The organism is Paenarthrobacter sp. NPDC090520, from assembly GCF_044769205.1.
Classification (GTDB): domain Bacteria; phylum Actinomycetota; class Actinomycetes; order Actinomycetales; family Micrococcaceae; genus Arthrobacter.
Genome location: NZ_JBIVXM010000001.1, coordinates 224521 through 282191, shown reverse-complemented (window position 1 = coordinate 282191; position 57671 = coordinate 224521). Strand labels below are relative to the sequence as shown.

The 57671-nt window shown below is 63.7% G+C and carries 48 protein-coding genes (2 of these 48 only partly in view); 18 read left to right on the top strand and 30 right to left on the bottom strand.

Features of this window, described 5'->3' with window-relative positions:
• The 5 genes from ACIQTZ_RS01380 to ACIQTZ_RS01360 form a co-directional block, all read right to left on the bottom strand.
• Positions 1-1067, bottom strand: partial view of a glycosyltransferase gene (locus ACIQTZ_RS01380; protein WP_402976853.1) — the 5' portion only. The gene continues 934 nt to the left of window position 1, outside the view; the window shows 1067 of its 2001 coding nt (coding positions 1-1067); it begins with the start codon at positions 1065-1067; its stop codon lies beyond the left edge, outside the window.
• On the bottom strand, positions 1064-2248 hold the full coding sequence (gene glf / locus ACIQTZ_RS01375; RefSeq protein ID WP_400269810.1) for a UDP-galactopyranose mutase: 1185 nt from the start codon (positions 2246-2248) through the stop codon (positions 1064-1066). The genes ACIQTZ_RS01380 and glf overlap by 4 nt, the downstream gene beginning before the upstream one ends.
• Positions 2249-2432: 184 nt before the next feature.
• On the bottom strand, positions 2433-3419 hold the full coding sequence (locus ACIQTZ_RS01370; RefSeq protein ID WP_400329902.1) for a Gfo/Idh/MocA family oxidoreductase: 987 nt from the start codon (positions 3417-3419) through the stop codon (positions 2433-2435).
• Entirely contained in the window at positions 3419-4510 is a 1092-nt protein-coding gene (locus ACIQTZ_RS01365; RefSeq protein ID WP_400329899.1) for a DegT/DnrJ/EryC1/StrS family aminotransferase, read from the bottom strand. The genes ACIQTZ_RS01370 and ACIQTZ_RS01365 overlap by 1 nt, the downstream gene beginning before the upstream one ends.
• Positions 4507-5124 carry an acyltransferase gene (locus ACIQTZ_RS01360; RefSeq protein ID WP_400329897.1) on the bottom strand — a complete coding sequence of 206 codons (618 nt, stop codon included), beginning with the start codon at positions 5122-5124 and terminating at the stop codon, positions 4507-4509. Before ACIQTZ_RS01360 ends, ACIQTZ_RS01365 begins: the two co-directional genes overlap by 4 nt.
• Before the next feature lie 184 nt (positions 5125-5308).
• Between ACIQTZ_RS01360 and ACIQTZ_RS01355 the strand changes: the two genes are divergently transcribed.
• On the top strand, positions 5309-9394 hold the full coding sequence (locus ACIQTZ_RS01355) for an FtsK/SpoIIIE domain-containing protein (protein ID WP_402976850.1): 4086 nt from the start codon (positions 5309-5311) through the stop codon (positions 9392-9394).
• Here ACIQTZ_RS01355 and ACIQTZ_RS01350 read toward each other — a convergent pair.
• Positions 9391-9900, bottom strand: a complete 510-nt coding sequence (locus ACIQTZ_RS01350; RefSeq protein WP_402943558.1) for a hypothetical protein — start codon at positions 9898-9900, stop codon at positions 9391-9393. The genes ACIQTZ_RS01355 and ACIQTZ_RS01350 overlap by 4 nt on opposite strands.
• Before the next feature lie 242 nt (positions 9901-10142).
• Here ACIQTZ_RS01350 and ACIQTZ_RS01345 point away from each other — a divergent pair, with 242 nt between their 5' ends.
• On the top strand, positions 10143-10391 hold the full coding sequence (locus ACIQTZ_RS01345; RefSeq protein ID WP_003804966.1) for a WhiB family transcriptional regulator: 249 nt from the start codon (positions 10143-10145) through the stop codon (positions 10389-10391).
• A 75-nt stretch (positions 10392-10466) separates the two neighbouring features.
• On the opposite strand, the gene ACIQTZ_RS01340 is transcribed toward ACIQTZ_RS01345, so the two are convergent.
• The 4 genes from ACIQTZ_RS01340 to ACIQTZ_RS01325 are packed head-to-tail and all read right to left on the bottom strand — an operon-like array spanning position 10467 to position 18828.
• Positions 10467-11936: a sensor histidine kinase gene (locus tag ACIQTZ_RS01340; RefSeq protein ID WP_400329891.1), complete on the bottom strand. Its 1470-nt coding sequence runs from the start codon at positions 11934-11936 to the stop codon at positions 10467-10469.
• A gap of 30 nt (positions 11937-11966) precedes the next feature.
• Positions 11967-16823: an NAD-glutamate dehydrogenase gene (locus ACIQTZ_RS01335; RefSeq protein WP_402976847.1), complete on the bottom strand. Its 4857-nt coding sequence runs from the start codon at positions 16821-16823 to the stop codon at positions 11967-11969.
• Positions 16824-16879: 56 nt separating this feature from the next.
• Complete coding sequence (locus ACIQTZ_RS01330) at positions 16880-18187, bottom strand: CpaE family protein (protein ID WP_402976844.1); 1308 nt, start codon at positions 18185-18187, stop codon at positions 16880-16882.
• A complete protein-coding gene (locus ACIQTZ_RS01325) occupies positions 18184-18828 on the bottom strand; it encodes an SAF domain-containing protein (RefSeq protein WP_402976841.1) in 645 nt (214 codons plus the stop codon). The genes ACIQTZ_RS01330 and ACIQTZ_RS01325 overlap by 4 nt, the downstream gene beginning before the upstream one ends.
• Positions 18829-18979: 151 nt before the next feature.
• Here ACIQTZ_RS01325 and ACIQTZ_RS01320 point away from each other — a divergent pair, with 151 nt between their 5' ends.
• The gene (locus ACIQTZ_RS01320; protein ID WP_387435750.1) at positions 18980-19195 is read left to right on the top strand and encodes a helix-turn-helix domain-containing protein; all 216 of its coding nucleotides are present in this window, start codon (positions 18980-18982) and stop codon (positions 19193-19195) included.
• Between the two features lie 41 nt (positions 19196-19236).
• Here the strand turns inward: ACIQTZ_RS01320 and ACIQTZ_RS01315 are convergent, their stop codons facing one another.
• The gene (locus ACIQTZ_RS01315) at positions 19237-19779 is read right to left on the bottom strand and encodes a hypothetical protein (RefSeq protein ID WP_402976838.1); all 543 of its coding nucleotides are present in this window, start codon (positions 19777-19779) and stop codon (positions 19237-19239) included.
• A 172-nt stretch (positions 19780-19951) separates the two neighbouring features.
• Between ACIQTZ_RS01315 and ACIQTZ_RS01310 the strand changes: the two genes are divergently transcribed.
• Together ACIQTZ_RS01310 and ACIQTZ_RS01305 are read left to right on the top strand one after the other, a co-directional pair.
• Positions 19952-20674: a LysM peptidoglycan-binding domain-containing protein gene (locus ACIQTZ_RS01310; protein ID WP_402976835.1), complete on the top strand. Its 723-nt coding sequence runs from the start codon at positions 19952-19954 to the stop codon at positions 20672-20674.
• Between the two features lie 131 nt (positions 20675-20805).
• Positions 20806-21228: an Rv3235 family protein gene (locus tag ACIQTZ_RS01305; protein ID WP_400329868.1), complete on the top strand. Its 423-nt coding sequence runs from the start codon at positions 20806-20808 to the stop codon at positions 21226-21228.
• A 92-nt stretch (positions 21229-21320) separates the two neighbouring features.
• Here the strand turns inward: ACIQTZ_RS01305 and secA are convergent, their stop codons facing one another.
• The 7 genes from secA to mtrA form a co-directional block, all read right to left on the bottom strand.
• Positions 21321-24062, bottom strand: a complete 2742-nt coding sequence (gene secA, locus ACIQTZ_RS01300) for a preprotein translocase subunit SecA (protein WP_402976831.1) — start codon at positions 24060-24062, stop codon at positions 21321-21323.
• Between the two features lie 42 nt (positions 24063-24104).
• On the bottom strand, positions 24105-25385 hold the full coding sequence (locus ACIQTZ_RS01295; protein ID WP_402976828.1) for a winged helix-turn-helix domain-containing protein: 1281 nt from the start codon (positions 25383-25385) through the stop codon (positions 24105-24107).
• A 29-nt stretch (positions 25386-25414) separates the two neighbouring features.
• A complete protein-coding gene (gene hpf, locus ACIQTZ_RS01290) occupies positions 25415-26143 on the bottom strand; it encodes a ribosome hibernation-promoting factor, HPF/YfiA family (RefSeq protein WP_400329859.1) in 729 nt (242 codons plus the stop codon).
• Between the two features lie 143 nt (positions 26144-26286).
• Positions 26287-27306: a ComF family protein gene (locus tag ACIQTZ_RS01285; protein WP_402976825.1), complete on the bottom strand. Its 1020-nt coding sequence runs from the start codon at positions 27304-27306 to the stop codon at positions 26287-26289.
• 67 nt (positions 27307-27373) lie between these two features.
• A complete protein-coding gene (locus tag ACIQTZ_RS01280) occupies positions 27374-29089 on the bottom strand; it encodes an LpqB family beta-propeller domain-containing protein (protein WP_400329854.1) in 1716 nt (571 codons plus the stop codon).
• Positions 29086-31050, bottom strand: a complete 1965-nt coding sequence (mtrB, locus tag ACIQTZ_RS01275; protein WP_402976822.1) for an MtrAB system histidine kinase MtrB — start codon at positions 31048-31050, stop codon at positions 29086-29088. The genes ACIQTZ_RS01280 and mtrB overlap by 4 nt, the downstream gene beginning before the upstream one ends.
• Positions 31022-31696 carry an MtrAB system response regulator MtrA gene (gene mtrA, locus ACIQTZ_RS01270; protein ID WP_347107889.1) on the bottom strand — a complete coding sequence of 225 codons (675 nt, stop codon included), beginning with the start codon at positions 31694-31696 and terminating at the stop codon, positions 31022-31024. Before mtrA ends, mtrB begins: the two co-directional genes overlap by 29 nt.
• Positions 31697-31918: 222 nt before the next feature.
• Between mtrA and ACIQTZ_RS01265 the strand changes: the two genes are divergently transcribed.
• The 6 genes from ACIQTZ_RS01265 to ACIQTZ_RS01240 are packed head-to-tail and all read left to right on the top strand — an operon-like array spanning position 31919 to position 38261.
• Positions 31919-33232 carry a glycerophosphoryl diester phosphodiesterase membrane domain-containing protein gene (locus ACIQTZ_RS01265; protein WP_402976819.1) on the top strand — a complete coding sequence of 438 codons (1314 nt, stop codon included), beginning with the start codon at positions 31919-31921 and terminating at the stop codon, positions 33230-33232.
• Entirely contained in the window at positions 33229-33909 is a 681-nt protein-coding gene (locus ACIQTZ_RS01260) for a DUF4129 domain-containing protein (protein WP_402976816.1), read from the top strand. Before ACIQTZ_RS01265 ends, ACIQTZ_RS01260 begins: the two co-directional genes overlap by 4 nt.
• The gene (locus ACIQTZ_RS01255; RefSeq protein ID WP_402976813.1) at positions 33906-35108 is read left to right on the top strand and encodes a DUF4350 domain-containing protein; all 1203 of its coding nucleotides are present in this window, start codon (positions 33906-33908) and stop codon (positions 35106-35108) included. Before ACIQTZ_RS01260 ends, ACIQTZ_RS01255 begins: the two co-directional genes overlap by 4 nt.
• Positions 35105-36190, top strand: coding sequence for an AAA family ATPase (locus ACIQTZ_RS01250; RefSeq protein ID WP_402976810.1), 1086 nt, complete (start codon positions 35105-35107; stop codon positions 36188-36190). Before ACIQTZ_RS01255 ends, ACIQTZ_RS01250 begins: the two co-directional genes overlap by 4 nt.
• Before the next feature lie 52 nt (positions 36191-36242).
• A complete protein-coding gene (locus ACIQTZ_RS01245; RefSeq protein WP_402976807.1) occupies positions 36243-37535 on the top strand; it encodes a DUF58 domain-containing protein in 1293 nt (430 codons plus the stop codon).
• A 15-nt stretch (positions 37536-37550) separates the two neighbouring features.
• Entirely contained in the window at positions 37551-38261 is a 711-nt protein-coding gene (locus ACIQTZ_RS01240) for a DUF4166 domain-containing protein (RefSeq protein WP_400329839.1), read from the top strand.
• On the opposite strand, the gene ACIQTZ_RS01235 is transcribed toward ACIQTZ_RS01240, so the two are convergent.
• Together ACIQTZ_RS01235 and ACIQTZ_RS01230 are read right to left on the bottom strand one after the other, a co-directional pair.
• Positions 38258-39286 carry a hypothetical protein gene (locus ACIQTZ_RS01235; RefSeq protein WP_402976804.1) on the bottom strand — a complete coding sequence of 343 codons (1029 nt, stop codon included), beginning with the start codon at positions 39284-39286 and terminating at the stop codon, positions 38258-38260. The two genes, ACIQTZ_RS01240 and ACIQTZ_RS01235, sit on opposite strands and share 4 nt — an antisense overlap.
• A gap of 2 nt (positions 39287-39288) precedes the next feature.
• On the bottom strand, positions 39289-39678 hold the full coding sequence (locus ACIQTZ_RS01230; RefSeq protein WP_400329835.1) for a chorismate mutase: 390 nt from the start codon (positions 39676-39678) through the stop codon (positions 39289-39291).
• Between the two features lie 148 nt (positions 39679-39826).
• Here ACIQTZ_RS01230 and ACIQTZ_RS01225 point away from each other — a divergent pair, with 148 nt between their 5' ends.
• Complete coding sequence (locus tag ACIQTZ_RS01225) at positions 39827-40483, top strand: NADPH-dependent F420 reductase (RefSeq protein ID WP_402976801.1); 657 nt, start codon at positions 39827-39829, stop codon at positions 40481-40483.
• A gap of 2 nt (positions 40484-40485) precedes the next feature.
• Here the strand turns inward: ACIQTZ_RS01225 and ACIQTZ_RS01220 are convergent, their stop codons facing one another.
• The 4 genes from ACIQTZ_RS01220 to ACIQTZ_RS01205 all read right to left on the bottom strand — a co-directional run bounded on the left by ACIQTZ_RS01220 (position 40486) and on the right by ACIQTZ_RS01205 (position 46017).
• Positions 40486-42192, bottom strand: a complete 1707-nt coding sequence (locus ACIQTZ_RS01220; RefSeq protein WP_402976798.1) for an ABC transporter ATP-binding protein — start codon at positions 42190-42192, stop codon at positions 40486-40488.
• On the bottom strand, positions 42189-43169 hold the full coding sequence (locus tag ACIQTZ_RS01215; RefSeq protein WP_400329827.1) for an ABC transporter permease: 981 nt from the start codon (positions 43167-43169) through the stop codon (positions 42189-42191). The genes ACIQTZ_RS01220 and ACIQTZ_RS01215 overlap by 4 nt, the downstream gene beginning before the upstream one ends.
• 2 nt (positions 43170-43171) lie before the next feature.
• Entirely contained in the window at positions 43172-44263 is a 1092-nt protein-coding gene (locus tag ACIQTZ_RS01210; RefSeq protein ID WP_400329824.1) for an ABC transporter permease, read from the bottom strand.
• 125 nt (positions 44264-44388) lie between these two features.
• On the bottom strand, positions 44389-46017 hold the full coding sequence (locus tag ACIQTZ_RS01205) for an ABC transporter substrate-binding protein (RefSeq protein ID WP_400329822.1): 1629 nt from the start codon (positions 46015-46017) through the stop codon (positions 44389-44391).
• 319 nt (positions 46018-46336) lie between these two features.
• Here ACIQTZ_RS01205 and ACIQTZ_RS01200 point away from each other — a divergent pair, with 319 nt between their 5' ends.
• Entirely contained in the window at positions 46337-47164 is an 828-nt protein-coding gene (locus ACIQTZ_RS01200) for a caspase domain-containing protein (RefSeq protein ID WP_402976793.1), read from the top strand.
• 25 nt (positions 47165-47189) lie between these two features.
• On the opposite strand, the gene ACIQTZ_RS01195 is transcribed toward ACIQTZ_RS01200, so the two are convergent.
• On the bottom strand, positions 47190-48815 hold the full coding sequence (locus ACIQTZ_RS01195; protein ID WP_402976790.1) for a hypothetical protein: 1626 nt from the start codon (positions 48813-48815) through the stop codon (positions 47190-47192).
• Positions 48816-48907: 92 nt separating this feature from the next.
• Complete coding sequence (gene mnmA, locus ACIQTZ_RS01190; protein WP_402976787.1) at positions 48908-50047, bottom strand: tRNA 2-thiouridine(34) synthase MnmA; 1140 nt, start codon at positions 50045-50047, stop codon at positions 48908-48910.
• A gap of 165 nt (positions 50048-50212) precedes the next feature.
• On the opposite strand from mnmA, the gene ACIQTZ_RS01185 reads away from it, so the two are divergent.
• Positions 50213-51466 carry an NAD(P)/FAD-dependent oxidoreductase gene (locus tag ACIQTZ_RS01185; protein WP_402976784.1) on the top strand — a complete coding sequence of 418 codons (1254 nt, stop codon included), beginning with the start codon at positions 50213-50215 and terminating at the stop codon, positions 51464-51466.
• 10 nt (positions 51467-51476) lie between these two features.
• Here the strand turns inward: ACIQTZ_RS01185 and ACIQTZ_RS01180 are convergent, their stop codons facing one another.
• The 4 genes from ACIQTZ_RS01180 to ACIQTZ_RS01165 form a co-directional block, all read right to left on the bottom strand.
• Positions 51477-52700, bottom strand: a complete 1224-nt coding sequence (locus ACIQTZ_RS01180; RefSeq protein WP_402943635.1) for a cysteine desulfurase family protein — start codon at positions 52698-52700, stop codon at positions 51477-51479.
• A 26-nt stretch (positions 52701-52726) separates the two neighbouring features.
• Entirely contained in the window at positions 52727-53407 is a 681-nt protein-coding gene (locus ACIQTZ_RS01175) for a helix-turn-helix transcriptional regulator (protein WP_402976781.1), read from the bottom strand.
• A 63-nt stretch (positions 53408-53470) separates the two neighbouring features.
• On the bottom strand, positions 53471-54148 hold the full coding sequence (locus ACIQTZ_RS01170; RefSeq protein WP_402976778.1) for a hypothetical protein: 678 nt from the start codon (positions 54146-54148) through the stop codon (positions 53471-53473).
• 45 nt (positions 54149-54193) lie between these two features.
• Entirely contained in the window at positions 54194-55117 is a 924-nt protein-coding gene (locus ACIQTZ_RS01165) for a diacylglycerol/lipid kinase family protein (protein ID WP_402976775.1), read from the bottom strand.
• A 121-nt stretch (positions 55118-55238) separates the two neighbouring features.
• On the opposite strand from ACIQTZ_RS01165, the gene ACIQTZ_RS01160 reads away from it, so the two are divergent.
• From ACIQTZ_RS01160 to ACIQTZ_RS01145, 4 genes are all read left to right on the top strand, one after another.
• Complete coding sequence (locus ACIQTZ_RS01160; protein ID WP_402943647.1) at positions 55239-56174, top strand: J domain-containing protein; 936 nt, start codon at positions 55239-55241, stop codon at positions 56172-56174.
• A 45-nt stretch (positions 56175-56219) separates the two neighbouring features.
• Positions 56220-56687: a tRNA (cytidine(34)-2'-O)-methyltransferase gene (locus ACIQTZ_RS01155; protein WP_397322269.1), complete on the top strand. Its 468-nt coding sequence runs from the start codon at positions 56220-56222 to the stop codon at positions 56685-56687.
• 187 nt (positions 56688-56874) lie between these two features.
• Positions 56875-57480, top strand: coding sequence for an ECF RNA polymerase sigma factor SigK (gene sigK, locus ACIQTZ_RS01150; RefSeq protein ID WP_400329794.1), 606 nt, complete (start codon positions 56875-56877; stop codon positions 57478-57480).
• A 1-nt stretch (position 57481) separates the two neighbouring features.
• Positions 57482-57671: the beginning of an anti-sigma factor domain-containing protein gene (locus ACIQTZ_RS01145; RefSeq protein ID WP_400329791.1), read on the top strand. Its footprint extends 662 nt past the window's final position; 190 of the gene's 852 nt are visible here — the first part of the coding sequence; its start codon is at positions 57482-57484; its stop codon lies off the right edge, out of view.

The window sequence follows — 57671 nt, the reverse complement described above, 5'->3', positions numbered from 1 at the left end:
GAGAAGTCGTGGTTGCCAAGGCCCTCGACCGGACCCCAGAGGAACCGGTAGAAGTTGACGACTTCGGCGTAGGCGTGGAGCACCGACTTGTTGTACATGTCGAACATGTGGCCGCCAACGATCGTTGGCTTGCGGCAGAGGTCGGCGAAGGCAACTGCGCGCAGTACGCCCTCGGTTTCCAGTTCGATGTCGTCGTCGAGCAACATGACGTAGTCGCTCTTGTCGGTGACCAGGGTCTCGTACATGTTCCGGGCGAAACCGCCGGAACCGCCGAGGTTTCCCTGGTTGATGATGCGCAGCTGGTCTCCCATGGAGGCTGCAACGGCATCAAACCCGTCCTCGTCGGCGACTTTCTTGTTGCCCTGGTCCACGATGATCAGCTCGGCGAGGATCTGGCGAAGTCCGGCGTCGGCGTCGATCGACTTGATGGTCTCGAGGCAGTAGTCCGCACGGTTGAAGGTGGTGACACCAAGGGTCACCTTGCCCTGCGGACGGCCCTCGGACGGAACGGCCCAGTGGGCATTCTTCAGCGTCATTCCGTCGCCGCCGGCGATCAGGTCGAACCAGTACCAGCCGCCGTCTCCGAAGGGCGCAAGGGTCAGTTCAACGTCGTTGGACGCCTGGCCCTCCACCAGGATGGAGTCCACGCGCTGCGAGGCTCCCCTGGCGTTGGAGCGATACACGATCACCGTGCCTTCGCCTTCGGTTTCGATGTGCAGGACCGTCTTGGTGGCAATGGTCCATTTGCGCCAGTAGCTGGCCGGGAAAGCATTGAAGTACGAGCCAAAGGAGAGTCGCTCGCCCCTCCGGACCTGAACGGAGCCACGGTCCAGGATGTCTTCCGGGTGAAGCTTGCGGGCCATGCCGACGGCCTGGATGACCGCTGTGCCGTTCTCGTCCTGTTTGCGGACCTTGTTCGTGTCGGGGTCAACGTACAGAGGCAGGGTGTCGAGGTCCCGGTTGGCGGGGAAGACCACGCGCTGGACGATCCGAAGGTCCTGGTCGCCGGCCTCGGCTTGGGCAACGGTCATGGAAGTCTCCTGGCTTTCGTTAGTCGTGGCGGTCATGCGTCCACTCCACCGCTTTCCAGCTTGGCGCCGCCCGTGAAGTGCGGCTTGATCTTGTTGTCGAACATGGACAGCGCAGAGCCAATGGCCATGTGCATGTCCAGGTATTTGTAGGTTCCGAGCCGGCCGCCGAACAGCACCGACTTCTCGCCGCGTGCCAGGTCGCGGTAGGCAAGCAGCTTGCTGCGGTCATCGGAAGTGTTCACGGGGTAGTAGGGTTCGTCGCCCTTCTCCGCAAAGCGCGAGAATTCCCGCATGATGACTGTGGCGTCCTTCGTGTAGTCCCGCTCGGGGTGGAAGTGACGGAACTCGTGGATGCGGGTGAAGGAGGCATCTTCGTCCGGATAGTTCATGACGGCGCAGCCCTGGAAGTCCTCAATGGGAAGAACTTCTTCTTCAAGGTCGATGGTCCTCCAGGACAAATCGCCCTCCGCGTAGTCGAAGTACCGGTCCACGGGTCCCGTATAGATAACCGGAACCTGGCCCAGGACGGAGGAGCGGCCAAATTCGCCGTCGTCGAAGAAATCGGTGTTCAGGATGACCTCGATGTTCGGGTGGTCCGCCATCCGCTCGATCCATGCCGTGTAGCCGTCAACCGGAAGGCCCTCGTAGGTGTCGTTGAAGTACCGGTTGTCGTAGTTGTAGCGGACGGGGAGCCGGGAGATGATCTCTGCGGGCAGGTCCTTGGGATCCGTCTGCCACTGCTTGCCCGTGTAGTGCTTGATGAATGCCTCATACAGCGGTCGCCCAATAAGCTGGATGCCTTTGTCGTTGAGGTTCTGCGGGTCCGTTCCGGCAAGCTCGCCGGCCTGTTCGTTGATCAGGGCACGGGCCTCCGCCGGGCTCATCGCGGAACGGAAGAACTGGTTGATGGTGCCCAGGTTGATGGGCATGGGGTACACCTCGCCCTTATGGCTGGTGTACACCTTGTGCTGGTAGCTGGTGAACTTGGTGAAGTTGTTCACGTAGTCCCAAACACGTTCGTTGGACGTGTGGAAGAGGTGCGCGCCGTAGCGGTGGACCTCGATTCCCGTCTTCTCTTCATTCTCGCTGTAGGCGTTTCCTCCAATATGGTGGCGGCGATCAAGCACCGCGACCTTCAGCCCCAACTCGGTAGCGGCGCGTTCTGCAATGGTCAGGCCAAAGAAACCCGAGCCGACGACGACGAGATCAGCGTTCACAAACTCTCCTGTGTATTGGCGTGCGGGCACAGAAGTGCCCACGTCTACTGGTCAAGGCTACCCGACGAGACGCGGGTTCCCCGTATCCGGGGGACTGCCGGGCAGGGACCTGGGAGGTCCCTGAACAGCAAAGGGAGGCTGGCAAAAGCCAGCCTCCCCCACAACCCTCAGCCGGGTTGGCAGCTCAAAGAGCGATGACGGAACCCGACTTTGCCGAGTCCAGGACGGCCTCCGCAACCCGCAGGGTTTCCAGTCCTTCGGCCATGGTGACAATATTCAGCGACTTGCCAAGCACGGCGTCGCGGAAAGCCTCGTGTTCCATCTTGAGGGGCTCCCGCTTGGCCAGGGCGAAGCGCGTGGACGATCCCTCGGAGACACCGCGGAATGCCGCGATGGAATCCCAGTCAGTCTGGAAGGTCCCATTCTCCACAAACGTGAGGTCTGCCGAGATGGTGTCTGCGATGAAGGCTCCACGCTCGCCGAGGACCACCGTGGTGCGCTCCTTCATGGGCGACAACCAGTTCACGATGTGGTTGGTGACGACGCCGCTCTTGAGGTGGCCGATGGCGGTAACCATGTCCTCGTGCTCGCGGCCGCTCCGGGAGGTCGTGTGGGCCACGACGTTGACGAAGTTGCTCTGGGCAAGCCAGGCGGTGAGGTCGATATCGTGCGTGGCAAGATCCTTGACCACGCCAACGTCCGCGATGCGTGCCGGGAACGGTCCCTGGCGACGGGTGCTGATCTGGTAGACCTCGCCGAGGTCTCCGTTTCCCAGCCTGTCGCGGAGGCTCTGCAGGGAGGGGTTGAAGCGTTCGATGTGACCCACTGCGCCAATGAGGCCCTTGGACTCGAACGCCTCGGCAATGCGCCGGCCCGACTCGGAGTCGTTCGCAATGGGCTTTTCCACCAGGCAGTGGATGCCCGCATCAGCCAACTGGAGCGCCACTTCCTCGTGCAGAATGGTGGGAACGGCTGCAACTGCCATGTCGATCCCCTGCGCAATGAGCTCCTCCACCGTGTTGTATACGGTGAGGCCATCGGCAACATTGTGCGGATCACCAAATGAATCCGCCACGGCAACGAGGTCAACGCCTTCGAGCTCCCGAATAACGCGGGCGTGATGGCGGCCCATCATGCCCAGCCCGATGAGCCCCGCGCGAAGGTTCGCCACTAGCTACCTGCCTTCGCAACAGCATTGACCGCCGCGACGATGCGCTCGAGGTCATCCTGGCTCAGCGAAGGGTGGACCGGAATCGACAGCACGTGGGTGGCGGCTTCCTCGGTGACGGGGAGATCGTCCGATGTCCGGAACGGGGCGAGCTGGTGGTTGGGGATCGGGTAGTAGACACCGCAGCCCACCTGGTACTCCTCGCGCAGCGCCTTGGCGAAGCCGTCCCGGTCGTCAGCAATGCGGATGGTGTACTGGTGGTACACGTGCTCGTAGCCTTCAGCGACCTTCGGGGTCACAACGCCTTCGATGTTGGCGTCGAAGAAGGCTGCGTTTTCCTGACGGGTCTTGGTCCAGGCTTCCACCTTGGTCAGCTGGACGCGCCCGATTGCCGCATGGATGTTGGTCATGCGGCAGTTGAAGCCAACCAGTTCGTTTTCGTACTGGCGCTCCATGCCCTGGTTCCGGAGGAGGCGGAGGCGTCGTTCGACGTCGGCCAAACCGGTGCTCACCATGCCACCCTCGCCGGAGGTCATGTTCTTCGTCGGGTAGAGGCTGAACATGGCGAAGTCACCGAAGGTACCAACCTTGCGGCCGTTGACAGCCGCACCGTGGGCCTGTGCTGCGTCCTCGAAAACCTTGACGCCGTGCTTGGCAGCCAAAGCGCCGATCGCGTCGACATCGAAGGGGTGTCCATAGAGGTGGACCGGCATGATGGCCGCGGTGCGGTCAGTGATCCTGGACTCAACCGAAGCAGGGTCAAGCGTGTAGTAATCGGGATCGACGTCCGCGAAAACCGGTGTTGCTCCCGTGAGAGCGACGGAGTTCGCAGTGGCCGCGAAAGTAAAGGAGGGAACGATCACTTCGTCGCCCGGACCAATGCCGGCAGCAAGCAGGCCAAGGTGGAGCCCCGAGGTGCCCGAGTTGACGGCAACTGCTGCCCGGCCATCCAGGAGGACCTGGGAAAACTCCTGCTCAAACGCCGCAACCTCGGTGCCTTGGGCGAGCTGCCCGGTGGCCATGACAGCCGTGACGGCTTTTGCCTCGTCGTCGCCGATGATGGGCTTGGCGGGGGGAATGAATTCGGGGCTCATGCCTCTACCTCTCGAAGAGTCTCGTTCTGTTCAACATATGTGGCGCCCGTTTCTGGACATACCCAGTGCTCACCACTGCGCTTCAACGGGAAACCTGCCTTGCCAACCCAACCATGCCGCTTCGCGGGAACGCCAACCATCAAGGCAAAGTCGGGCACGTCCTTGGCCACGACTGCTCCCGCGGCAACGGTGGCCCACCGGCCGATGGTTACCGGTGCCACGCAGACAGCGCGGGCGCCGATGGACGCACCCTCGCGGATGGTCACCCCCACAGGTTCCCAATCGTGGGCACTCTTCAGGCTCCCGTCGGGGCCAACTGCACGAGGGTAGGTATCGTTCGTCAAGACCACGGCCGGACCAATGAAGACGCCGGCTTCAAGCTCGGCGGGCTCATAAACGAGCGCGTAATTCTGGACCTTGCAGTTGTCTCCCATTTTAACTCCGGTGCCGATATAGGCACCGCGACCGACAATGCAATTGGTGCCCAATTCGGCCTTTTCGCGGACTTGTGCGAGGTGCCAAATCTTGGATCCCTCACCAATTACGGCCTCGTCTGAAACATCGGCGCTCTCTGCAACCACTATCACCGGTGAAGGTCCTTCCTCATTGAGCACACGCGACAACGAGTTTCATCTTAGCCGAGACACCATGCACCCGCGTCAAGCCGGCTTTGCGCGGCAAGGCACAGCAAAGTTGTCCACATAGCCGCTCCCAGTGAGGGAATACAAGGGCATTGCCTGCGTAGCGTCGAAGGCAAAGGTCCCGCTCCCTCCCCGGCGCAATCGAAAGGAACAGCCGATGCCCCTTGAGTGCACTCTTGTTCGCGGCCCTGCAGCGGCGTTTCAATCGCAGTCCGAGGAGCTTTCCATCGATGTCGCCGACGGCACCCCGGGTGACCGGCTGCAGAATCTGCTGACAGTGGCGCGCGACGCCGGCGTGATCTCCGTTGCGGGAGTGGACGTGGCGACGTTGACAGTGGGAAAGCCCCCGTTGGTGAATGGCTCGGTGTTGGTGGACGGCGCTGTCAGCAAGCGTGGGACAGGTGCCCAAGCAGATATGGCTCAGGCGTCGGTGTTGATGTTGCTGGCGCACTCGGGGCCTGACGCCGGTGCCGTGTTCGTCCTGGAGCGTGGACGGTACGCCATCGGCCGGGGAAGGTGCGATGTCTCGCTCCCGGATCCTGGTATGTCGCGTGATCATGCCCTGTTGGAAGTTTCTGCAACGGCGCTCCGTCTGAAGGAGACGTCCGGCTTAGTACATGTAGACGGCAGGCGTGCCCGCCGCTCCGCTTTAACTTCATCGTCGAAGGTGCGCTGCGGCAACTCGGAATTCTCGATCCACGCGTCCACCGGGGGCAGCCCGGGCCTACCGCCCGAAGCCGGCAGATCCGTGCAGGAACCGCTCGATGTCAACCGAAAGACTCCGCCGCGAAACCGTTGGGCGACTGCCATCGGCGCCTTGCTCCCCCTCTTTGTTGGGGTGGGGCTCGCAGTGGCAACCGGCATGTGGATGTTCCTCGGATTTACGGCCATCTCCGCTGCCAGTCTGCTGGTTCCGGCTATCGCGGGCAGGAAGGGGCACCAGGAATTCCGGACAGCCCTGGAGCGGGCCGTCCGCGAAGACGCAGATCGACGACGGCGGTGCTCGCCCTCCGCGGCAGAGATCAGCATCGCTGCTGGCCAGGTGGGAGAAGGCCCCGGCTGGAAAGTTACCCCCTTTCCCCTTGCCGTATCCTCCTCCGCGCCGGAGACCGGCGTGGCAGACCCTTGCCTCGGCACCTTGGACGTCCCCGTCTGGCTCCGGCTTGGTGTGGGAAGGGTGCTGTCCAACGTCCGGGTGGTACCGCAGGACCCCTCTTTCAGTCCGCCCGCACTTGAAGCCGCTCCCGTCACGTTGGATCCGTCCCTATCAACAGTGACCCTCCTTGGACCGCGCCGCCACATAGACGGTCTGGTCCGCTTCATGCTGGTGCAGCTGGCCAGCTTTCCCCTGGCCTCGGGCATCCCCGCGATCCTGCTCGGCAAAGCCCACCGGCTACCCTTGTCCGCCCGGTTCCTGGACGGATTTGTTCTTGTCTCAGACAATTCCTCGGCATTGGACGCCCTCCGCGGGTTTGAGGGCAGGCGTGCCGGGAAACTGATCATCCTGGACCCCTTCCCGCTGTTCGACGACTACGAGGCCCTGATCTCTGCAGCGAAAGCTGCCTCCTGGCAGCTCATCATCCATGCCAGCGGGGCGGACGATGAACCTGGCAACGTCGTCCAACTCGATGCCTCCGGAGTATCAGCCAGAATCAAAGCCGGTGGAACGGCGCTGCCATTCGTTCCCGATTTGGTTTCGGAACTCACTTTCGATCGGGCATGCCGGCATCTCGCGGGCAGGGAAGCGCGGGAAACCACCGGTCAAAACCCCGTCATACCCGCACAATGTTCACTCGAAGAACTTGCATCAACGAGGCCCCGGAGCGTGCTCCGGCGCTGGACGTCGGAAAGCCGGAACAAGAACCTGGAGGCAATCCTCGGCAGGGACGCGCACCGTCCCCTGACGTTCGACTTCCATGTGGACGGACCGCATCTGTTGATCGCCGGCACTACGGGCTCCGGCAAGTCGGAATTGCTTCGGACACTCGTAGCCTCGTTGGCGCTCAAATACACTCCGGAGCACGTCGTCTTCGTTTTCATCGACTTCAAGGGCGGCTCAGGGCTGGGGCCATTGACATCACTGCCACACTGCGTCGGCATCTTCACGGACCTCGCCAGTTATGAGCTGGAGCGGGCATTGACTTCCCTGCGGGCTGAAATCAGGTACCGCGAGGAACGCCTGTCCGCAGCCGGAGCTGCGGATCTTGCCGGGTACCTGCGCTCGCAGCACGCGGATGCCTTGCCCATCCCCCACCTGATGCTCGTTGTCGACGAATTCCGGATGCTGGTGGACGAGGCCCCTGCGGCCCTGAGCGAACTTATGCGCATCGCCACGATCGGCCGGTCGTTGGGCATCCACCTGGTCATGGCCACGCAGAGACCCCAAGGCGCCTTGACCTCCGATATCCGCGCAAACGTAACGTCCAGCATCGCACTTCGCGTCCAGTCTGACGGCGAATCCATGGACATCATCAACTCCAAGGCCGCAGCGGCCATCCCCGTCCGTATCCCAGGCCGCGCCTTCCTGGTCCGGGCGTCCGGAGCCCCGGAGGAATTCCAATCAGCCTGCCTGGATGTCAGCGGAGGGGACTCCCCCGGCACTGCCGGCGACGCGTCATTGGTGAAGTCTGCGCGCAACGCCCTGAACACGGGACACCTACCCTCGGCACGTCCTGATGGACCTGGCCAGGCCGCGCGCACTGGCCTTGCCACGGTGGTGTCCGCCATAGGGACGGCATGGCAAGCTCATGGCGGGGGTACCCCGCGCCCTCCCATACATGTTCCGCTCCCGTCCGGCATTCCCTGGGACACGGACTTGTCTGCACTTGCCCCACCGCGTGGTCCGGAAAGCCAGGGCGACGCGTCGTTGCCCCAGGACTCCGCGCTGCTGGTCGATCTCGGCCTGTTGGACAGGCCTGAATGCCAGACGGTTCAGATCCTTCAATGGGCACCGCAGTCCGAAGGCCATCTGGCCATGATCGGCAGTGGAGCCAGCGGCATGCACCAGAGCTTTCAGGCAGTAACAGCCGCTCTTGAAACCCACCCGGGCAGTCCCCATCTCTACATCCTCGACGCCGTTGGCATGCTCGGGCAGGCCGGAGAGTCACGCCAGTTTGGCGCTGCCGCCGGCCTCCACGAACTGCCGTTGGCAGTACGGGTCCTGGAGCGGCTGTCCCAAGAGATGGCCGAGCGACGCAGTTCCGCGCATTCCAGGAGGCAACAGTCGCCCTTGGTCCTTGTTGTGGCGGGCTGGTGCGCGTGGCAAGCCGCCTTCAGGGGCAGCCAATGGGCCGGGGCGGAAGACCTTTTCCGCGATATCGTCAGGGATGGCACAGCGCTCGGCGTTACCGTGCTGGTCTGTGGCGAGCGCGAACTGCTCGGCTCACGCTTCTTTGCCGCCATTCCAAACCGTGCTTTCTTTCCCACGGCATCAACAGACGAATCACGGTTTCATTGGCCCCGGCTCCCGGAGACACAGCCGGTCCCGGGAAGGGCCGTGGTCTTCGGTACCATCGCGCATGGTGAACCCTCCACCGCCCAATTCCGCGACGCTCCGGCGGGACCCACAGAGCCATTTCAACGACGGACCAGCACATCAGAACCACCGTTCCGCATCCGGGCCCTTCCACGCCGGCTCGATCGGGAACTGTTTGAGCTCAGGGTTCGCAGCGCTGCTTCCCTTGATTCGCCGAACCTCTGGATCGGGCTGGGCGGAGACGAGGCAGTTCCGGTGGCACTGCCTCTCAGGCCGCAGGGCCTGAGCCTTGTGCTCGGCACACCCGGCTCAGGAAAGACATCCATCCTCAACACGCTTCAGGCTCTCAACCCCCGTGCTCAGTGGATCCGCCCCGGGCCAGGAGAACAACCCGGACCGTTCTGGGCCAAAGCAGCCATGGGTTTCCTGTCCGGAAGCTGCGATCCACAGTGCCTGTTGCTGGTTGACGACGCGGACACCCTGGACCCGGAGGCACGCCAAGCACTGGCCAGCCTCGTGGGAAAGACGCGCGGCATCATCATGACCGCAACCACAAGCCCGGCTTTGCACCGAAAGTTACCCCTTATTGACGACGTGCAAGCCAGCCGCATGGGGATTGTCCTGGCACCCGGGTCTCCCCTGGACGCCGATATCCTCGGCGTCCGATTGCCCGTGGATGGCCAGGCCATCCCCGGCCGCGGTCTGCGGATCAGCGGCAAGGAACTGCTGCCCTTCCAAGCGGTCTTCGACCAGAGCCGGCAGTGCTAAATGGCGCCCTGCGAACCGCCGGTCCGTGACGCGTAGGAAATCACTGGACGCTGGAACAGGAACACCAGCGCGGCAAGTGCCGGAACAATCATGGCCAGGCCAGGAAGGATCAACCCGCCGGACATCGTCGGGAATCCAATGGTCAGGACGAACAGCTGCGCAACCAGCGCAGCTGCCCTGGTCCACCTGTACCCGCGGAAGAGGAAGTGTCCCACCGCGAACAGCCAGGCTGAGAACGCCAGCAGCAGCCCCAAAGTGAAGACAGCCCCCCAGAAGGTAAGGACGGGCGCACCACTCAGCAGTTCAAAGGCATACCAAGCCGCAGCTCCCAGGAGGGCAAGTGCCTCAAGCACCACGACTATGGAGATGACCACGATGCCTGTCGGCCGGCCGGCCCGGTCCTGTTCTGGACCAGCGGATTTCGCCGTGGCCGGAAGGCGGGTTGAATCGTCGTTTCCATCGTGGCCTGAGGATGGCTGGGCAGGGTTGGCGGGAGGTCTTGACACACTGGCACACTACCCGAGATAGTCATTGAGCAGTGAGGGCACTGGCAGCTGATGTGATGCATCGCTCACGGATTCCGGGCATTTCACCAACTAAAACCCCTTGTTTACAAGGCGTTAACATGAAACGCTTGACTCAGATGACCAAGGGGGCCCGTGCGGGCCCCTTTCCTTTGGGGCCTCTCGTGAATGTTTTCACAAGAGGCTCTCACCTAGTTCTCACACGAATGGAGTGACTGATCAGCATGGATTGGCGTAATCGCGCAGCCTGCCTCGACAAGGACCCGGAGCTCTTCTTCCCAGTCGGAAACACGGGACCTGCACTTCTCCAGATAGAAGAAGCCAAAAGTGTTTGCCGCCGCTGCCCCGTTGTGGACACCTGCTTGCAGTGGGCCCTTGAGTCCGGCCAGGATGCCGGCGTCTGGGGCGGCATGAGCGAGGACGAGCGACGCGCCCTCAAGCGCCGCGCAGCCCGCGCACGTCGAGCTTCCTAGGCGCGCGACACACAAAGCGAAAGACCGCGGACCAATCTGGTCCGCGGTCTTTCGGCTTAAGCATCGACACCCGGCTTAGCCGCGGGCCAGGTTGAGGACGATGTCGACGGCGGTACCCCCACCGTCACGCGGGCTCCATTGGATGGTTCCCCCCAGTTCGCTTGTCACGAGCGTCCGCACGATCTGGAGACCCAGGCCTTCGGCGTACTGTCCATCCGGAAGCCCCACGCCGTCGTCGGCGACGGTTACGGTCAGGAATTCGTCGTTTCCGTCGCCCGCCGCGCGGTCGGCCAACAGCCAAACAGTCCCGGTCCGCCCTTCCAAGCCATGCTCGACGGCGTTGGTCACCAACTCGTTGATCACAAGGGCCAAGGGTGTGGCGAAGTCGCTGGGCAGCTCACCGAACATCCCTGACCTTTCGGTGCGGACGTGTTGCGATGGCGACGCGACCTCCGCCGAGAGCCTGAATTGGCGTCCAATGAGTTCATCGAAGTCCACACTCTGCGTCAACCCCTGGGACAGCGTCTCGTGAACCAGCGCAATGGTCGCCACGCGGCGCATCGCTTGCTCCAAACCCTGCTTTGCCTCGTCGCTGACCATGCGTCGGGATTGCATCCGGAGGAGTGCCGCCACCGTCTGGAGGTTGTTCTTCACCCGGTGATGGATTTCGCGGATCGTGGCGTCCTTGGTCACCAGCTCCATTTCCCGCCGCCGAAGTTCCGAGACGTCGCGGCACAAGACCAGGGCGCCAAAGCGATGCTGTTCGTCCCGCAAGGGAATGGCCCTCAGTGAGAGGCTGACGCCGCGGGACTCAATTTCGCTGCGCCAGGGCATGCGTCCGGTGACCACCAAAGGCAGCGTCTCATCGACCATCCGGCGGTCCTTCAGCAGCCCGGCCGTGACCTCGGCCAGTGACCTGCCCTCGAGGGATTCCACTTCGCCAAGCCGGCGGAAAGCGGAGACTCCATTAGGGCTCGCGTACTGCACCACGCCGTCGGCATCGAGCCGAATCAAGCCGTCACCCACACGCGGAGCGCCGCGGCGGGAACCCGTTGGCGACGCGAAGTCCGGCCAGAGCCCAAGGGTTCCCATGCGGAGGAGGTCATAGGCGCACTGGCGATACGTCAGTTCAAGCCGCGACGGCATACGGGAACTCGACAAATCCATGTGCGAGGTCACTACAGCGAGGGTCCGGCCGTTGCGGACCATCGGAACGGCCTCAACACGCAAGGCCATTTCGCTGCTCCAGCTTGTTTCGCTGGAGCGCTCGATCGAGCGGCTGTTCCAAGCCTTGTCCACCAAGGGACGCAGGTCGGAGCGGATGCCCTCGCCAACGAAGTCCGCATGGAACACCGTGTGGGATGTCGACGGACGGACGTGGGCGAGGGCTATGTAACCGAGCTCGGGATGCGGAAACCACAAAGCGAGGTCCGCGAACGCCAAGTCGGCGACCATTTGCCAGTCGCCGACCAGGAGGTGCAGCCATTCAGCATCTCCCGGCCCGAAATCAGCATGTTCCCTGATGGGGTCCGTAAAGATTGCCACTGCACCTCCAGTTACGACGCGGGCACCACGCTAGCGTCGGACGATTGACCTCAAGAGCCTTAATGCTACCGACAGTGAGGCCATGTCGTCGGCTTCGAGGGCATTCACCTCGTCGAACATGGTCTTCGCGCGTCCGAGTTGCTCGGCGTTCTGTCCTTCCCACGCCTTGAGGCGATCCTCGGCGGCGGTTCCCGCGTCGCTCGACTCAAGGACCGACGTCGTCATATCCGCCACGGTGGAGTAGAGGTCATCGCGCAAGGCAGCGCGGGCCAACGCCTGCCACCGGTCATCACGGGGCAATGCGCTGATGCGTTCCAGCAGCGAATCAGCGTGGAACCGGTTGAACACGGTGTAGTAGACCTGTGCCACGTCCTCGACGCTGGTGTCGCGGGCCTGTGCAATCCGTGCAATGTCCAAAAGCGCATAGCTTTCGAAGAGCTCCGCCCACCTGTGTGCCAGGTGATCCGGAAGTTCCCAGCCACGGGCCTTGTCCAGCCAACCGGAAATGCGTTCCTTGTCCTCACCGCGCAGGTAATCAAGCAATCGGCCGCGCAACGGCGCCATCATCGGTTTGAAGGACTCCACCACCTCGGCAATCGGCTGCGAAGCGATGCTCTGGCCCAGTACCCACCGGACGGCGCGGTCCAGGAGGCGCCGGATGTCCAGGTGGACTTCGCTCCAGTGCTCAGTGGGGAACGAGGCCGGGAGGGCATTCAGTTCGTCAATCATCGAATCGAGATCGTAGATCTCACGCAAGGCCACGAACGCCTTGGCAACAGCCACCTCGTTGGCCGAGGTCTCCTCGATGGCCCGGAAGGCGAAAGTAATGCCGCCCAGGTTGATGATGTCGTTCGCCACCACTGTAGCGATGATCTCCCGACGCAGCGGGTGGGTGTCCAGTTCGGCGTCGAATTTGCCGCGAAGCTGCTTGGGGAAGTACGAGCGGATGGTGTCCTTGAACCAAGGATCATCCGCGAGGTTGCTGTCGCGGAGCGCCGCTCCGAGTTCGATCTTGGCGTAGGCCGCCAGGACGGACAACTCCGGCGATGTCAGTCCTTGGCCTTGTTCGAGCCGCTGCCGCAGCGTCTCGGTGGACGGCAGTGCCTCAAGGTCGCGTTTGAGGTCGGCCGACTTCTCGAGCCAGTCCATGAGGCGTTCATAGCTGGGGCTCCATTCGGCAACACGGGTCCGGTCGTTGAGCAACAGGATGTTCTGGTCGATGTTGTCCTGCAGGACCAGGCGGCCCACCTCGTCAGTCATGTCGGCCAGGAACGCAGCACGTTCGGACGCGTCCAGCTTGCCGGCCGAAACCATGCGGTCCACGAAGATCTTGATGTTGACCTCGTGGTCCGAGCAGTCCACTCCGGCTGAGTTGTCGATCGCGTCGGTGTTGAGGATGACGCCCTGCAAGGCGGCCTCGATACGGCCTCGCTGGGTCAGGCCAAGGTTTCCGCCCTCGCCGACGACCTTGACCCGCAGGTCCTTGCCGTCCACGCGGATGGAGTCGTTGGCCTTGTCGCCCACTACGGCATTGGTTTCCGTGCTGGCCTTGACGTAGGTGCCGATCCCGCCGTTGTACAGCAGGTCTGCCGGCGCCAGGAGGATCGCCCGGAGCAACTCCGGCGGGCTGAGTTGGGTGGTGCCTTCAGGCAATCCCAGCGCCTGGCGGACCTGCCCGGAGACGGGGATGGTCTTGGCCTGGCGCGCGTAGACACCGCCGCCCTCGCTGATGAGCGAGCGGTCATAGTCATCCCATGACGAGCGCGGCAGTTCGAACAATCGCTGCCGCTCAGTAAACGAGGAGGCTGCGTCAGGTGCAGGGTCGAGGAAGATGTGCCGGTGATCGAAGGCAGCCACGAGCCTGATGTGGCGCGACAACAGCATGCCATTGCCGAAGACATCGCCTGACATGTCGCCGACGCCCACCACAGTGAATTCTTCGGTCTGGGTATCGAGGTCGAGTTCGCTGAAGTGTCGCTTGACGGATTCCCACGCGCCGCGGGCTGTGATGCCCATGGCCTTATGGTCGTAACCCACTGAACCGCCGGACGCAAAAGCGTCACCAAGCCAGAAACCGTATTCGGCGGCCAGCCCGTTGGCTGTGTCGGAGAACGTTGCCGTTCCCTTGTCCGCCGCGACCACCAGGTAGGAATCGTCGCCGTCGTGACGGACAACGTCCGACGGCGGGACAAGCCGCTCGCCGTCGGAGGAAGTCACCAGGTTGTCTGTAATGTCCAGCAGGCCACGGATGAACGTCTTGTAGCTTTCGATGCCCTCAGCCATCCAGGCCGAACGGTCGACGGCCGGGTTCGGCAGCTTCTTGGCGAAGAATCCGCCCTTCGCTCCTGTCGGGACAATCACTGCGTTCTTCACGGTCTGCGCCTTGACGAGGCCCAGGATTTCGGTGCGGAAGTCCTCCCGGCGGTCCGACCAGCGCAGGCCGCCACGGGCCACCTTGCCAAAACGAAGGTGGACGCCCTCGACACGGGGTGAGTAGACCCAGATCTCGTACATCGGACGCGGGAAGGGCAGCCCATCGATAGTGGTGGGATCGAGCTTGAAGCTCAGGTACCCCTTGTCCTGGAAGTAGTTGGTCCGCAGCGTCGATTCGATCAGGTTGACGAACGTGCGCAGCACCCGGTCGGCGTCAAGCGTGGCGACTTGGTCGATTGCCTCGGTGAGCGACAAGCGGGCGGCGGCCTGGCGGGCGGGGCGCTGCCCGTCTTCCACCGTCGGGTCGAACCGGGCCGCGAACAACGCCATCAACCCGCGGGCAACGTCCGGATTGGCCAAGAGCGTGTCGGCGATGAACCCAAACGAGTTGGTGTTGCCCATCTGCCGCATGTATTTGGCGTAGGCACGCAGCACTGTCACCTGCCGCCAGTGAATGCCTTCGCGCAGCACCAGCCGGTCAAAGTTGTCCGATTCGACAGAGCCCGTCACGGCAGCACCGAAGGAATCAGCAAGGAGGTCACCAGTTGCGAGCGGATCGATCCCCGAGGGGTACTTCAAACCGAGGTCGTAAAGGAAGAAGTCGCGGTGGTCGGCGGTTTCGATCTCAAACGGACGCTCGTCCAGGACTTCCAAGCCCAGGTTGTGGAAGTACGGAAGTATCTGGCTCAGGCTCTTGGGCTCCATGAGGTAGAGCTTTACCCGGGCGTCTTCCTCCAGGGACTCCCCTGCCCCTTCCGGGAGGTAGACGTGCACACCCGGACGGATCCCGGCGTCAGCCCCGCCCGTACGTTCGGCCTGGGCGCCATAGTTTTCGAAACGCTCAATATCCTCAAGAGCGTCTTCCACCTCGTAGTCCACGCGGTAACCCGCCGGGAAAGCTTCGGCCCACAATGTTGACAACACCTCAGCATCGTCGCCGGGCCGGTTTTCCCGGAGGACCTCGGCAATGCCCTCGCTCCAGGAACGGGATGCACGCATCAGCCTGTGCTCCAGCTCCTGGACGTTGACGTCGGCGAGTTCAGCGGTGCGGGGCAGCCGGATTCGGAAGAACACGCGGGCGAGGGCTGATTCCGTAATCCTGGCCTCGTAGTCGATGCTTTCTGCGTGGAAAGTCTCCCGAAGCTCCTGCTCGATCCTGAGCCGAACGCTGGTGGTGTACCTGTCACGTGGCAGGTACACGACGGCGGACATGAACCGACCGTAGATGTCGGGCCGGAGGAAGAGCTTGGTCCGGCGCCGTTCCTGGAGCCTCTGGATTCCCGTGGCGGTCGCCGCGAGGTCGGGGATCTCGATTTGGAACAACTCGTCGCGGGGATACGTTTCCAGGATGCCCAGGAGGTCTTTGCCCGAGTGCGAATCGGTAGGGAACCCGGCATTGCGAAGCACGGCGTCCACCTTGTCCCGGACAATAGGGATGCTTCGGACAGATCCGGTGTAGGCACTGGTGGCGAACAAACCAATGAACCGGCGTTCGCCGTTCACGTTGCCCGCGGCATCAAAGCTCTTAACGCCGATGTAGTCAAGGTAGGCCGGGCGATGAACAGTTGACCGCGAGTTTGCCTTGGTGATGACCAGGGCACGCTTTTCACGTGCCCGTTTGCGGCCGGCATCGGTCAGGTGTTGGATTTGACGGGTGTTGTCGCCCGCGCGGAGCAGGCCAAGGCCGCTGTCTTCGCGAAGTTCCAGGACATCCTCGCCATTGTCATCAATGAGGTCATATTCCCGGTAGCCGAGGAAGGTGAAGTTCCCGTTGTCCAACCACCGCAGCAGGTCCTGCGCCTGCCGGAGTTCCGCGATTTGCTCGGGATGGGAGACCGTCCCCAACGCTTCAGCCAACTCACGGGCCTTGCTCCGCATCTTGGGCCAATCCTCGACGGCGGCCCTGACGTCTCCCAGGACCCTCACCAGTCCGGCAACCAGCTCACCGCGGGCATCGTCGCTGACGCGGTCAACTTCCACTGCAATCCACGACTCCATGTGGGAAGCGTTGTCGCCGTCGCCAAGCAGGTGGGCAACGCTGGGCAGGGCGGCCGTGTCGCCACTGGAAATACCAATGTTGGACGGAACCCGTGAGACCTTGCTCAAGGCGCCGGACACGCGGTCGCGCGTCACCACGAAGAGGGGGTGCATCACCAGGCGGATGGCGCAGTTCTGACGTACCAGTTCGGCGTTGACCGAGTCCACAAGGAAGGGCATGTCGTCGGTCACGATGTAGACGACACTTCGGTCGGCTTCGCTGTCCACTTCGACAATCGGACTGCCGGGCCGGCGGGACTCCGCGATCTTCTTGTGCTTGTTGGCCCGGGCAATCAGCAGTTCCGGGGAGTAACCCCGGGAGTCATCTTCGGCGAGGTGCTCGTAGTAGTCACCGAAGAACCCCTCCCGGACAACTGCTGCATCGGACCGATCCTCCACGCTGGACCCTGACGACATCTACAACGCCTCCATTACCTGTCGATTGCTGCGACTCTGCAGCCCACAGGGTGAGCCTAGCGCTTAAGCAGGCGCATAGCTCTGGTAGATCGTCCAGCAGATTCGCGATTTTGCTGGTTAGGTGCACAGACCAATCCGGCGATGGCCAATCTCAGGGCGGAACCGGGAGCAGATTCCAGCAGGACAGTCCCGGAGAGCATGGCAGCATCACAAGCCGGAAAGTCCGCCGGGAGGTATGCCTCTATGCTTCGCAGCGGCCCAAAGCGCTGCCACGCCTCCGCCAATTGACGTCGGGGCGACCTCCCCACGGATGCCTGCCGGACTTTGTTCAGGACAATCCTCGGTGAGACGTGGGGAGCGGCAATCTCCAGATCGGCGAGGCCACGGACCAGCCTGGGGACGCCAACAGCGTCGGCCGCACCAACAGCTATCACCTCGTCGGCCAATTCCAGGCACCGGAGGGTCGCTCCATTCCTGCGTGGAGCCATCGTGTCAAAGCTCAACTCCTCGTCGGCTTCAAGGCAGAATCCCACGTCCACCACCACCACGCTTGCCGCGTGCCTTGCCCGTTCGAGGACTACGGACAAGGCCGGGGCCCTCAGTTCCGTCCAGCGGTCCGAGCGGGTAATGCCACTGAGGATCCGGAAGCTCCCGGCCGAGGTGTTCACATGGGTGGCCGCGCGATCAAAGGCGGCCCCATCCAGGATTCCCTGGTCCGCCAATCGACAGGCCTGGGCAAGTCCTGCCGATTCGTCGAGCAGGCCAAGCATTGCTGCCGCGCTGGCTCCGTAGCTGTCAGCATCCATCAGGATCACGGTGTCTCCTGCAGCAGCAAGTTCGGCAGCGATGTTGACGGCAACCGTGGTCCGCCCCGGCGCTCCCGCAGGCCCCCACACCGCGATGACGCGACCAGGCTCCGGCGTATCCTCCGGAGGGGCCGGCTCCACCGGATCCGACGAGTGGACAGACAGTTCGGCGAATCCCGCATCCATGACGGACTTCTGCCAGCCCCGCTCCCGGCGCATCTCCACGGCTTCGGATATCTTCCCGGCCAACTCGCTGGGTCCGATACCCACCGCCGCCGGAGTGACGCCAAAGGATTGCAGGCGCGCGGCCTCGGTCGGATCGTCAGTCAGGGCAACAAGGGAAACCCCGACAATATCCAGGCGGGCCACCAAGGAAGCAGTCAGATCGCCCGAGCTCTCCGACAACACGGCCGCCTGGGCCAGCCCGCTCTGGCAGGCCGCCAGGAGCTCAGCCAATTCGGAACAACGCCTGACAACCGTGACTGGTCCGTGCAAGCGTTCAAGTCCGCCCACCAGGGCTTCGGTCGCCTGGCCGAAAGTGACAACTGCAATACTCATCGGCCTACGCCAGAGGGGTTCCAGACCACCGACACCTTGGCAGCATTGGCCTGGGCCCCGAGCAACGCCGGCATCTGCTGGTCCGTCACGAGCACCAGCACAACAGTGGCCTTTGAACCGCCCAGAGTAGTAGAGCCCGGCGTTACCTGCGATATCTCGGCCCCGGGCAGCAACAGGGTTGGCTGGTCGTAAGCTCGCTTGGAACCCGGCATCGCCACCCAGACGTCCACCCGGGCCCCCGCGACCACCTGCACAGGCAGCGGCTCCTCCACGGAAATGGCTACCGGCTTGCGGTTGAGGGACTCCGTTTGCCCGAGGCTCCGGCGCGGAACGAGTTGGTCTTTCTCTATCCGCTGAAGCGCTACCTTGCCTTCCGTCAATCCATCCGCCACGGCCATGTACTCCGGTTCCACCTCATCCAGGCGCACGTTGACCACCTTGAGGTCATCACGGGTGATCTGCTGGCCCACGGCGATTGGTTCCCTGGCGGAAAACATCGGTGTGGTCTTGTCCGCCGAACCGACAACCGCAATGACGCCCGATACCGATACGAGAACCAGCAGGAGTCCAATGAGAAGGCGCGGATCTTTCAACGAGGGCTTCTTCAGCCTTCCGCCGGAACTCGTGTTGTTTTGGTCCATTCGTGGCGCTCCCCCAGTCAGCTCATGCAGGATGTCGTTGGGCCTATCCATTCTTGCCGGGCCGATCGGGAGCGCCAAAGCCAATAGCTGCAAAGTGCGCGAAACTGTGGATAAGTGCACCAAATTGGCCAGCCAGTGGCAAAATATACCCATGCCCCGTTTCTTGACCCTGGCGGATGTCGCCGAACAATTGCAGATCAACTCACCCCAGGCGTATGCGCTGGTGCGCAGCGGAGAATTGAAGGCCATCCAAGTGGGAGGCCGCGGCCAATGGCGCATCGAAGAGAAGATGCTCGAGCAATACATTGAGGAGCGATACGCCGAAGCCAGCCGGATGATCGAAAGATCCAGGACCAAAAGCGCTTAGCCACTCACGGCGCGGGGCTGCCTGACAGCTGGAAGGCAGCCCTAGTAATCCTGTCCACCCAGGGAACAGACCGCCGCCAAAGCCGTAAAAGGCACGGTGACAACCGAGACCACAGCCCCTGCCCGCCGCGCCTCGCCCCTGGTCACGGCCACATCAAGATGGTCCGGCCCCACCCTGTCGATGACACCCTCGAAGACGCGGCCGGCCTGCCCCGCCGAAGCTACGTGCACGGCAACCCCGGCCCGGTTCCTGGCCAAGCCCCTGAGGGCACCCGCCATACCCAGGCTTCCTCCGACACCCGGAGACGGCTTCCGGACCAACCGACCCAAGCCTTCGAGAAAGCTGACGGACCACCAAGGCAGCAGCCATTGCCGGGCGCCCTCGGACATGAGCAACCAGTCCTTGCCCACGTGGCCGAGGACTCCGGCGATGCGCCCGCCACCGTGAAGTACCAGCACCAGTTCGTGGCCAATGGCACCCCGCAGCCGGTCTCCGAGGGCGATCTGTGCCACTTCAACGCGGGCACGTTCCGAGATTTCCGCTTCCTGCACCCGCGTGCGTTCCCCGGAAAATTGTGCTTCCAAGTCCTCAAATAGAGAGTCCCATCTCATCTGTCCAGAGTAGGCTCTACAACAGGACTGCACCAAGGCGACGTCCAAAGCCTGAGATGACGATTGGACAAACCGCGCTAAACATGCCAAGAATGGCCTAAATTCATCAAACACCATCAAAACGCATGATGCGGGCAGGGACGGAATGGGCCGGGATAAAGCTCCACAACGGAACGACGTTGCTGTCGCCGGGACGATTCTCGCCTTGGGCGTCCTCCTGGTACTTGCGGGGCAGTTCCTGACGGACCGGGGCCATGCCGGCGGACCGCCAGCCCTCGATGTCGAACAGCTTCTCGGCTTCACGGCCAACGTCCTCGGCCTGGTCATTGTTGCCTGGTGGCTCTTGACCTTCGTGCTCGCTTTCCTGGCCGCAGCATTGGAAAGGTCGGGGCGGAGATCCAGGGCCAGGGTGGTAGCGAAGTACAGCCCGGGGTTCATGCTGCGCCTCACGTTTGCTTTGCTGAGCGTCAACCTGCTGGGCGTGGCAGCAGCGCACTCCGCCACACCACCGGATCCAGGCTGGCAGCCCGGCTCCTCAAGGACAACAACACAAGGGGCGGCCGAATGGCAATGTTCCGGAGGTCAGACCGCCCCGCAGTGGATGCCACGTCCGCCAGTTGTCGAACCCGGGCTCCTGAGCCGCTCGGCTTCCCGGGACGCTTCAGGCACTCCCGGGAAGGCAGGCATCGTTGTCAAGGATGGCGATACCCTCTGGACAATCGCGGCCCGCCGCTCAGGACCGTTGGCCACTGACATGGACGTCGCAAGGGAGTGGCCGCGCTGGTATGCAGCCAACCGATCCACCATCGGCGATGATCCCGCCGTCCTCCATCCGGGTCAAGTGCTGCAGCCACCGCCAATGGACTGAACCACCATCATCAGCTGAAGACTGTCCGCTCAGGGACACCGTTCACTCACCCAAAGCCAATCCCAGAAGAAGCCACTTGAGCCAGGCAATCCCCACGCCGGGCTCTGAATGCCTACTCCTGAGGATTGACCATGACTGCAACCACGGCTCGCCGTCCCACGGATGTCCCGACACCGGCACGAACGCCCGCCACGCAGGGCGCGGGTGCGGCGAATGTCGATGTCCGCCTGGTGGCACGCAGCATCGCACAAGCAGCGGTCGAAGTCCTGGCCGGCACCCGGCCTGTGCAACAACTCGCACGATTCCTGGACGCCGACTGCTATCTGGCGCTCCAGCACCGGGCTGGCCTGACAAGGGACTTCGTCGTCCGGTCTCGGGCACAGCAACGGGTCCACCTCAGTCCAATGGTCCGTTCCGTCCGTGTTTGCCACATATCGGACGAGATCCACGAGGCCACAATCGTGGTTGCAGAGGATCTCCGGTGCCGGGCCATAGCCATGAGGCTGGAACTCTCCGCCGGTACGTGGCAGGTTACAGCGCTGGAGATCGGCTGAGCTACGCGTGGGGGATAAAAAGGAAGGCCCGTGACCGTCCAACGAGGACGGTCACGGGCCTTCTGCTTTTCACGCAAGCAGTTGGTAAACAGTTACCGGCGCTTCTTCCTGGCAGGCTTTCGCTGCTCTTGGGCAGCTGCCTTGGCAGGATTTCCAGAACGCCCGGAGGACCTGGCTTCGATGCGGGTCTGGGTAGCCCCGTCTTCACCGGGAGCGGTGTACTGCAGCTGCGCGGGGCGTTCAGGCGCTTGCAATCCAGCCGCGCGGATCTGCGGATCGTGGTGTTCCGTGTGGGCGCCTGCAGCCGTGTCGTCCGCCACTACGACGTCTTCGGCCGGGGTAACTTCCACCTCCAGGTTGTAGAGGAATCCAATGCTCTCCTCGCGGATGGCTTCCATCATGGCTTGGAACATGGTGAAGCCCTCGCGCTGGTACTCCACCAACGGATCGCGCTGTGCCATCGCCCTCAAGCCGATGCCCTCCTTGAGGTAATCCATCTCGTAGAGGTGTTCCTGCCATTTGCGGCCCAACACGGAAAGCACCACGCGGCGTTCCAGCTCACGCATGCTCTCGGCGCCGATGGTCTCTTCGCGTCCCTGATAGACCAGCCGTGCGTCAGAAAGGATCTCCTCACGAAGGAACTCAGGCGTGACCTTTGACTTGCCACCGGCCTCCTCAATGATTTCCTGTGCAGTGACCGTTGCCGGGTACAGCGTCTTCAGGTTGGACCACAACTGGTTGAAGTCCCAATCGTCGCCCGTTCCCTCTGCTGTGGCAGCGTCGATGAGGGAATTGATGGTGTCTTCCAGGAAATACTGGACCTTCTCGTGGAGGTCGTCACCTTCAAGGATCCTGCGGCGGTCCCCGTAGATTGCCTCACGCTGGCGGTTCAGGACATCGTCGTATTTGAGGACGTTCTTGCGCTGTTCAGCATTGCGGGCTTCCACCTGGCCCTGGGCCGACGCAATGGCACGGGACACCAGTTTGGACTCCAACGCGACGTCGTCCGGAACCGAACTGTTCATCAGCCTCTCAGCGGCGCCGGAGTTGAACAACCGCATGAGGTCGTCCGTGAGGGAGAGGTAGAAGCGGGACTCGCCGGGGTCGCCCTGGCGGCCGGAGCGTCCACGCAGCTGGTTGTCGATGCGCCGGGACTCATGGCGTTCCGTGCCCAGGACGTACAGGCCTCCGAGGTCCAGGACTTCCTCGTGCTCGTCCTTGACAGCCTGCTTGGCGGCAGACAGCGCCTCAGGCCAGGCGGCCTCGTAGGCTTCCGAGTTTTCCTCCGGGTCGAGGCCCCGTTTGGCCAGTTCGGCGATGGCGGTGAATTCCGCGTTGCCGCCCAGCATGATGTCAGTACCGCGGCCGGCCATGTTGGTCGCCACGGTGACGGCGCCCTTGCGACCCGCCTGCGCCACAATGGAGGCTTCCCGCGCGTGGTTTTTCGCATTGAGGACCTCATGGCGAATGCCCTCCTTGGCCAGCAGCTTGGAGAGGTATTCGCTCTTTTCGACGCTGGTGGTGCCTACCAGGACCGGCTGGCCGTTTTCGTGCCGCTCCGCGATGTCCTTGACCACGGCGTCGAACTTGACGATCTCGTTCTTGTACACGAGGTCCGACTGGTCGATGCGCTGCATGTCACGGTTGGTGGGAATAGGCACCACACCCAGCTTGTAGGTGCTCATGAACTCGGCCGCCTCTGTCTCGGCAGTACCGGTCATGCCGGAAAGCTTCGAGTACATTCGGAAGTAGTTCTGCAGCGTGACCGTGGCCAGGGTCTGGTTTTCGGCCTTGATCTCAACGTTTTCCTTGGCCTCGATGGCCTGGTGCATGCCCTCGTTGTAGCGGCGTCCAGCCAGGATACGGCCCGTGTGTTCGTCAACGATCAGGACCTCGCCGTCGAGGATGACATAGTCCTTGTCCCGCTTGAAGAGTTCCTTTGCCTTGATGGCGTTGTTGAGGAGCCCAATCAGCGGTGTGTTGGCGGACTCGTAGAGGTTCTGGATGCCCAGGTAATCTTCCACCTTCTCGATGCCGGCTTCCAGGACGCCAACGGTGCGCTTCTTTTCGTCCACCTCGTAGTCCACCTCGGGCTGGAGGCGCAGGACCACCTTGGCGAACTCGCTGTACCAGCGGTTGGTGTCCCCTTGGGCCGGACCGGAGATGATCAGCGGTGTACGGGCCTCGTCGATCAGGATCGAGTCCACTTCATCCACGATTGCGAAATTGTGGCCACGCTGGACGAGTTCACTTGAGTCCCACGCCATGTTGTCGCGCAGGTAGTCGAAGCCGAATTCGTTGTTGGTACCGTACGTGATGTCCGCGGCGTACTGCGCGCGGCGAACAGCGGGGTCCTGGTTGGCCAGGATGCAGCCGCTGGTAAGTCCCAGGAAGCGGTAGACACGTCCCATGAGTTCGGACTGGTATTCCGCGAGGTAGTCGTTCACGGTGACAACGTGCACGCCCTTGCCAGTGAGTGCGTTAAGGTAAGCCGGCGCGGTGGCCACGAGCGTTTTACCCTCACCGGTTTTCATCTCAGCGATGTTGCCCAGGTGCAACGCGGCGCCACCCATGAGCTGGACGTCGAAGTGCCGCATTCCCAGGGTGCGCGACGACGCCTCGCGGACGGCGGCAAACGCTTCGGGGAGGAGGTCGTTCAGGGCCTCGCCGTCTTCATGCCTGGAGCGCAGGCGATCGGTTTCCTCGCGGAGTTCGGCATCGGAGAACGTCTTGAACGACTCTTCAAGGGCATTGATGGAATCGGCATAGTTCCGCAGTTGCTTGAGGGTTTTTTTATCACCCGTGCGGAGAAGTTTTTCGATTAGTGATGCCACGTGAAATTGCTCCCAGTCTCATGCTGCCGAATTCTGGCTGTTTCAGTCTACGGGAGAGACCAAGGCCACGTTGTCGGTTTTCCCTGTCAGCGGATTGTCTGCGGCGACCAGCCGGGAAGGCCTTGCGGACACCGCGTCGGCGAGCCCGGCGGCAAGGTCGCCAACGGGCTCCACCACGATGTCCTGCAGTCCCAACCATTCGGCCATGAGGTTGAGTTCGGCAGAAAGCTCGACGGCGGTGTCCGCCGGGGCGCCCGGCTCGCCGAACGCCGAACGGACCAAGAGGCGTCCGGTAGCCCTGTCCGCTTTAAGGTCCACCCTGGCAACCATTTCCTCTCGAAGCAGGAACGGCAGGACGTAGTACCCGAAGCGTCGTTTGGCCGCCGGAGTGTAGATCTCAATGCGGTAATGGAACCCGAACAGTTCCTCGAGGCGGCGCCGCTCAAATACCAGGGAGTCGAAAGGACTCAACAAGGCCCGGCCCTCGGCCTTGCGCGGGACCCTCGCTTCGACATGCCGGTAGGTATCCCGTGCCCAGCCCTGCACCGATACTTTCTCCAGGCGTCCCGCCTCGACCAGCCGCAGGACTGACGCCGCACCGGCTTTCACGGGCGTCCGGAAGTAGTCCGCGAAACACCGCACTGTCCCGATTCCGTGGGCCTGGGCTGCGGCCTCGATCAACCGGTCCATGGATTCCTCCAGGTCCGTGGATGCGGCAGGTTCCCCGGGGTACACCCTTGACGTCAGCGTGTAGCGCCGTTCGAATTGGGTGGTCCTGGACGCGGCCGAGATGCGCCCTTCCTCAAACAGGTGTTCAAGCACCCGTTTGACGACGTTCCAGTTCCAACCCCAGTTATCCCGTCCCGGCTCCTCGTCATGTCCCAAGGTGGCGGTCAACTCAGCGGCCGTCATTGGCCGGCTTGCTGCCAGTACGGCCATGATCCGTGCCTCCATGTCCCCTCGGATAGCCGGGTCCATGCGGTGGGCGCCAACCCAGGCGCGTTTCTGCCACAGCAGCAGGTCCCGAAAATGCTCCGGCCTGATGAAGCTGGCCTCGTGCGCCCAGTACTCCATCATCTTTCGGGGTGGTCGCCCCGCCATGGCCTGCAGGATTGCGGGGTCATAGCTGCCCAGCCTGGAGAAGAAAGGCAGGTAGTGGCTCCTCGCCAGGACGTTGACTGAGTCGATTTGGACCAAGTGAAGTTGGGCAAAAGTCCGGCCCACCGCCCGTCTTGTGACAGGTCCGGTGGGCCGGACTTTTGCTAATCCTTGGGCTGCCAATGCCATCCGCCGTGCCTGGGACAGGCTCAGCGAAGCGGTCATTGAAGTCCTTTCATGGAGGCGGCTGTGCCCTACTTGGCTGTGGCCGCCTGATCATCGGAACGGTAAGCGTGGATCTTTTCCTCAACAGCGTCCTCGCCGGGTTCGCACGTTGAGTCAAGGGTAATCACACCATAGGTCCAGCCGCTTCGCCGGTAAACCACGGATGGTGCGTTGGTTTCCTTGTCCAGGAACAGGTAGAAGTTGTGTCCCACGAGTTCCATGTTGTCCACGGCGTCGTCGAGAGTCAGTGACGCTGCGGGGAAGACCTTCCGCCGGATGAGGACCGGTGAGTCGCCGGCCGGAATGTCGTTCTCGATGTCGTACGGCGACGCTTCTTCGGCCTGCAGCACGGGAGCCTGGTGGTTGCCTGCTTCGGCGTAGATCGGCTCACTGGCACTGGCGGGCTCAAGGGATGCCGTTGCTTCCCGGACTGCCTTGGGCGTGTGCCGCCCGTGGTGCACCTTCTTCCTGTCCTTGGCACGACGCAGCCGCTCAAGGAGTTTGTTGTAGGCGAGATCGAAGGCAGCAAATTTGTCAGCGGCTGTGGCCTCTGCGCGGATAACGGGGCCGCGGCCCAGGACGGTCACTTCAACGGTGAGCTGGCCAGGTATCTGGCGCGGGTTGGTTTCCTTGGAAACCTTGGCGTCTACCCGCTGGACTTTATCCCCAAGCGACTCAATCTTTGAGATTTTCTCGCCGGCGTATTCGCGAAAGCGATCGGAAACGGTCAGGTTTCGTCCGCTGATCATGAACTCCATGGTGCCCTCCAAATAACTCAGGTGACACGACAACGACTCTGTTTGGGGCCGGTCTGACGGACAGTCGAGCCCCTTTCCGAGCCGCTATCGACAGGTACATCTGTTCTTGGTACCCATAATCGACGTTAGTTCATCGGCACGAGTTATTCATCCTTTGGCCACTTATTTTTTGTTTGCGTCTTCTTCACTGTGGAGGGCTCGTCTCCAGCAGCGAAAGAGGCGTAGGCTGGTGGCCTCGTGGCCGCCAGGACAATGGCACCGCAAACTGTCGCCCCTGCCGCTTGCAAGGCCCTGTTTGCTTCAGCCAGCGTGGCCCCTGTGGTCAGGACATCGTCAACAATGATGCACTTCCGCCCACGGACTTTGGACCGGAAGCCCGGCTTCACAACCATGGATCCGGCCACCCGCCGCGCCCGTTCCCCACGTCCGAGTCCTTTCTGGCCACCGGTGCTTTGCCGCGTGGCCTGGCCTGCAACCGCATCCATGGCCTTGGCGACGAGCAAAGTGGCCTCATGCAACTGGAATCCAGAACGTGGAACGACGCCCTTCTTTCGCAGGGCATCCCACGTGGGGCAATCCTCCAGGAGACGTCGACGCCGCACCGCGGCCAGCAGGACGCTGACGGGACTGAATCCACGTTTGCGGAACGCTTTTCCGCTGCTGGGCACCGGAATCAGGATGAGCCCCTGTTCCCGGCCGACGGCAGCTTTCACCGCCCTGCCCAGGCAAGGTCCCAAGACCGCAGCAATGCGTCCCTGACCGGCCTGCTTGAACGACAGAATGGCCACGGCAAGCTCATCGCGGTAGGGCCCCGCAGCAACCACTCCGAGTTTCGCGGTTCCGTCGAGCTCCATCAGGAAGGGCGATTCCTGCTCGGCGCGGAATGGATTCCTGCACAGCAACCGGATGCGCTTGGAGCAAACGCCGCACAGCACGGTGTCTTCGACCCCGCAGCACACGCATTCCACCGGAACCAGGACGTTGAGGACCTCGCTGAGGCCCAGTTGGCACGCCGAGACCATACGGGCAACCGGGCGGGCATGGGAACCCCGCCTGGCCGCCATGACGGGGAGCCTTCCGTCAAGGTCCGGATCCACCCTTGCCGTCCGGCGGGTGTGCACGTCAACGCCGGAGTTCCATGGGCGAAGGCGTTGGGAGGACATGCTCCAAGCTTGCCTGCGCAGGACAAACCCGGCACCGACGCCCGGCCACTATGTGGAAAACAAGCGCTTAGCCCGGGAAGGCGGGTTCCGTCGGACCCTTCAGCTGCAGTTCCCAACCGTTGCCGACGCGTTGGAAGACCCCGGCCGCCGACTGGCCATAGATCTGCTCAGAACCGTTTCCGGCGCTCAGGCTGGTGAGCCCGTCCCACGGCGCCAGTTGCTGCGGATCCCCCGAGGCGAGCGAAAGCAGTTCGGGTACGACCGTTCCCGTCGCTGACGCCGCCATTACGACCACCGTGGACCCGTTGACCCATGCCCCTTGGTCCGGAGACGAATTGGTGAAGAGGGTAACCGGAGCCGTAAGGTCCTTGGGCGTCCCATCGGGGTTCCGGACGATACCGGCGACTTGGACCGCCGTCTTGCCGTTGGCCACCGAAATGATCAGTGCCCTGGCGCCCTCGCGCGAAACCCTGAATTCCTTGACGGTCCGTCCGGAAAGCCAGGCAGGTGTGATCGTGGTGGAAGGGATGGCCATCCCCGGCGCTACGCCCGTCGGTTTGAACGCCACGATTTCGGTAGCCCCGTTGGCCCCGGGACCCGACGTCCACACCCAATCCTGTGGACTGAACGATGGACCGGTGAGGGTACTCCGTGTTGTCAGCTGACGTGCCGGTTGGCCTGGTTCGATCGAGTAGAGGGTTGTCCGGTCTCCATTGAGGAAGGCCGCCGTTTGCGAAACGGGTGACTCCGCCGGCGAATGGGGTCCCAGCCCCGCCACCGATTGGATGTCCGGAAGGGGCGAGACCCTGTTGTTCTCGTAGCGGACCAGGTCTCCGTTGTTGACGGCGATCTGCCGCGCCGGAACACTCTTGTCCACCACCGGCGGCAGGACCGAACCGTCGTCGTCCACCCGTACCAAATCCTGGTCCGCGCGGAGCTGGACGTTAATGACATCCGGCTGGCTCCTGAACGTCAGCGCCAGCTGGTTCTGCATGCGCTGCCGGTCTTCGGCCGAGGCATCGAAGAGCTCCTTGGCGGACAAGTCCACCTGGGCAGCACCGGAAACCACGGGAACCGACTCTCGTGCGAGTTTGATTCCCGACGGGAAGGCACTCACGACGGCGCCGCGCAAGTAGGGTGCCGGACCGGCCAGCAAAGCGCTGGTCATCGACTTGACGGTCTTCTTCTTGATGAACCAGCGGTAGTCGGGCACCGCATAGGTGAACGTGGGGTCATAGAAGTAGATGGGATACGCCCCGTAGATCACTTTGAAGGTCTCCTCGGGGATGGCCGTGCCATCGGGCACTTTGGAGATGCGCCACTCCCCCTCCACCTGGTCAAGCGTGACAGGTATGGATTCCTTGGTCCCCGGCGGGTACTGGGTGGCGATGCCGTCGGCATCCACGGAATAGGCGAGGTCGAGTTCGTAGACGTATTCGTTTTCGACCGCGGTTTTGACCACCTGGGCTTCACGGAACACCAAAGCCCGCTTGTCCGGCTTCCAGGTCACGGACTGCGCCTGCGTCAGGTACTGCCGTGCCACAGGGTAGTCGTCTTCATAACCGCTGCCGGCCATGTAGAAGTCCTCGATCACGGCTTCCGGGCTGGCACCGGCCCGCGGCGCGGCCGGGAAGAAAACCGGGGCGTTCGAATTTCCGGCGCTCTCGTCCTTGCTCTTGCCCACGGGCCCGGACCGCGGAATCTGGGCGCAGGACGCCAGGAGGACCACCAAGACCGCCATCACCGCAATGGCTGCACGCCGGAGGGACTTTGCAGCACTCATTCCTTGCCTCCCGGCGTGCTGGGCGGGAGCTCAGGATCGGCGGAGTGGCCGTGTGTTCCGGAGGTGTCCGTCCCCGGGCCAGGATCCAGGACGAGCAACTGGTGCTCGATGCCGGTGTCCGGGAGGTCTATGTCCGCCGGCTCCAACTGGAGCGGCGATTTGAGGATGGTTCCGCCTTGGCGAAGGGGCAGCGTCAGCCGGAAGTTGGAACCGGCCCCCTTGCGTCCCCAGGCCTGCAGCCAGCCGTTGTGGAGTTTGGTGTCCTCCGCCGCGATCGAGAGCCCCAGGCCGCTGCCGCCGGTGGTTCGGGCACGGGCTGGATCCGCCCGCCAGAACCGGTCGAAGACGCGGGCGGCCTCGGCCTGGCTCATCCCGATTCCGTGGTCACGGACAGCCACGGCAACGGCATCCTGGTTGGCCGCAACCGAGATGTGGACCGGCCGGCCTTCACCGTGTTCCAAAGCGTTGAGCAGGAGATTGCGGAGAATACGGTCGATCCGGCGGGAGTCCATTTCCACGACGATGGCCTTGTCCCTGGCGTTCAGGCGGACGTCGGAGCCATACTCGGCTGCCACCGGCGCGGCGCCCTCCATGACGTGTCCCAGGACCTGGAAAATATCCTGCGGCTCGGCATCCAGGATGGCCGCCCCTGCGTCGAAGCGGGAAATCTCCAGCAAATCGGACAGCAGTGACTGGAACCTCTCCACCTGGTTGTACAGCAGTTCCGCCGACCTCTTGTTCATGGGGTCGAAATCTTCGCGGGCATCGAAAAGGACTTCTGCCGCCATGCGGACAGTGGTCAGTGGCGTCCGGAGTTCGTGGGAGACGTCGGAAACAAATCTCTGCTGCATCTGGGACAACGTGGCCAGCTGTGTAATCTGCTCCTGCAGGCTTGCGGCCATGTGGTTGAACGAGGCTCCAAGGCGTGCCACCTCGTCCTCGCCCTTGACCACCATGCGTTCCTGGAGTTGTCCTGCCGCCAACTTTTCCGAAACTACTGCAGCGTGGCTGACTGGGCTCACGACATTTCGCGTCACGTACCAGGCGATGGCACCAATCATGAGGACCAATGCGGCACCACCGGCCCAGAGGACGTTCTGGATTTCGTCCAGGGTTTTCTGGGCGGTGTTGAGGTCGTAGATCAAATAGAGCTCATACATGGTCCCGTTGAACGTGACCTTGTTTCCCACGGCAATGCCCGGCCGGTCCTCGTTCCCCACGGGAAACTCCATCGATGCCCAGAACTGCTGCTTACCGCCGTCCTGGACGGCCTTCCGCAGTTCGGGGGGAATAACCCGCACGGTCAGTTGGTCGGACGCCCGGGACTCCACCCACCGGTTGCGTGGCTTGGTTTGCTCGGGGACTGCTTCGAAAACGTACCGCCGTTGAATAACGGAGCCCCGGCCCTCGACTGCCGTCAGGGTGTCGTAAACCAAGGTGATGACGCTTGACTGGTCCGTGACCTGCGCGCCGTCGAACGTGTCCTGGACCTGTTTGACGTTGTAGCGCGATTCCGATTCCGCCTGGGCCAGGCGCTCCTGGAAGAGGTTGTTGGCGATCTGGTTGGAGAGGTAGGCACCAACGATCGCGAAGGACGTGACGGCCAGCAGCAGCGTGGTAAGCACTGTCCTGAATTCGAGGGACCGACGCCAGCGCCGCAACAGCGACCGCCACAGAAACCGGACTCCCGGCCGGATCTGGCGTATGCCGATCGCCACGAGACGGGATACCCGAAGTACCAGGATCAGTCCACGCCGCGTCCAGATCCTGGCCCTGCCGGCCAACCATTTCACGGTTCCACGGCTGCCGCGGGAGCCGGGGACCGTTGATTCTTCAGGCGTTTCCCCAGGGCTCGCCAAAGGTGCACCGGTGGTATCCGGAGCTGAGGGTCCGCGCTTGGCCCCGGCCTTTTCGGCCTCGCCGGCGGGTGAGTCAGGAACCTGCTTTATATCCGACACCACGCACCGTCAAGACGACCTCGGGCGCTTCCGGATCACGCTCGATCTTGGAACGCAAACGCTGGACATGGACATTCACCAATCGGGTGTCGGCAGCGTGCCGGTAACCCCACACCTGTTCAAGGAGCAACTCCCGGGTGAAGACCTGCCACGGTTTACGGGCCAGGGCCACCAGAAGGTCGAATTCGAGAGGGGTCAGCGAGATGCGCTCCCCGCCACGGGTTACCAAGTGGCCCGCGACGTCAATCGTGACGTCGGCGATGCGCAAGGTCTCCGGCGCCTTCTGCTCTCCCGGACGAAGGCGGGCACGGACGCGGGCAACGAGCTCAGCAGGCTTGAAGGGTTTGGGCACGTAGTCGTCTGCGCCCGATTCCAAACCTCGGACAACATCCGAGGTGTCCGACTTCGCGGTGAGCATCACGATGGGAACATCCGACTCGCCACGGATCTGGCGGCACACTTCGATTCCGTCCGAACCGGGAAGCATGAGGTCGAGGAGGACGAGGTCCGGCTTGGACGAACGGAAGACGTCAAGGGCTTGGCCGCCGTCTGCGCAGAATACGGGCTCGAAGCCGTCATTGCGCAGGACGATGCCAATCATTTCTGCGAGCGCTTCGTCGTCGTCTACTACCAGAATGCGTGCCTTCATAGTTATATGTTCCCTTATCGACAACCCTTTGTCCTGTTGGCGGGGGCGCACGGCATGGCGTCCCCCAGGAGCACTTCCACCGTACTGCACTGGCCGTAACACCTCGTGCCGGCGGGGAATCATGCGAATGCTAGGAGTGATGGCAAAGGGATTATAGGCTGGTTCCAGGTCCGTTTGGGGGACGTCGATGGTCGGCGGTCGGGGCCTCATGGGGAGGAACTCGTGACACAACCAGAGCATGGCCAGCCGCCGCAGGCGGGCGGGCAGGCGGGGTGGGGAAGCCAACCGCAATGGGGCGGTCAACCGCAGTGGCCGGCGCCTCCCGGGCACGGTCCCTGGCAGGGCCAGGCACCCAATGGAATGCCCGGCGGACAGACCCCGCCGTACGGTCCACAGCACGGCCAGCCATACGGCCAGCACCCTGGCCAGCCTTACGGCCAGCCACTGTACGTCGCTCCGCCCAAACCCGGAGTCATTCCCCTGAGGCCCCTGCAGTTCGGCGAGTTCCTTGACGGTGCCTTCCAGACCATCCGCCGGAATGCCGCGTCGATGGTGGGCTCGGCCCTGATTGTGCAGGCAGCCAGCGGGATCCTTACCGGCGTCCTGACCGTGGCAGTGCTGCCGGCCATGGAGTCCCTGCAATCCGTGAACCGGCGCGCAGACCTCGATGACTTCCTGGGCCCGGTCATCGGCTTCATTGCCGCCATTTTTGGCGTTGCCATCCTCGCCGCCCTCCTCGGCTCGGTATTGCAAGGAGTCTTCGCCGTGCCGGTCCTGCGCTCAGTGTTGAACCGGCGGACCGGCTTCCGTCAGATGTGGAAACTTGCGGCGCGGCGCATCTGGCCGCTGCTCGGCGTGGCGGCACTTCTTACCTTTGTAGGCCTCTTGGCTGTTGCCGCAGTGGTGGGAGTAGCCGTGCTCCTGGTGATGGCCATGGGACCTGCAGGAATCGCCTTGGTTATCCCGTTGTGGATCGGCGCACTGGTCCTGTTCGTCTGGATTGGCTTGAAGCTGATGTTCGCTCCTGCCGCCATCGTGGTGGAACGGGTGGGCGTCTATGACGGCCTGCTGCGGTCATGGCGATTGACCAAGAACAGTTGGTGGCGCATCTTCGGCATCACCCTTGTGGTGGCCATCATGGTCGGTGTCATTGGCAACGTGGTCCAGATCCCGGTGAACCTGGCAACCGAAGGCGTTGGAACGGTGTTCTCCCCACACCCGGATGCTTCCTCCACGAGTTCGGGTTTCCTGGTGGCCACCATCATTTCCACCATCATCGCGGTCCTTGTCGGATCGGTGACCTTCGCCTTCCAGACGTCGGTCACCGCGCTGATCTATGTGGATCTCCGGATGCGGCGCGAGGGCCTCGATGTGGAACTGATGCGCTTGATGGAGACTGGCGCGGACCCTGACGGCGTACCGGGTGAGCCGCTGGCCCGTCATGCCGGTACGCAATGGCCCCCACACAGTGGTTCGTGGCCGGTTCCCGGTTCACCGGCGCCGGATGCCCCCTATGGGCCACGGCCTCCGGTATGACCGGACTCCTGACGCTGGCCGTCACGCAAGAACCGCCCGTGGCGCCGGACCGGGACGAAGCCCGGCGATGGGCTGCAGAAGAGCTCAGCAAGAGCAAGTATGCAGAAGCGCGTCCCAGCTGGCTGGACCAAGCATGGCGCGACTTCCTTGACTGGCTCAACTCCCTGGAAGGCGACGGCACCCCGGGTGGGAATGGTGTGGCCGTCCCCCTCATCATCACCCTCGCCGTGGTGCTCATTGTGGTGGCCGTTATGTTGGTCCGTCCACGCTTGAACGCACACCGCAAGGCGCCCGCTTCCGGGGTGTTCGGCAATGAGCCGGTCGTTGGCTCGTCCGCGTACAGGCAACGCGCCGCAACTGCCGCAAGGGACGGCAACTGGCGGGCCGCCGTCGTCGATCAATTCCGCGCCCTGGTGCGCTCGGCGGAAGAACGCGACGTCCTCGAGTCGCGGGCAGGCAGGACTGCCGATGAAGCTGCCGCCCACCTGGGCGGGGCATTCGCAGCCATCCGCCATCGCCTGGCCGACGCCGCAAGCGTTTTTGACGCAGTCCTGTATGGCGACCAAGCGGCGCGGGAGCAGGACTTCGAGGCCCTTCGGCAACTGGACGCGGACATGCAGGGCATGTCCCCCACCTACGCTGGGCCTGCCGGCAGTGGATTGGCTGTGCCGCGATGACGCTCACCGAGACGTCCGCCAACGCGCCGTCGCCGAAAGTCCCCACCACCGGGAGGTCCGGCACCATCCAAGGCAAGTGGTTGCGGAAGAACGCGAAGTGGGTGGCGCTCGCTGTCCTTTTTGCCGCGCTGGTGACGTTCCTCGTGGTGCAGCGTCAAGCGCCCACAGCGGACTCGCGGCCTTTGTCGGCCAACAACCCTGGACCGGAAGGCGCCATGGCCTTGGCCGAACTCCTGGGCCAGCACGGAGTTCGCGTCACCAGCACCGACTCCCTTGCCACAACGTTGGACGCCGTTGAGGACAACCCGGAGTCCACTGTGCTGGTCTACGACCCGCGGGGTTTCCTGGGCCGGGAACAGCTCACGGAGTTGCGGGACTCAGACGCCGCCAAGGTGGTTGCGGTGTCACCACGGCTGGGGTCCGTGCGCGGTCTCGATGCCCAGATCCAGGCCAGCGGCGTGGTTCCCGATTCGAGCGGCGTGCTGGCTCCCTCCTGCAGGCAGGCCGATGCCACAGCGGCCGGCAACGTTGCCGCCAAGGGCACTGTCTACACGGGCCCGGTCACGTGCTACACCACCAAGGCCGGGGGTCCCGGACTCTACGCAGCCTCCGCCACGGGCAAGGTGGTGGTGCTCGGAAGCAAGGACCTGCTGAACAACGCACACCTCGCCGAGGAGGGCCACGCCGCGCTCTCACTCCGCACGCTGGGCACCACTGGTCACGTTGTCTGGTACCTGCCTGGCGTCGCCGACCTGGAAGCCGACGCTTCCACCCCCACCCTCAATGATTTGGCGCCGCCGTGGCTGGCAGTCGGGGGTCCCTGGCTTGCCCTCGTGGCGGTACTGGCCATCGCCTGGCGGGGACGCCGGCTGGGGCCCCTGGTCCACGAGCCGCTGCCCGTGGTGGTGAAAGCGGCTGAAACCGCGGAAGGCCGGGCGCGGCTCTACCAGGACTCCCGGGCCGTGCAGCGGGCCGCGGACAATATCCGGGCCGGGACACTGTGGAGGTTGGCCAGGCACTTCAACCTCGGTGCCGAAGCCACACCCGAAGCCGTCGTTGAGGCTCTGGAGCGACGCTTCGGAAGACCCGTTCCGGAGCTTCGTTTCACCTTGCTCGACGCAGAGCCCCAAACTGAAGGACACCTTGTGCAATGGGCACAACACATGGAACGAATCGAACGGGAGGCGACAGCCCAATGAGCAACCAGCCAGGCAGCTACACGGAAAGCGCCGAGCGATACTCCGGCACTGCGGCGCCGGAAGCCGGCCACACTGGAAGGGATGCCGCGTCCGCCAATCATCACGGTGGCCACGCGGCGGCCAGTGGCGCCGGAGACCCGGCCCGGGAGTCGCTCCTGAACGTCAGGAACGAGGTAGGCAAGGCCGTGGTGGGCCAGGATCCCACGGTGACGGGAATGCTCATCGCCCTGTTGTGTGGCGGCCATGTCCTCCTTGAAGGAGTCCCGGGTGTAGCGAAGACGCTGCTGGTGCGGGCATTGTCCACCGCCTTGAGCCTGGATACCAAGCGTGTGCAGTTCACCCCGGACCTCATGCCTGGCGACGTCACAGGTTCCTTGGTCTATGACGCCCATTCCTCGGAATTCTCTTTCCGGGAAGGTCCTGTCTTTACCAATATCCTGCTGGCTGATGAGATCAACCGGACGCCGCCCAAGACCCAGGCCTCGCTGCTGGAAGCGATGGAGGAGCGGCAGGTCTCCGTTGACGGTGTGTCGCGGCCCCTTCCTGAACCCTTCATTGTGGCTGCAACCCAGAACCCTGTGGAGTACGAGGGCACGTATCCGTTGCCCGAGGCCCAACTGGACCGTTTCCTCCTGAAGCTCACCATGCCTTTGCCTGGCAGGGCCGAAGAGATCGAGGTGATCCGCCGCCACGCCGCAGGTTTCGATCCCCGGAACCTCGCCGCCGCGGGCGTGCGGCCTGTTGCCGGCGCCGCTGAACTCTCGCAGGCACGCCAGGCTGTGGCCCAGGTTTCCGCTGCACCGGAAGTCCTTGCCTACATCGTGGATGTGGTCCGGGCAACGCGGTCTGCCCCCTCGTTCCAGCTCGGCGTTTCCCCTCGCGGGGCCACCGCTTTGCTCAACACCTCAAAAGCGTGGGCCTGGTTGTCCGGGCGTTCGTTCGTGACTCCGGACGACGTCAAGGCACTGTCCCTCCCATGCCTCCGGCACCGTGTGGGCCTGCGCCCCGAGGCCCAGATGGACGGAATCAACGTGGACGACGTCCTGGGCAGCATCCTGGCTTCCGTTCCGGTTCCGCGGTGATCCGGCTTCCGGCCCGGCACAAGCCCGCTGTGGTGCCACCAAGGAGTGCCGAATGGCCGTAACGGGTCGCTTCGTCCTTCTTGCCTTCGCTGCGTTGGCCCCCCTTGTGCTGTTCCCGGCCTGGTCAACGGTGCTGGTGGTCATCGCAGCCCTGCTCCTGCTCGTCGTTGTTGACGTGGCCTTGGCAGCTTCCCCCGCCAAAACCACGCTCGAGCGTATCCAACCGGCGAACGTCACTCTGGAGAACCACGTGGAATCCGTGGTGGTTATCACCAACCCAGGTCGCCGAAAGCTCCGCGCGCTGGTCCGTGATGCATGGCAACCCTCCGCCGGCGCTGTCAACGCCGTCCAGAACCTGGTGGTTCCGGCGGGCGAACGACGACGGATGACCGTCACTCTGCTCCCCCGGCGGCGGGGCGAACTCGCTGCACCGCACGTGACCGTCCGCTCCCATGGGCCACTGCGGCTCGCCGCCCGCCAGCGGACCCGGCCGCTGCCCGGCCACCTCCGGGTCCTTCCGCCGTTCCATTCCAAACGGCACCTGCCCTCCAAGCTGCGGAAGCTCCGTGAGCTCGATGGCAGGGCGGCTGTGCAGATCCGCGGTGCCGGCACCGAGTTCGACTCCCTTCGGGACTATGTCCGCGGGGACGATGTCCGTTCCATCGACTGGCGCGCCACGGCCCGGCGCAGCTCAGTTGTTGTCCGCACCTGGCGGCCGGAGCGGGACCGCCGCGTGGTGATTGTCCTGGATACGTCCCGGACGGCCGCCGCGCGGATCGAGGACGAGACGCGGTTGGACACGGGCATCGAAGCTTCCCTGCTCTTGGCGGTCCTCGCTGAACGCGGCGGGGACCGCGTGGACTTCCTCGCCTACGACAGGCGGCTCCGCGCACGGGTGGAATCGGCGTCGAAGGGAAACCTCCTGGGACAACTTGTTCAGGCCATGGCGCCGCTGGATGCGGAACTGATCGAACTCGACTGGCAGCAGATTCCTGGCCAGGTTCGGGCCGTTTCGGCCCACCGCTCGCTGGTGGTCCTGTTGACCGCGCTCGACGGCGGGGCCCCCGAAGAGGGCCTGCTCCCCTTGGTTGCCCAGCTGGCTACCCAGCACGTGGTGATTGTGGCGTCGGTCCGTGACCCCGTGCTTGCCACGATGAAGGAAGAACGTTCGACAGCGAGCCAGGTTTTCCGTTCGGCGGCCGCCGAACGGTCCCTGCTGGAACGGGCAGCCGTCACGGCACAGCTCCGGCAGCTGGGGGCAGAAGTGGTGGACGCGGATCCACAAGACCTGCCTCCCCACCTCGCAGACACCTACATCCGGCTCAAAGCTGCCGGACGCCTCTAGGAAGGACTCCACGCCATGGGCGATGCCATCTACCAACTGGCTCTGCGCGGCGACTTTGACCGCCTGCAGCCGGAAGTCCGCGACTACTTTTCCCTCGCTGCAGGCTCCGGCACCTACGGGATCGGACAAGGAGTGTTTGATGTGGTGGGCTGCCGGCAGAAATGGCTCCGACCCTTGCTTGCCCTGACGGGCAACGAAGAGGCCTTCTTTCCCGAATACGGAGAAGGCATTCCCTTCCGAATCGAAAACCATGCCCACGTGGACCCTTTTGGCCGGCCGGCGCTGACTGCGCGACGCGAGATCCATTTCCCTTCCGGTACCCGGCTGTTCCACGACACAACCAGCGCCATCGCGGGTCCGACGGGTCAGCCGGACAGGCTCGTGGACCACCTGGGCCGCTACCGGCGCCTCGTCACAGACCTGGAGGTCAGTGTCACTCCAGAAGGAAGGCTGCGTGGCGTGTCGAAGGCCAGCCGGCTCTTCCTGGGTCCGCTTCGCATTCCCCTGCCGGCCGCCCTCGACGCGCGCGCCTATGCCGAGCAATGGTGGGACGAAGCCGAAGGCAAGCATCGGATCCAGGTCAAGGTGATCCAGCCGCAGGTTGGTTTGGTCCTCGTGTACGCCGGCCGCTTCGACTACCGGCTGGTCCCCTACCTCCCGGGGAGCGCGCCGGGAACGGCCTTGCCCCGCTACGCCGAGCCTGACCGGTGGGAAGAACGGATCTAGCCCTGGGCCAGCTGGTCCAGTCCGTCCGCGACGTGTGTCAGCTTGGTCAGCACTCTCTTGGCCTCAGCAGGTTTCAGGTGTGCCAGGCCCGTCGCCGGGGTTACCCGCAGCCCGGACAGCGCCGATGCCGGCAGGCCCACCTGCCGCCAAGGCCGCCAGAGGCGTTCCACGATGTCCGCTGTCCGCGGCAAAGACGGGCCGTCGGTAGGCAGGGCGCCCGCCCACACCCGCTTGCCGGATTCCACGGCTGCGGCCAAGTGCTCCCACTGGCGTGTGGTCAAGGCTTTCAGGGGGACGGCGACACCGTCTGCTCCCGCTGACAGGATGCGTTCGATCGGCACTTCGATCTCCGGTACCGAAATAACGGTTTCGACGACGCCGGCCTCCTTAAGTGCGTCGAGCACCAGCCGCCATGCTGAGCTGACTTCGTCACCGGCGATCGACCGCAAGGTCCGGTAACCGCTGGCCGTCGGGATGGTTCCGCCCATCACTGCAGCAATGGCAGGTTCATCCAGTTGGACCACAATACCGGCCCCGGGGGCCGCTGCGCGGATCTTCTGCACGTGATCGGCCACTCCGGCAGCCAAGGACCCGGCAATGTCACGACGCGCACCGTAGTCAAGGAGCGCCCGCTCGCCGCTGTGCAGGTACAGTTCCGAGGCCAGGGTGAGCGGTCCCACCAATTGGACCTTCACTTCCGTGGCCGAAACGTCTTCTGCTCCTGCGACGTCGGCAAGGATGTTGATGTCCGACGCCAGGGCCGACCGTGCCCGCAGGTGGTCCTTTCCGGGCCTGTCCACGAGCCGCCAGCCATGCGGTTGGACGTCGATGGCCAAATCCACCAACAGGCTGCCGGTCCGACCTATGGCGTCGGAACCAACACCGCGGCCGGGCAGTTCAGGGAGGAAGGGAAGGTGCGGCTCGCCCAACTCCCCACGGATGGTTCGGAGGGCTTCCGCAAAGTCACTTCCCGGCCACGGGCCAAGAGCCGTGGCACTGGCCCGCAAAGGGTGCGTTTCCGCCACGCCTAGGCCTGCTGGCTGGAGATCTGGTGGTTCTCGGCGATCGCCTCATGGTGCCGGATGACTTCACTGATGATGAAGTTCAGGAATTTCTCGGCAAAGGCCGGATCCAGGTGGGCGTCCTCGGCGAGGCGCCGCAACCGTGCGATCTGTGCCGCCTCCCGGCCCGGGTCCCCGGCAGGAAGCTTGTGGGTGGCTTTGAGGATGCCCACTTTCTGGGTGGCCTTGAACCGCTCGGCGAGCAGGAACACCAACGTGGCATCGATGTTGTCGATGCTGGACCGGATGGACAGCAGTTCCTCCATGATTCCCCGGTCCACCTGGCCGGACAGGGAACTCGCTGCCGGGTCGAAGGATTCGGTGTCATCGGGAAGGGCGTTGCTCTGCTCGGTCATGCCTCCCAGTCTATGGTGTGCGGCTGGTGGCTCCGTTGTTGTTACCTCCTGGCGAAGCTTCCACGGGACACCAGGAAGGGCAGTGTTGCCGCCACGCAATCGGGTGCACAATGGGCTCCATCACCTGCGGATCGGCAAAGGAGCTCCCATGAAGATCGCCGTTTTGGGAACGGGAATGGTGGGGCACGCCCTCGCCGGAAAGTTGGTGTCCTTGGGCCACGAGGTCACCATGGGTTCCCGTGAACCGGGGAATCCCAAAGGCCTCGCCTGGGCGGGGGATGCCGGAGGCCTCGGGCACGCAGGATCCTTCTCGCAGGCCGCGGCAGGCGCCGAATTGGTTGTCAATGCCACCCCCGGAGCGGTGAGCCTTGCGGCGCTTGCCGAGGCTGGCGAAGCGAACCTGGACGGCAAGGTCCTCCTGGACGTATCCAACGGCCTGGACAACTCCAGCGGCTTCCCGCCGACACTGACGGTGTGCAATACGGACAGCATCGCCGAAACCATCCAACGCACCTATCCCGGCGTTCGCGTGGTTAAGTCCCTGAATACGGTCAGCGCGCCAGTCATGGTGGAGCCCGGGCGCCTGCCTGGAGCACACCATATCTTCATGGCCGGCAACGACGCCGGGGCCAAGGCCACAGTTTCCGCCTTGCTGCAGGCCTTTGGTTGGCCCCAGGAACACATCCGCGACCTTGGTGGACTGGACGCCGCCCGGGGAATGGAAATGTGGCTTCCCCTGTGGCTGCGCATCTTCATGCAGCAGCCACAAGGGAAGATGTTCAACATCGGGATTGTGTCCGAGTAGCGTCAGCCGCCCAGCAGCGCCCGGTGCGCCTCCCGCCGTCGTGCCTGCTCCTCCGGGTCCGGTACCGGCAGCGAGGCGATCAACCGCTTGGTGTAGTCGTGCTGCGGCGCGCCCATGACGTGGTTGCCGATCCCTTGCTCCACGAGCTGGCCTTTGTACAACACGCCGACCCAATGTGAGAGCATGTCCACCACGGCGAGGTCGTGGCTGATGAACAGGGCCGCGAAACCGTACTCTTCCTGGATGTCCTTGAAGAGGTCCAGGACTTTGGCTTGTACCGAAACGTCAAGCGCAGAAGTCGGTTCGTCGGCAATCAGGAGCCGGGGGCTCAATGCCAGCGACCTCGCCAGGGAAGCGCGCTGCCGCTGCCCGCCGGACAGTTCGTGCGGGTAGCGTTGCGCGTACGACGCCGGCAACTGGACTGACTCGAGCAGCTCGCCTACCCGTTTCCTCGCCTGTGCTGCGCTCGGCTTGGTATGGATGAGGAGCGGTTCAGCGACGCACTCACCGATGGTGAGGTGCGGGTTGAAGGACGCTGCCGGATCCTGGAACACGAAGCCGATGTCCTTGCGCAGCGGGCGGAACGTCCGCTCCTTGAAGTCGAGCATCTCGTAGCCGAGCACCTTCAAGCTGCCACCGGTCGCCCTGGTCAAACCGGCGATCGCGCGGCCAATGGTGGATTTGCCGGACCCCGATTCACCCACCAGGCCGAAGACCTCGTTTTCGGACACCGTGAAGCTCACGTCGTCCACGGCCTTGAAACCGTGGCGGCCAAAACGGCCAGGGTATTCGATGGTGAGGTTCCTGGCTTCCACCAGCACTTTTCCGTCCTGGTGGAGGCGGGACCGGGCACCTTCGGACGCCGAGTTGCGGCCCAAGTGGGGAACGGCGGCGAGCAGCTTCCGGGTGTACTCCTCGCGGGGTTCAGCGAAGAGCACCCGTGATGGGGCCTCCTCCACCACATCACCCTGGTACATCACCACCACGCGGTCCGCCAGGTCCGCCACCACGCCCATGTTGTGGGTGATCAGCACGATCGACGTTCCGTAGTTGTCCCGCAACTCACGCAGGAGCTGGAGGATTTCGGCCTGCACCGTGACGTCCAAAGCGGTGGTGGGCTCGTCGGCCACAATGAGCCCCGGGTTTAATGCCAAGGCGGCGGCGATGACGACGCGTTGCTTCTGGCCGCCGGAAAACTGGTGCGGGTAGTAGTCCACCCGCGTTTCCGGATCCGGGATACCCACCTTCCGGAGGGCCTCGGTGGCGCGCGCCTTGGCTTCCTTGGCGGAAACGCGATGCCCGTCCTTGGCGTGGGCGCGGATGCCCTCGGCAATCTGCCATCCCACCGTGAAGACGGGATTCAGGGCCGTAGACGGTTCCTGGAAAACCATGGCAACGTCCCGGCCCCGGATCTTCCGCAGGGCCGGCTTCCCGATACTGATCACGTTGTTGCCCTTGATCACCACGGCGCCGGAACTGATGGCGGTCTCGGGCAGCAGGCCAAGGATGGTCTTCGCCGTGACGGTCTTGCCTGATCCGGACTCCCCCACGATGGCCACTACCTCACCGGCCTTCACGTCGAGGCTGACATCCTTCACCGCGTGGACGTCCCCGGCATCGGTGGCGAAGGTGACTTGCAGTTGCTCGATCGCAAGGACCGGCTCCGTGGCGCCGCCCTGGTCCGTAATGTTTCCGAGGTTGGTGGTCATGGCTTACCTGCTTCTACCGGCGCCGGAGCGGTTCCCCCGGCGCGTTTGCGACCCCGGATCCGCGGATCGTTGAGGTCATTGATGCTCTCTCCAACCAGGGTCAGGCCGAGGACAGTGAGGACTATGGCTATGCCGGGGAAGACGCCGGTCCACCAGATTCCTGAGGATGTATCGGCCAGCGCCTTGTTCAAGTCGAACCCCCACTCGGCGGCGGACGTGGGCTCAATGCCGAACCCGAGGAAGCCCAGGCCGGCCAGCGTGAGGATCGCTTCGGAGGCGTTGAGGGTGAACATGAGCGGCAACGTCCTGGTGGCGTTCTTGAAGATGTGGCGCCCAATGATACGGATGCTGGAAGCACCCAGGACCTTGGCCGATTCCACAAAAGGCTCGGCCTTGAGGCGGATGGTTTCCGCGCGGATCACCCGGAAATATTGCGGTACGAACACCACCGTGATGGAAAACGCACACGAGAAGATGCCGCCCCAGAAGCTGGATTGCCCCCGGCTGATAACGATCGAGATGACGATGGCCAGCAGCAAGGTGGGGAAGGCATAAATGGCGTCGGCCACCACTACGAGGATTCGGTCAAGCCAGCCGCCGAAGTAGCCGCTGAGCAGGCCAAGGGCAACGCCAAGGAACAGGGACATGGCCACGGATACCACAATCACGGTCACGGCCGTCTGCGAGCCCCAGAGGACCCGCGAAAGGACGTCGTAGCCGCCTACGGTGGTGCCCAGGAGGTGCTTGGCGCTGGGTGCCTGCTGCGTCGGGAACGAACCCGAGGCATCGCTGAGTTGGGAGTACCCATAGGGTGCCAACAGCGGCGCAAAGATGCTCGTCAGCACGAACAGCCCACTCAGGATCACCCCGGTGACGAGCATGCCCCGTTGGAGGCCCACGCTTTTCCTTAGGTGCGACACCACGGGAAGCCGGGAGAAAAGAGGCTGCTTGGGTGCAGCCAGTTCGGGAGTAGCCATGGTCAGTACCTCACTCGGGGGTCGATGAGCGCGGCAATGATGTCCACGATGAAGTTGGTGACCGCGACGATGACGGCCAGGAGAACCACGATGCCCTGGACGGCCACGAAGTCGCGCGCGTTCAAGTACTGCACCAGTTGGTACCCCAGCCCTTTCCATTCGAACGTCGTCTCCGTCAGGATGGCACCGCCCAGCATGAGGGCGATCTGGAGTCCCATGACAGTAATGATGGGGATGAGTGCGGGCTTGTAGGCGTGCTTGGTGACCAGTCGGAACTCGCTGACACCGCGGGAACGGCCCGCCTCGACGTAGTCCTTGCCCAGTGTGCCAATGACATTGGTCCGCACCAATCGAAGAAAGACCCCGGCAGTGAGCAGGCCAAGGGCGACGGCAGGGAGCACAGCATGGGAGGCAACGTCACCAAAGGCCGTGAAGTTGCCGCTGCGCAGTGCGTCCAGCCAGTAAATTCCCGACGGCGCCGCCAGGTTGCTCATGGTCAATTCAGTGCGCGTGGACGCGCGCCCCGCTACGGGGAACCAACCGAGCCACACGGAAAAGGTCAGCTTCAACAGGAGTCCCGAGAAGAACACGGGTGTTGCATAACAGAGAATCGCAAAGAGCCTCAGGAAAGCATCGGAGGCCTTGTCACGATGCTGGGCGGCAACGAGGCCCAGCGGGATGCCCACCGCGAGCGCCACGATCAGTGCGTTGATGCTCAGTTCCAGCGTTGCCGCGCCAAAGGTGAAAAGCACCTCGACGACGGGACGGCGGTCTGTGATGGTGGTTCCGAAATTACCGGTGAGCAATTGGCCCAGGTATTCGAAGTACTGGACAAGCACCGGCCTGTCGTAGCCGGCGTCGTGGATCCGCTGCGCCAGGACATCAGGCGGAAGGCGTCCGCCCTGGGCTGCGGTGATGGGGTCACCGATGACCCGCATCAGAAAGAAGACCAGGGTCACCAGGATGAAGACCGTGGGGATGATCAGGAAGAACCTGACCACGATGTATCTCCCAAGCCCTCCCCCGGACTTGGTCTTGCTTTTCGGAGCGACGATGCCGGGTTCGGCGTCGGGCACATCTATGAGAGTTGTCATGTGTTACCTGTGTTTCCTGCCCGTGGATTGCGCGGGACTGGCTCGTGCGTACTGACGACGATGAGTCAGCAAAGGAGGCGGGACACCTGATGGGTGTCCCGCCCTCTTTGGTCTTGGAGGAGTGGTTACTTGGAAATGGTTCCGAGACGGAACTTGAAGGAAGCATCCAGCGTCTTGTCGACGCCGTTCACGCCGCTTCCTGCGATGGCCACCTGCGCGCCCTGGAGCAGAGGCAGGGTGGAAATATCCTTGGCCAGGGCGTTCTGGACATCCTGGATGTCCTTTTCACGCTTGGACTTGTCCGACTCGGTCAGCTGCTTGCTGATGAGCTCGTTGACGGTGGCGTTGTTGTAGTGGTTCTTGAGGAAGCCGCCCTCGGGGAAGAACGGGGTCAGGTAGTTGTCCGCGTCGCTGAAGTCCGGGAACCAGCCGAACTGGAACAGCGGGTATTCGTCGGCGCGGCTGGCCTTGCTGTAGGTGACCCACTCGGTGGACTGCAGGTTGACCGTGAAGAGACCGGACTTCTCAAGTTGCTCCTTGATCATGGCGTACTCGTCGCCGGAGGAGCTGCCGTAGTGGTCCGGGTTGTACTGCAGGTTCAACGCAACCTTGTCCGTGATTCCCGCGTCGGTGAGGACCTTCTTGGCCTTGTCCAGGCTTGGCTTGCCGTTGTCGCCATAGGCGTCCTTGAAGGACTCGTTAGCGCCGAGGAAGCCATTCGGAACGTTCGAGTACAACGGCAGGTATGTGCCCTTGTAGACCTGGTCCGCAATCGCCTGCCGGTCCACGAGGTTGGCGATGGCCTGGCGTACTGCCGTGGCCTTCGCGGGGTCAGCCCCGGCAGCCTTCGTTCCGAACGGCATTGTGTCGAAGTTGAAGGTGATGTAGCGGATCTCGCCGCCCGGGCCAGTGAGGACCTTGACCTTGGAATCCTTCTTGAGGTCGTCGACGTCGGTCGCGGTAAGGCTGCGGAAGGCGACGTCGATGTTGCCCTGCTGGATGTCCAGCTTCAGGTTGGTAGTGCTCGCGTAGTACTTGATGGTCGCTTCGTCATTGGCCGGCTTGCCCAGGACGCCCTGGTAGTCAGGGAACGCCTTGAAGCTGACCAGCTCGTTCTTCTTGTAGCTGTCGATCGTGTATTGACCGTAGAAGGCCTTGGCCTTGATGATGTCGTCGTCCGAAAGGAGCTTGTCCGCCGGGAAGACTTCGTCGTCAACGATCGGCGCAGCGGGGCTGCTGAGGATCTGGGAGAACGTCTGGTCGTTGGCCTGCTTGAGCTTGAACACGACGGTGGTGGCATCCGGCGCCGTCACGCTCTCGATGTTCGTCAGCAGCGATGCGGGACCTGCGGGATCGTTGATGGCCACCTGGCGATCGAAGGAGAACTTTACGTCCTTTGAGTCGAGGGTGTGCCCGTTGGCCCACTTCAGGTTTGGCTTGAGCTTGACGGTGTACTCGGTGGGTGCCGTGAACGACGACGATTCCGCCAGGTCCGGCACCGGCTCGGCCCCGCCCGGCTTCGAATTCAGCAGGAAGGAGTAGATCTGGTTCATCACCATGAATGAACCGTTGTCGTAGGACCCCGCGGGGTCAAGGGCAGTGACTTTGTCGGTGGTGCCGTAGGCGACGGGTCCGGCAGCAGCCGGCGCGGAGGAGCTCCCGCCGCCCGAGGGCCCGGTGCATGCCGTCAACGCCAGTGCGGAAACGCCCGCGAGCGCGATAACGCCGTGCAGGGCCTTCTTCTTCAGTGCCATCTGGTGAACCTTCTGTTCGATGGATTCGGCGCGCCGCCGTCGGATATTTGTGACGGCGCACACATTTGATTCCACGATTCAATCAGACTTCGACGGTGCGGAACCCCCGATACGGGGATTCGAGACACAAAATTTACCAACTAGTAGCTTCCGCCGATCGTTAAAGCCCATTGCCCGCGCCCCTGCCCCGGAATATCTTTAGTGTCGAGTTGGCAAGCGCTGTGCCACGGCATCAATGGGCCACGTGGACAGTATCCGGGCGGTGGTTTGCGGGGCCGCCACGATGGGGAATGCAGCACCGAGTCCGAAGGACAGCCACATGAGCAAGTCAGCCCTTTGCGTAGGGATCAACAAATTCAAGTTCCTGCCTCAATCCAGCTGGCTCCAGGGCTGCGTCAACGACGCAGAAGACCTGTCCACGCTCCTGGCTGAGAAGTACGGTTTCGCAGCGTCTGACATCACCGTGCTCAGAGACGCCAAGGCCACCAAGAAAGCCGTCATGGCAGGACTCAGCAAACTTGTTGAGGCGGCCACGACCGGAAAGGCAGACCATCTGGTCTTCACCTTCTCCAGCCATGGAACCCAGATTCCGGACACCAACGGCGATGAGGCCGATCGGCTGGACGAGGCTTTTGCCTGCTACGACATCAACAACACGGGGGACGCGTGGGATCCTGCCACCGTCATCGCCGATGACGAACTGGCGGACGTGTTCGCCAGCCTGCCCGACGGCATCCGCATGGATGTTGTCCTTGATACCTGCCACAGCGGCACCGGCCTGAAATCGCTGGACCTGGTTCCTGGACGCCGACCCCGCTTCCTCCCGGCGCCCACGCCCCGGGCCGTCATCGCCACTGAGTTCAACGATTCGCGCACGTTGCGGGACATGGTCAAGTCAGCCAAGCTGTCCAAACCCGTGCTGATGGCGGCCTGCCGTTCGGACCAGACTGCCGCCGATGCCTTGATCGACGGGCGTTACAACGGCGCCTTCACCTACCACTTCGTCAAATCCCTGAGGAGTGACGCCACGCTTGGCCGCGCAGAGATCCTCAAGCTCGTCAGCAAGGGCCTCAAGGCCGGCAACTTCGATCAAGTCGCCCAGTTGGAAGGTACGACGGCGGCACGCAAGGCCGCGTGGGGCAGCTGACGGCGGCCCGTCCCCGGCTCGGGGCTCAGTCCCCCGTGCCGTGGAACTTGTTCCGCACTCCCGACGATGCGGCTTCCTCGGCGTCCCGTTGCACATCGGATCGGAAGTGGAGCGTTTGCCTGTCCCGATCCATCACGGGTTTGAGGGCGGCGTAAACGAGCCTCCCACCGGCGTCGAACCTCAAGAGGCCGCCACCACGGATGTCCACGTAATCCCGGCGCGTCTTCAACCCCAGGCGAACGTAAGCCTCCCGCCGGCTCATCCGCACTGTCTGGATGAAGGAGGCACCGATCTCGGAGATGATGAAACCGTCCGGCGAAACCCGTTCGGAGGTCCGCACCCGCGTTGAGCTCAAAGGCGTCCGGCGTTCCAGCCGCGCGGCATCGAGCAGCCGCGGGTTCTCCCACACGAACCGCTGGACTTCCTGCGGATCAGAGCCAAGGGCCGACAGCCGGATCGGGTATCGCAGGCCCTGGTAGTTGTCCACTCCGCTGATGTTGTTCAGGGACACCCTTCGAACGCCGATCGCCGAGAACTCGGCCTGCAGCGTCTCCCGGTACCCGTACGGATCTTCCGGGACCATGTCCAGGTCCGCGGCTATGATTCCGCGCAGGAGGTCGCGCCAGCCAACGTCCACCGGTGGCATGTACGACAGGCCACGGATCACCATGCGCAGGACCCGGGTTGCCACGATGGATCCCGATTCGGCTTTCTGCTGCAGGCTTTGGTTGTCGCCGAATCGGGCGTTCCGTTCGGACCAGAGCTTGTGGACAGCCCGAAGGACCGCGCCCACCACCACGGCCCCGCGCGCGTGCGGCTCCTCCAACTCCTGCCAGTCCTCGGGAACCGCTCCCACGAAGGGTTCCCGCAACGGACCGCGGGCGAAGAGGTCCCGGGCGAAGTCGAACAGCGAGCGCTGCAGCACGGCGTCGTCCACCACCTGCCCTGCTTCAAACCGGCCGGCCGCTGCTTCCAGTTGCCGGTACACCACTTCCCAGGAGGAAAACACCTGCAGTATGGCCACCAGATCCGCGAGTGCTTCGTGGAGGGCAAGTTGTTCGATGGTGGCGAGCTGGTCCGCCCAGGCCGGCCGGAATCCGTCCAGGATGGCGTGGGTGACTTCGTGGGCCACGATGTCCCGGAACAATGCCGTGGGAACCTTGTACCCCATGCGGTCCACTGATCCGAAGCGGATGATATTGGTGCCGCGCTCGTAGCCGGTGTCCGTCGCAGTCACCAGGTCCCTGGCCTTGAGGACAACCCGGCCCTCGGGATTCCAGGGCATGCGGCGTCCCAGGGTGGATTCGAAGACGTCCAGCGTGCTCATGGCCACGCCGTAGACATGTTGCGCCAGGAACCTGGTGTCGTCCAACAACGCCCTGAGTTCTGCCGGCGGCGGTTCGGAAACAAGCTGCCACGGATCGCCGTGGCTGGTCAGGGTCACTGGAGACACAGTGGTACCCCGCCACTTCCTGATGTGCACCGCATAACGGTGGCCGGTAGGGCCGCGCCGGAGCCGCTCCACCGGAATACGGACCTGCGCGGTCAACGGTGGTCCGCCGTCGGTCCCAAGGGGCCCTTCGGCCAAAACAGTCACCGAGACCATCTGCCCGGCCTTGATGTCTCCCGGGCTCTTCTTTGGAAATGCCACAGTCATCGCCGTCCCGAATGCGGACCCCACAACACCGCAGCGGTTCAGCTGCTTAGGCCAGTATGCGGGTCCTGCCATACGGAGGCAATGATCTAGAGGGCTGCCCTCTGCAGCGACCGGGCCGCGTCAATGGTCGCCTGGCCGAGCACCCTGCTGCCTTGGTACAGGACCACGGTCTGCCCGGGGGCGACGCCCCTGAGGGAATCCTCCAAGGTGACTACCAGCCCGGCCCGCTCCACGCCGTCCCCGTCCACCACTTTCTCAACCCGGGCAGTGGCGGGAACGGGGTCGCCGTGTGCCCGCACCTGGGCGTAGCAATCGAAATCGGCGCCCGTGGACACTTCCGCAATGGGCAGGCCCGCCCACGAAACCTTGATGCCGCGGATTTCGTCGATGGCGAGCAACGCCTCCGGACCCACCACCACCTTGTTTTCCTTGGGTCGGATTTCCAACACGAAGCGGGGCTTGCCATCCGCGGCGGGGCGCCCGAGCTTGAGCCCGCGACGCTGGCCAACCGTGAAGGCGTTCGCGCCGGGGTGTTCGCCTACCTTCGTGCCAGTCTCATCGACGATGTCGCCGGTGGTCATCTCGATCTTCTCGGCCAACCAACCCCGGGTGTCGCCGTCGGAAATGAAGCAAATATCGTGGCTGTCCGGCTTGTTGGCAACCGACAGCCCGCGACGCTCCGCTTCCGCGCGGACTTCGGCCTTGGACGGGGTGTCCGCCAGCGGGAACATGGAGTGCTTGAGCTGCTCGTGGGTCAGGACTCCGAGGACATAGCTCTGGTCCTTGGCCCAGTCGGCGGCGCGGTGAAGTTCGCGGTTGCCGTCCGCGTCCTCGATCACCTTGGCGTAATGACCCGTGCAGACGGCGTCAAAGCCCAAGGCAATGGCCTTCTCCAGCAAAGCTGCAAACTTGATGCGCTCGTTGCAGCGCATGCAGGGATTGGGCGTTCGTCCGGCCGCGTACTCGTCAATGAAGTCCTGGACGACGTCTTCCTTGAAGCGCTCCGAGAAGTCCCACACGTAGTAAGGGATTCCGAGGACATCGCAGGCACGCCACGCATCCCGGGAGTCCTCAATGGTGCAGCAGCCACGGCTACCGGTTCGGAGCGTTCCTGGCATGCGGGACAGCGCCAGATGCACTCCAACGACGTCGTGTCCGGCCTCAACGGCCCGGGCGGCTGCCACGGCGGAGTCGACTCCGCCGCTCATTGCTGCAAGTACTCGCATGCTGGCTTTCTGTGTGTCATGGATTGCTTCAGGGTTTCCGCCGCCAGTCAGACGGCGCGCCCATCCATTCTAGCCGAACACGCCATGGTGCCCTTAAATTCCCTTGACTGTGGGCACCGCCACTTCTAAAGTCAAGTTCATCAGTTTTAGAACGAGGCGATGCATATGGCAACGGAACGGATGGTCATAGTGGGCGGCGGGCTCGCCGGAGCCACTGCGGCAAAGACCCTGCGCACCGAAGGCTTCGAAGGTCCCGTCACTCTGGTGGCCGCTGAAGGCAGGATTCCCTACCTGCGCCCACCCCTGTCCAAGGAATTCCTCCTCGGGAAGGCGGAGGACGACGCCGTGGACGTGACACCTGGGGACTGGTACGCGGACAACGGTGTTGAGCTCCTCATGGACCACCCGGCAGCGGCGCTCGATGCAGCCGGGCACACAGTAACGCTCATGGACGGGAAAGACATCGAGTACGCCACGCTCCTGTTGGCCACGGGCGCCCAGCCCCGGCATATCCAGCTGCCGGGCAATGAACTTGAAGGCGTGATGACTTTCCGGACGTACCAGGACAGTGTCCGCTTGCGCTCATTGCTGCAAGGAGGCGGACAACGGGTGGTCATGGTTGGCTCCGGATGGATTGGCATGGAGTTGGCGGCCGCAGCGCGGAGTTATGGCAACGAAGTCTCCCTGCTTGGGCTCGAGGACGTGCCCCTCAGCGCTGCCATTGGCGCCCACTTGGGCGCACGGTTCCAAAAAGTCCACGAGGACCACGGTGTCGTATTCCACCTCCCGGCCAGCGCGGCCTCCATCGAGGGCCAGGACGGCCGCGTCTTATCCGTCCGCACCAACACAGGCATCTCCTTGCCCGCAGACATCGTCGTCATCGCCGTCGGCGTCGTTCCTGACACGGCACTCGCCGAGGCCGGAGGCCTTGAACTCCGGAATGGCATCCTGGTTGACGCCTCCCTTCGAAGCAGCGCGCCGGATGTCTTTGCGGCCGGAGACGTGGCGAATTCGCTGCACCCCTTCACTGGTGAGCACCACCGCAGTGAGCACTGGGCCAACGCCTTGAACGGTGGAAAGGTAGCAGCACGGTCCATGCTGGGGCAGGGCGCCGTCCTGGACGCTGTGCCCTATTTCTATACGGACCAGTTCAGCTTGAGCATGGAATATTCGGGGTTTCCCTCACTTGCCGCCAACGTGGACCCTGTGATCCGGGGCTCCCTTGAGGACGAAAGCTACATTGCTTTCTGGCTAAGGGACGGAGGGCAAGGAGCCCAGCAGGTGGTGGCCGGTATGAGCGTCAACCAGCGGCGGGTGCAGAAACCCATCAAGGCCCTGATTTCCGGCAGGCATCGCGTCGATGTCCATCGTCTGACCGATCCGGGCATCCCTTTGGAGGAATTCCTGCCTGGCGCCTAGTTTGCGCAATTCAGCGACCCGGGTTGCGGGCTTCCGTAGCGGCCGTCTGGATTCTCGATTCGTGCCCCGCCATGCCCGCTTGGCGCGCCCTCGCACAGGCTTCGGGAAGCGCCTTCAGCAGGGCGTCAACATCCGCTTCGGTGGACGCGTGGCCCAGCGTGAAGCGCTGCGCACCCCGCGCCTCATCTTCCTCCAGGCCCATGGCCAGGAGGACGTGGGATGGCCGGGGCACTCCCGCCGTGCATGCGGAGCCCGTGGAGGATTCCACGCCGGCCAGGTCCAAAAGGAACAACAGGGAATCGCCCTCGCACCCCGGGAAGGTGAAATGGGCATTCCCGGGGAGCCTGCCCTCGCCTCGCGCACCGCGAAGGACGGCCTCCGGGACCACTTCTCCAACGCCTGCAATCAACCGGTCGCGAAGGCCGGACAGCCGCTCAGACTCCGCGGCAAGGTTCCGCACCGCGCCGGCGGCAGCGGCCGCGAAGGCAGCTATGGCAGGTGTGTCCAGCGTTCCGGACCGGACGTCCCGCTCCTGTCCCCCGCCGTGTTGGACCGGGGTCAACGTCACGGCGCGTCCAAGGAAGAGCGCGCCAACACCCACAGGGCCGCCGATCTTATGCCCTGACACGGACATTGCTGCCAGCCCGGACGCACGGAAATCCACTGGCAAGGAACCGAAGGCCTGCACGGCATCGCTGTGCACCGGAACCCCATACGGCGCGGCCAACCCGACGATTTCCGCGACGGGCTGGACACTGCCTACTTCGTTGTTCGCCCACATGACAGTAATCAGGGCAACTGATTCCGGATCCCGGCTCAGCTCATGTTCCACGGCTTCCACATGGACGATGCCTTCACCGTCGACGGGCAGCCACACCACCTCGGCGCCTTCGTGGCGTTCGAGCCATTCCACGGTGTCAAGGACAGCATGGTGCTCGACGGCGGAACACAGGATCCGTCGGCGGCGCGGGTCCGCGTCATGCCGGGCCCAGTAGAGGCCCTTGACGGCAAGGTTGTCCGCCTCAGTGCCGCCCGAGGTGAAGATGACCTCGGATGGGTGGGCACCCGCAGCCGCAGCCAGCGTTTCGCGGGCGTCCTCGACGGTTCGGCGTGCGCGGCGCCCCGCGCCGTGCAGCGAGGAGGGGTTGCCGGTCCGCGCCAATTCGCGGGTCATGACAGCAAGGGCTTCGGCCGACATGCTGGTGGTTGCGGCGTGGTCAAGGTATACGGGCACCCTGCAATTCTACCGACGCTGCGCCCTCAAGCCCGGGCAGGAGCCTCGGCCTTGGCGATGCGGGCGCAGCAATGGCCCGGACCCTCATCCGGCACCACGCAGTCCGGGTCCTGTCCCGAGGCCGCAGCAGCACCCTTCAGGAAAGCCCCGTTCATGGTGCACACCACGTCCTGGTGGTTCCTCGAAAGCCGGTGGAACGGACAGTTCAGGAGACGGTACCCACCCTGATCTTCCGTGGGCTGGTATCCGATGTCTGTCAACGCGCCAAGGAAATCACCCTGCCGGCCGGCCTCGCCACCTTTGCGGCGGGCAACCGCCAAGAGGGCTTCCTTGACTGGAGTCCCTTCGTTGACGGATTCCGAAACGGCAGAGGCCAGGACATCTCCGGCCAGGTCATAGTGACGTTCCGGGATCGATGCGCTGACTTCGTCCATGGCAGCGAGGTAGAACTTCGCGGGCCTGCCCGAGCCGGGCCCGGCTTTGCCCGGGGCCTTCCGGAACTCGACCTTCAGCACACCTTCCTCCACCAAGCGGTCCAGGTGGAAGGACGCCGTGCTGCGGGGAAGGGCCATGGCCTCAGCCGCCTCATCCCGCCCCACCGCACCGCCGGCATCCAGGACATAGGCATACAGTGCCCGGCGGTTGCCGTCATCCAGCGCCGCGATGGCGGCGATTCTCCTGCTCCACGAAGGACCCGTCGTGCCCATGGGAACAGGATATCTCTAAAAACAAATCTCATTGATTATTTGAAGGGCTGCTTCCAGCAGCCGTCAGGACGGCGGAACGATGACCACCTGGGCTTGGACGTCTGCCTTCGCCTTGGCCAGGGCGGACGCATCCGGGCAGGCAATCGAGACATACACAGAGGACGCGGTGCCGCTGAACAGCCTGGCCATCACCGTGGCAGGTTTTCCTCCGGCGGTCGACGCCGACTCCAAGGCCAGAAGTTCCACGGAGCGCTGGGGTTTTTCTGAGTCCTGCCCCCAGCGCAGGGTGGCCGCCTTCAGCTTTTCCGGATCGATCCCGGCGTCGAGGTACTGGAACAGTGCCTTGGTGGAGGCAACATCGTCTCCGGGAACCACCAATGGACCCTGGTTGACCGTGATCCTGGCCAGCGCAACGCAGCCATCGGCTTTCGCGTAACGGTTCTCACCCTGCAGCCCCGCGTGGACCACCGACCATCCCGGAACCTCCTCAAGCCTGCTGGCATACGTGACCGGTTCTCCCGGCACCAGTGTTCCGCCAGCGGCGAGGGGAAGGTCCTTGGCCGCCACGGCGGCTGCATCGTGGCCAGGGGTGATGGTGGGCGTGGACAGGGTGGACCCTGCCGGTGAAGGCTTCGGAGCCGCAGGATCAGGTACGTTGACGCTGCATCCGGCCATCAGCAGACCGGTGGTTGCCACTGCCCCCAAGGCGAGCAGCCGCCGTCGAACGTTCTCTACCACCATTGCTCCTCACTCGCCGTCCCTGCCCGATCTGAGTCTACCGACGCGCTAGGCCAGGACACGCAATCCTCCCGGAACCACCTCAACCTCGACAGGCAGCTCCGCAATCCGCTCTCCATCGGCATAGGCGCGGACCCCGGTGGCCTCGAGCCGCACGCGCTTGGCACGTTGTATCTCTACCGCCGGATGTCCTGTGTGCCGGCCAGTAAAGACTTTGGGGAAGACCGCCAGGAAGGCCAATCGGGATAGCGGCTTGACCACGAAGAGGTCCAGTTCGCCGTCATCAGGAGCTGCGTCCGGAGTAATCCTCATGCCACCTCCGATCGATTGCCCGTTGGCAACGGACATCAACATGGCGCGCTGGTGCCACTGCCGGCCGTCCGCCGTGACCACATAGTCGATGGGCCGGAAGGAAGCCAGTTCCCGGATCATGGCCAGGTTGTACCGGTTCCTGCCGCGGGGCCAGCGCCAGGAATTGGCTCGTTCGTTCACGGCGGCATCAAAGCCTGCGGAAAGCACCCCGGCAAAATACGCGGTCCCGGAGGCAGACGTGGTCCGTGCCAGGTCAATCCGGCGACCACCCGCGCCCAACGCGTCAAGCAATACGCGACACGCCGCCGCGATGTCTTCGAGGGGCAGTCCCAGCGACCTGGCGACGTCGTTGCCGGTCCCAGCCGGGACGATGCCCAGGGGAACGTCGGTTCCGGCGAGCGCGTTCACGGCGAGATTGACCATGCCGTCCCCACCCACCACGACAAGGGCTTCGATGCCCGCATCGACCGCTTGGTTCACTCGCTTCCGCAGGGTTTCAAAGCTGACGTCCTGGAGCACGACGACGTCGGTACCGGCGGCGCGGAAAAAGGCGGCGGCCTGGTCCCCGGCGTTCGGGAGGCGGCCGAATGAAGCAGCCGGGTTGATGGCGAGGGCAAGCTTTCCGGGCCTGCGGCTGTTGGGCGGGGCCGGAGTGTTCACAGCAGGAATTATGCCAGCCGGGAACCACCGGGCCCCTTGCCAACGTTCATGGAGTGGCTGGATAAACTGGCACGTACCGCCCTCCCGGGGCGGACAACCGAACCTAGAGAAGGGCCCGTGCTTGGCCGAGGGCAGCAGTTCGCACTATCAAGTCCTTCGTGTGCCCGTCACTGCGACAGACAAAGAAATCAAGGTGGCCTACCGCAAGGCCGCGAGGAAGGCCCACCCCGATCACGGCGGCGAGGCTGAAGCGTTCCGTCGGGTGACCTTGGCCTACGAGACCCTGATCGATCCGAGGCGCCGCGCGGAATACGACCGCCGGTATGCAGCCGGGGCAACCGGAGGCTCCGTCCCCGGCCATGACGCAGGTCCCGGCGATCGCGGGCCGGCCACTGCCGCGGGTGTCAGGCGCCCCCAGCAGCAGCGCAACACCGCCGGCGACCCCGCCGTATACGTGCCACCGTTCGATGACCCCCATGACGTTCCCCTCATTTCCAAGGCGGAAGCCGCTTTGCAGGTCCATGGGATTCCCCGCAAACGCGGCATCTTTGGCGCGGAGGCCCGGATCCAGCGCGAACTGCGCACCGTGCAGCTCATTTCGCGGCAGGTCCTGTCGGCCATTCCGGCAGCACGCTTGGTGAACGGCCTGCGTTCCCCCTCGGATAACAGCCACATAGACCACGCCGTACTGTCCGGATACCGGCTTGCACTGGTCGGATCCATGCTGCTGCCCAAGGGTGCCTACGCCTGGAACGGCCATTCATTGCGCCATGGCGGCAGGACCATCGCGCCGCCGCAGCTTGGCCACATAGTCCGGCAGATGCAGGACATCTTTCCCGAATTGAACGTTACGGGGTGGGTTGTCCTGCACAGCCCTGACGGCAACCTGCACGAGCCAGTGATCGACCACTATGGGAAAGCCCCGGAGTCCGGCATTGAAGTGGTCAACGGCGCGGGCCTGGCCCGGGGCCTCAAGCAGTTCCTGAGTTCCGGTCCGGCGCCGAACACGGTGGTGGTACCTGTGCTGGCACGATTGTTGCGTGGCATGCATCAGTAACCCGCACCACCCGATTGCACGCCCCGGACTGGATAGGATGGACCAGTGTTCCGTATCCTCTTCCACACCCCAGAAATTCCAGGCAATACCGGCAATGCCATCCGCCTCGCCGCCATCACCGGCGCCGAACTGCACCTGGTGGAGCCACTCGGCTTCGACTTCTCCGATGCCAAGCTGCGCCGCGCAGGCTTGGACTACCACGACCTCGCTGTGGTCACGGTCCACAAGGATATCGACGCCGCCTGGGACGCCCTTCAGCCGGACCGGGTCTTTGCCTTCACATCGGACGGCGAAACGTCCTATACGGACATCGAGTACCGCGAAGGCGATGTGCTGATGTTCGGGCCTGAGTCCGTGGGCCTCCCGGCCTGGCTGAAGCAGGATCCGCATGTCACCGCACGGGTGCGGCTGCCGATGCTTCCTTCGCTTCGCTCGCTCAACCTTGCCAACGCAGCCTCCATCGCGGTCTTTGAGGCATGGCGCCAGAACGGCTTCGCCGGGGCCAAAATCTAACCCATCCATGCGGGCCGCCGCGCCGAATAACGGGTGCAGGAGAATTCCGGCCAAGGATTGCGGATGAGGAGCCCAAGTGAGTCTGTTGGAGAGACAGGTGGCTGTGGTGGTCAACCGCACGACTTCGCCCACCACGCCGGAGGGCCGTCCTGCCGCTTTCAAAGCCGACCACATATGCTGGACAGTAATGGACACCCCCAACACCCCCGGCCCCCCGGTCTTCGAGGCCGCTGGGCCCGCAACCGACCTGAACTCGCAGTTGTCAGGCCTCCTTGAGCTGATCGCTGCCGGAGACCAGCAAGCCTTCGCGGAATTTTACCGGCTGACCTCCAGGCGGGTTTTCGGCATGGCGAGGCGGGTGCTGATCGATCCCGAACTGAGCGAAGACGCAACCCAGGAAGTCTTCATGCAGGTCTGGCAAGGCGCAGCGAAGTTCGACCGCGGCGCAGGAACACCCTTGGCTTGGCTGATGACCATCGCACACCGCCGGGCCATCGACCGTGTCCGTGCCGTGCAGGCAGCCACGGACAGGGAAGCGCGCTACGGCGCTTCCAGCCAGGATCCCGACCGCGACGTGGTAGCCGAAGAAGCCGGAACCAACCTCGAAGCCGAGGCCGTGGGCCGCTGCTTGGGAACGTTGACCGAAACCCAGCAGGAGTCTGTCCGACTGGCCTACTACGGCGGCCTCACCTACCGCGAGGTTGCCGAACGGCTCGGCGCAGCCGTGCCCACCATCAAGTCGCGGATCCGGGACGGCCTCCTGCGCCTCAAGACGTGCTTGGGGGTGGGCTGAGATGAGTGAAAACACCGGTGGAGGATTTATCCGCAAAATGTTCGCGAACGACATCGCAACCGACCTTGCCGAGGGCCGGGTCCTCGAACTGGCCGAAATTTACGCCTTGGACGCCTTGACCGAGGAAGAGCGTGTCCTGATCGACGATTACGTCAGGGACGCACCCGAGGGCCCGGAGTTCCGGGAGAGAG

Excerpts from the sequence above, each read along its gene's own strand:
- ACIQTZ_RS01285 (WP_402976825.1), bottom strand. The coding sequence starts at position 27,306 with ATGTCCTCCCAACGCCTTCGCCCATGGAACTCCGGCGTTGACGTGCAC.
- ACIQTZ_RS01175 (WP_402976781.1), bottom strand. The coding sequence starts at position 53,407 with ATGGGCACGACGGGTCCTTCGTGGAGCAGGAGAATCGCCGCCATCGCG.
- ACIQTZ_RS01185 (WP_402976784.1), top strand. The coding sequence starts at position 50,213 with ATGGCAACGGAACGGATGGTCATAGTGGGCGGCGGGCTCGCCGGAGCC.
- ACIQTZ_RS01345 (WP_003804966.1), top strand. The coding sequence starts at position 10,143 with ATGGATTGGCGTAATCGCGCAGCCTGCCTCGACAAGGACCCGGAGCTC.
- ACIQTZ_RS01365 (WP_400329899.1), bottom strand. The coding sequence starts at position 4,510 with ATGAGCCCCGAATTCATTCCCCCCGCCAAGCCCATCATCGGCGACGAC.
- ACIQTZ_RS01230 (WP_400329835.1), bottom strand. The coding sequence starts at position 39,678 with ATGACCGAGCAGAGCAACGCCCTTCCCGATGACACCGAATCCTTCGAC.
- ACIQTZ_RS01330 (WP_402976844.1), bottom strand. The coding sequence starts at position 18,187 with ATGAGTATTGCAGTTGTCACTTTCGGCCAGGCGACCGAAGCCCTGGTG.
- ACIQTZ_RS01310 (WP_402976835.1), top strand. The coding sequence starts at position 19,952 with ATGGGCCGGGATAAAGCTCCACAACGGAACGACGTTGCTGTCGCCGGG.
- ACIQTZ_RS01245 (WP_402976807.1), top strand. The coding sequence starts at position 36,243 with ATGGCCGTAACGGGTCGCTTCGTCCTTCTTGCCTTCGCTGCGTTGGCC.
- ACIQTZ_RS01215 (WP_400329827.1), bottom strand. The coding sequence starts at position 43,169 with ATGGCTACTCCCGAACTGGCTGCACCCAAGCAGCCTCTTTTCTCCCGG.
- mnmA (WP_402976787.1), bottom strand. The coding sequence starts at position 50,047 with ATGCGAGTACTTGCAGCAATGAGCGGCGGAGTCGACTCCGCCGTGGCA.
- ACIQTZ_RS01255 (WP_402976813.1), top strand. The coding sequence starts at position 33,906 with ATGACGCTCACCGAGACGTCCGCCAACGCGCCGTCGCCGAAAGTCCCC.
- ACIQTZ_RS01170 (WP_402976778.1), bottom strand. The coding sequence starts at position 54,148 with ATGGTGGTAGAGAACGTTCGACGGCGGCTGCTCGCCTTGGGGGCAGTG.
- ACIQTZ_RS01295 (WP_402976828.1), bottom strand. The coding sequence starts at position 25,385 with ATGACCGCTTCGCTGAGCCTGTCCCAGGCACGGCGGATGGCATTGGCA.
- ACIQTZ_RS01220 (WP_402976798.1), bottom strand. The coding sequence starts at position 42,192 with ATGACCACCAACCTCGGAAACATTACGGACCAGGGCGGCGCCACGGAG.
- ACIQTZ_RS01260 (WP_402976816.1), top strand. The coding sequence starts at position 33,229 with ATGACCGGACTCCTGACGCTGGCCGTCACGCAAGAACCGCCCGTGGCG.
- ACIQTZ_RS01280 (WP_400329854.1), bottom strand. The coding sequence starts at position 29,089 with ATGAGTGCTGCAAAGTCCCTCCGGCGTGCAGCCATTGCGGTGATGGCG.
- ACIQTZ_RS01250 (WP_402976810.1), top strand. The coding sequence starts at position 35,105 with ATGAGCAACCAGCCAGGCAGCTACACGGAAAGCGCCGAGCGATACTCC.
- ACIQTZ_RS01335 (WP_402976847.1), bottom strand. The coding sequence starts at position 16,823 with ATGTCGTCAGGGTCCAGCGTGGAGGATCGGTCCGATGCAGCAGTTGTC.
- mtrA (WP_347107889.1), bottom strand. The coding sequence starts at position 31,696 with ATGAAGGCACGCATTCTGGTAGTAGACGACGACGAAGCGCTCGCAGAA.
- hpf (WP_400329859.1), bottom strand. The coding sequence starts at position 26,143 with ATGGAGTTCATGATCAGCGGACGAAACCTGACCGTTTCCGATCGCTTT.
- ACIQTZ_RS01200 (WP_402976793.1), top strand. The coding sequence starts at position 46,337 with ATGAGCAAGTCAGCCCTTTGCGTAGGGATCAACAAATTCAAGTTCCTG.
- ACIQTZ_RS01325 (WP_402976841.1), bottom strand. The coding sequence starts at position 18,828 with ATGGACCAAAACAACACGAGTTCCGGCGGAAGGCTGAAGAAGCCCTCG.
- ACIQTZ_RS01320 (WP_387435750.1), top strand. The coding sequence starts at position 18,980 with ATGCCCCGTTTCTTGACCCTGGCGGATGTCGCCGAACAATTGCAGATC.
- ACIQTZ_RS01205 (WP_400329822.1), bottom strand. The coding sequence starts at position 46,017 with ATGGCACTGAAGAAGAAGGCCCTGCACGGCGTTATCGCGCTCGCGGGC.
- ACIQTZ_RS01225 (WP_402976801.1), top strand. The coding sequence starts at position 39,827 with ATGAAGATCGCCGTTTTGGGAACGGGAATGGTGGGGCACGCCCTCGCC.
- sigK (WP_400329794.1), top strand. The coding sequence starts at position 56,875 with ATGGACACCCCCAACACCCCCGGCCCCCCGGTCTTCGAGGCCGCTGGG.
- ACIQTZ_RS01305 (WP_400329868.1), top strand. The coding sequence starts at position 20,806 with ATGACTGCAACCACGGCTCGCCGTCCCACGGATGTCCCGACACCGGCA.
- ACIQTZ_RS01210 (WP_400329824.1), bottom strand. The coding sequence starts at position 44,263 with ATGACAACTCTCATAGATGTGCCCGACGCCGAACCCGGCATCGTCGCT.
- ACIQTZ_RS01355 (WP_402976850.1), top strand. The coding sequence starts at position 5,309 with ATGCCCCTTGAGTGCACTCTTGTTCGCGGCCCTGCAGCGGCGTTTCAA.
- ACIQTZ_RS01240 (WP_400329839.1), top strand. The coding sequence starts at position 37,551 with ATGGGCGATGCCATCTACCAACTGGCTCTGCGCGGCGACTTTGACCGC.